The organism is Psychrobacter fozii, from assembly GCF_003217155.1.
Classification (GTDB): Bacteria; Pseudomonadota; Gammaproteobacteria; order Pseudomonadales; family Moraxellaceae; genus Psychrobacter; species Psychrobacter fozii.
Genome location: NZ_QJSU01000002.1, coordinates 115,344 through 173,014 on the forward strand (window position 1 = coordinate 115,344; position 57,671 = coordinate 173,014).

At 42.8% G+C, this 57,671-nt stretch carries 48 protein-coding genes and 3 tRNA genes (2 of these 51 cut by a window edge); 40 read left to right on the forward strand and 11 right to left on the reverse strand.

Annotated features, from left to right (window positions below; translation table 11 throughout):
- The 5 genes from hisS to DFP82_RS03315 all read left to right on the forward strand — a co-directional run.
- Positions 1–411 carry the 3' portion of a histidine--tRNA ligase gene (gene hisS / locus DFP82_RS03295; protein ID WP_110922321.1) on the forward strand. 879 nt of this gene lie to the left of the window's left edge, so the window shows 411 of its 1,290 coding nt (coding positions 880–1,290); its start codon lies beyond the left edge, outside the window; the stop codon is at positions 409–411.
- 63 nt (positions 412–474) lie between these two features.
- Entirely contained in the window at positions 475–1,272 is a 798-nt protein-coding gene (locus DFP82_RS03300; protein ID WP_110922322.1) for a YfgM family protein, read from the forward strand.
- A gap of 255 nt (positions 1,273–1,527) precedes the next feature.
- Entirely contained in the window at positions 1,528–2,736 is a 1,209-nt protein-coding gene (gene bamB / locus DFP82_RS03305) for an outer membrane protein assembly factor BamB (protein ID WP_110922323.1), read from the forward strand.
- A 481-nt stretch (positions 2,737–3,217) separates the two neighbouring features.
- Complete coding sequence (der, locus tag DFP82_RS03310; protein ID WP_110922324.1) at positions 3,218–4,642, forward strand: ribosome biogenesis GTPase Der; 1,425 nt, start codon at positions 3,218–3,220, stop codon at positions 4,640–4,642.
- Positions 4,643–4,826: 184 nt separating this feature from the next.
- A complete protein-coding gene (locus DFP82_RS03315) occupies positions 4,827–6,764 on the forward strand; it encodes a sensor histidine kinase (protein ID WP_110922325.1) in 1,938 nt (645 codons plus the stop codon).
- A gap of 136 nt (positions 6,765–6,900) precedes the next feature.
- On the opposite strand, the gene DFP82_RS03320 is transcribed toward DFP82_RS03315, so the two are convergent.
- Positions 6,901–8,067, reverse strand: coding sequence for a D-alanyl-D-alanine carboxypeptidase family protein (locus tag DFP82_RS03320; RefSeq protein WP_110922326.1), 1,167 nt, complete (start codon positions 8,065–8,067; stop codon positions 6,901–6,903).
- A 469-nt stretch (positions 8,068–8,536) separates the two neighbouring features.
- Positions 8,537–8,971 carry an MCR_0457 family protein gene (locus DFP82_RS03325; protein WP_110922327.1) on the reverse strand — a complete coding sequence of 145 codons (435 nt, stop codon included), beginning with the start codon at positions 8,969–8,971 and terminating at the stop codon, positions 8,537–8,539.
- Between the two features lie 485 nt (positions 8,972–9,456).
- Here DFP82_RS03325 and surE point away from each other — a divergent pair, with 485 nt between their 5' ends.
- From surE to modB, 12 genes are all read left to right on the forward strand, one after another.
- Positions 9,457–10,269 (forward strand): 5'/3'-nucleotidase SurE, encoded by an 813-nt coding sequence (surE, locus tag DFP82_RS03330; protein ID WP_110922328.1) that lies wholly within the window; start codon positions 9,457–9,459, stop codon positions 10,267–10,269.
- Positions 10,270–10,446: 177 nt separating this feature from the next.
- Positions 10,447–11,238: a LysM peptidoglycan-binding domain-containing M23 family metallopeptidase gene (locus DFP82_RS03335; RefSeq protein ID WP_110922329.1), complete on the forward strand. Its 792-nt coding sequence runs from the start codon at positions 10,447–10,449 to the stop codon at positions 11,236–11,238.
- A 124-nt stretch (positions 11,239–11,362) separates the two neighbouring features.
- Entirely contained in the window at positions 11,363–12,667 is a 1,305-nt protein-coding gene (locus tag DFP82_RS03340) for a lytic murein transglycosylase (protein WP_110922330.1), read from the forward strand.
- Between the two features lie 534 nt (positions 12,668–13,201).
- Positions 13,202–14,497, forward strand: coding sequence for a molybdopterin molybdotransferase MoeA (locus tag DFP82_RS03345; RefSeq protein ID WP_110922331.1), 1,296 nt, complete (start codon positions 13,202–13,204; stop codon positions 14,495–14,497).
- Between the two features lie 127 nt (positions 14,498–14,624).
- Positions 14,625–15,659 (forward strand): GTP 3',8-cyclase MoaA, encoded by a 1,035-nt coding sequence (moaA, locus tag DFP82_RS03350; RefSeq protein ID WP_110922332.1) that lies wholly within the window; start codon positions 14,625–14,627, stop codon positions 15,657–15,659.
- Between the two features lie 98 nt (positions 15,660–15,757).
- A complete protein-coding gene (moaB, locus tag DFP82_RS03355) occupies positions 15,758–16,288 on the forward strand; it encodes a molybdenum cofactor biosynthesis protein B (RefSeq protein WP_110922333.1) in 531 nt (176 codons plus the stop codon).
- 11 nt (positions 16,289–16,299) lie between these two features.
- Complete coding sequence (gene mobA, locus DFP82_RS03360) at positions 16,300–17,019, forward strand: molybdenum cofactor guanylyltransferase (RefSeq protein ID WP_110922334.1); 720 nt, start codon at positions 16,300–16,302, stop codon at positions 17,017–17,019.
- Positions 17,020–17,044: 25 nt separating this feature from the next.
- A complete protein-coding gene (moaC, locus tag DFP82_RS03365) occupies positions 17,045–17,551 on the forward strand; it encodes a cyclic pyranopterin monophosphate synthase MoaC (RefSeq protein ID WP_110922335.1) in 507 nt (168 codons plus the stop codon).
- Between the two features lie 77 nt (positions 17,552–17,628).
- The gene (locus DFP82_RS03370; protein WP_245905628.1) at positions 17,629–17,928 is read left to right on the forward strand and encodes a MoaD/ThiS family protein; all 300 of its coding nucleotides are present in this window, start codon (positions 17,629–17,631) and stop codon (positions 17,926–17,928) included.
- Between the two features lie 74 nt (positions 17,929–18,002).
- On the forward strand, positions 18,003–18,494 hold the full coding sequence (locus DFP82_RS03375; RefSeq protein WP_110922336.1) for a molybdenum cofactor biosynthesis protein MoaE: 492 nt from the start codon (positions 18,003–18,005) through the stop codon (positions 18,492–18,494).
- Positions 18,487–19,320, forward strand: coding sequence for a molybdate ABC transporter substrate-binding protein (modA, locus tag DFP82_RS03380; protein ID WP_110922337.1), 834 nt, complete (start codon positions 18,487–18,489; stop codon positions 19,318–19,320). The genes DFP82_RS03375 and modA overlap by 8 nt, the downstream gene beginning before the upstream one ends.
- A 54-nt stretch (positions 19,321–19,374) precedes the next feature.
- Positions 19,375–20,076, forward strand: coding sequence for a molybdate ABC transporter permease subunit (gene modB, locus DFP82_RS03385; protein ID WP_110922338.1), 702 nt, complete (start codon positions 19,375–19,377; stop codon positions 20,074–20,076).
- Positions 20,077–20,463: 387 nt separating this feature from the next.
- On the opposite strand, the gene DFP82_RS03390 is transcribed toward modB, so the two are convergent.
- The 3 genes from DFP82_RS03390 to DFP82_RS03400 form a co-directional block, all read right to left on the reverse strand.
- Positions 20,464–21,267 carry a DUF5020 family protein gene (locus tag DFP82_RS03390; protein ID WP_245905629.1) on the reverse strand — a complete coding sequence of 268 codons (804 nt, stop codon included), beginning with the start codon at positions 21,265–21,267 and terminating at the stop codon, positions 20,464–20,466.
- A gap of 682 nt (positions 21,268–21,949) precedes the next feature.
- Positions 21,950–22,026: transfer RNA gene (locus tag DFP82_RS03395), tRNA-Asp, on the reverse strand.
- A gap of 53 nt (positions 22,027–22,079) precedes the next feature.
- Positions 22,080–22,155: transfer RNA gene (locus tag DFP82_RS03400), tRNA-Val, on the reverse strand.
- 294 nt (positions 22,156–22,449) lie between these two features.
- Between DFP82_RS03400 and DFP82_RS03405 the strand changes: the two genes are divergently transcribed.
- From DFP82_RS03405 to DFP82_RS03435, 7 genes are all read left to right on the forward strand, one after another.
- Positions 22,450–24,087: a cardiolipin synthase gene (locus DFP82_RS03405; RefSeq protein ID WP_281269533.1), complete on the forward strand. Its 1,638-nt coding sequence runs from the start codon at positions 22,450–22,452 to the stop codon at positions 24,085–24,087.
- A gap of 104 nt (positions 24,088–24,191) precedes the next feature.
- Positions 24,192–25,739, forward strand: a complete 1,548-nt coding sequence (locus DFP82_RS03410; RefSeq protein ID WP_110922339.1) for a tetratricopeptide repeat protein — start codon at positions 24,192–24,194, stop codon at positions 25,737–25,739.
- A gap of 143 nt (positions 25,740–25,882) precedes the next feature.
- Positions 25,883–27,475 (forward strand): 3-deoxy-D-manno-octulosonic acid transferase, encoded by a 1,593-nt coding sequence (locus tag DFP82_RS03415; RefSeq protein WP_110922340.1) that lies wholly within the window; start codon positions 25,883–25,885, stop codon positions 27,473–27,475.
- The gene (locus DFP82_RS03420; RefSeq protein ID WP_110922341.1) at positions 27,472–28,203 is read left to right on the forward strand and encodes a 16S rRNA (uracil(1498)-N(3))-methyltransferase; all 732 of its coding nucleotides are present in this window, start codon (positions 27,472–27,474) and stop codon (positions 28,201–28,203) included. The genes DFP82_RS03415 and DFP82_RS03420 overlap by 4 nt, the downstream gene beginning before the upstream one ends.
- Positions 28,204–28,609: 406 nt before the next feature.
- Entirely contained in the window at positions 28,610–29,719 is a 1,110-nt protein-coding gene (locus tag DFP82_RS03425; protein ID WP_110922342.1) for an extracellular solute-binding protein, read from the forward strand.
- Positions 29,720–29,842: 123 nt separating this feature from the next.
- Positions 29,843–31,537 (forward strand): ABC transporter permease, encoded by a 1,695-nt coding sequence (locus DFP82_RS03430; RefSeq protein ID WP_110922343.1) that lies wholly within the window; start codon positions 29,843–29,845, stop codon positions 31,535–31,537.
- 110 nt (positions 31,538–31,647) lie between these two features.
- Positions 31,648–32,856: an ABC transporter ATP-binding protein gene (locus DFP82_RS03435; RefSeq protein ID WP_413786952.1), complete on the forward strand. Its 1,209-nt coding sequence runs from the start codon at positions 31,648–31,650 to the stop codon at positions 32,854–32,856.
- Positions 32,857–32,871: 15 nt separating this feature from the next.
- Here DFP82_RS03435 and DFP82_RS03440 read toward each other — a convergent pair whose 3' ends face one another.
- Positions 32,872–33,765, reverse strand: coding sequence for a methyltransferase (locus DFP82_RS03440; RefSeq protein WP_110922344.1), 894 nt, complete (start codon positions 33,763–33,765; stop codon positions 32,872–32,874).
- A 162-nt stretch (positions 33,766–33,927) separates the two neighbouring features.
- The gene (locus DFP82_RS03445) at positions 33,928–34,209 is read right to left on the reverse strand and encodes a hypothetical protein (RefSeq protein ID WP_110922345.1); all 282 of its coding nucleotides are present in this window, start codon (positions 34,207–34,209) and stop codon (positions 33,928–33,930) included.
- A gap of 440 nt (positions 34,210–34,649) precedes the next feature.
- On the opposite strand from DFP82_RS03445, the gene gyrA reads away from it, so the two are divergent.
- The 6 genes from gyrA to DFP82_RS03475 all read left to right on the forward strand — a co-directional run bounded on the left by gyrA (position 34,650) and on the right by DFP82_RS03475 (position 42,413).
- Positions 34,650–37,451, forward strand: coding sequence for a DNA gyrase subunit A (gene gyrA / locus DFP82_RS03450; RefSeq protein ID WP_110922346.1), 2,802 nt, complete (start codon positions 34,650–34,652; stop codon positions 37,449–37,451).
- 200 nt (positions 37,452–37,651) lie between these two features.
- Positions 37,652–38,722: an EamA family transporter RarD gene (rarD, locus tag DFP82_RS03455; protein WP_110922347.1), complete on the forward strand. Its 1,071-nt coding sequence runs from the start codon at positions 37,652–37,654 to the stop codon at positions 38,720–38,722.
- 240 nt (positions 38,723–38,962) lie between these two features.
- Positions 38,963–40,030, forward strand: coding sequence for an EamA family transporter RarD (gene rarD, locus DFP82_RS03460; protein WP_110922348.1), 1,068 nt, complete (start codon positions 38,963–38,965; stop codon positions 40,028–40,030).
- 188 nt (positions 40,031–40,218) lie between these two features.
- A complete protein-coding gene (locus DFP82_RS03465) occupies positions 40,219–40,887 on the forward strand; it encodes a glutathione S-transferase (RefSeq protein WP_110922349.1) in 669 nt (222 codons plus the stop codon).
- Positions 40,888–40,980: 93 nt separating this feature from the next.
- On the forward strand, positions 40,981–41,238 hold the full coding sequence (locus tag DFP82_RS03470; protein ID WP_110922350.1) for a hypothetical protein: 258 nt from the start codon (positions 40,981–40,983) through the stop codon (positions 41,236–41,238).
- 32 nt (positions 41,239–41,270) lie between these two features.
- A complete protein-coding gene (locus DFP82_RS03475; RefSeq protein ID WP_110922351.1) occupies positions 41,271–42,413 on the forward strand; it encodes a ribonuclease Z in 1,143 nt (380 codons plus the stop codon).
- Between the two features lie 40 nt (positions 42,414–42,453).
- Here the strand turns inward: DFP82_RS03475 and DFP82_RS03480 are convergent, their stop codons facing one another.
- Positions 42,454–43,425, reverse strand: a complete 972-nt coding sequence (locus tag DFP82_RS03480) for an ATP-binding protein (protein WP_110922553.1) — start codon at positions 43,423–43,425, stop codon at positions 42,454–42,456.
- A gap of 349 nt (positions 43,426–43,774) precedes the next feature.
- On the opposite strand from DFP82_RS03480, the gene DFP82_RS03485 reads away from it, so the two are divergent.
- The 4 genes from DFP82_RS03485 to DFP82_RS03500 all read left to right on the forward strand — a co-directional run bounded on the left by DFP82_RS03485 (position 43,775) and on the right by DFP82_RS03500 (position 47,689).
- Positions 43,775–44,830 (forward strand): serine/threonine protein kinase, encoded by a 1,056-nt coding sequence (locus DFP82_RS03485; protein ID WP_110922352.1) that lies wholly within the window; start codon positions 43,775–43,777, stop codon positions 44,828–44,830.
- Between the two features lie 168 nt (positions 44,831–44,998).
- A complete protein-coding gene (locus DFP82_RS03490) occupies positions 44,999–45,559 on the forward strand; it encodes a DJ-1/PfpI family protein (protein ID WP_281269538.1) in 561 nt (186 codons plus the stop codon).
- Positions 45,560–45,625: 66 nt separating this feature from the next.
- A complete protein-coding gene (locus tag DFP82_RS03495) occupies positions 45,626–46,024 on the forward strand; it encodes a ribbon-helix-helix domain-containing protein (protein ID WP_110922354.1) in 399 nt (132 codons plus the stop codon).
- Positions 46,025–46,624: 600 nt separating this feature from the next.
- A complete protein-coding gene (locus tag DFP82_RS03500) occupies positions 46,625–47,689 on the forward strand; it encodes a 2,3-butanediol dehydrogenase (protein ID WP_110922355.1) in 1,065 nt (354 codons plus the stop codon).
- 144 nt (positions 47,690–47,833) lie between these two features.
- Here DFP82_RS03500 and DFP82_RS03505 read toward each other — a convergent pair.
- The 3 genes from DFP82_RS03505 to DFP82_RS03515 all read right to left on the reverse strand — a co-directional run bounded on the left by DFP82_RS03505 (position 47,834) and on the right by DFP82_RS03515 (position 51,369).
- Positions 47,834–47,918, reverse strand: a tRNA-Leu gene (locus DFP82_RS03505).
- A gap of 215 nt (positions 47,919–48,133) precedes the next feature.
- Positions 48,134–49,936, reverse strand: coding sequence for a sigma 54-interacting transcriptional regulator (locus DFP82_RS03510; RefSeq protein WP_110922356.1), 1,803 nt, complete (start codon positions 49,934–49,936; stop codon positions 48,134–48,136).
- A gap of 101 nt (positions 49,937–50,037) precedes the next feature.
- Positions 50,038–51,369 (reverse strand): two-component system sensor histidine kinase NtrB, encoded by a 1,332-nt coding sequence (locus DFP82_RS03515; RefSeq protein WP_110922357.1) that lies wholly within the window; start codon positions 51,367–51,369, stop codon positions 50,038–50,040.
- 133 nt (positions 51,370–51,502) lie between these two features.
- Between DFP82_RS03515 and rimO the strand changes: the two genes are divergently transcribed.
- The 6 genes from rimO to ispC all read left to right on the forward strand — a co-directional run.
- Positions 51,503–53,095, forward strand: a complete 1,593-nt coding sequence (rimO, locus tag DFP82_RS03520) for a 30S ribosomal protein S12 methylthiotransferase RimO (RefSeq protein WP_110922358.1) — start codon at positions 51,503–51,505, stop codon at positions 53,093–53,095.
- A gap of 183 nt (positions 53,096–53,278) precedes the next feature.
- Positions 53,279–54,004, forward strand: a complete 726-nt coding sequence (pyrH, locus tag DFP82_RS03525) for a UMP kinase (protein ID WP_110922359.1) — start codon at positions 53,279–53,281, stop codon at positions 54,002–54,004.
- Between the two features lie 146 nt (positions 54,005–54,150).
- Positions 54,151–54,705: a ribosome recycling factor gene (gene frr / locus DFP82_RS03530; protein ID WP_110922360.1), complete on the forward strand. Its 555-nt coding sequence runs from the start codon at positions 54,151–54,153 to the stop codon at positions 54,703–54,705.
- A gap of 217 nt (positions 54,706–54,922) precedes the next feature.
- Positions 54,923–55,681, forward strand: a complete 759-nt coding sequence (gene uppS / locus DFP82_RS03535) for a polyprenyl diphosphate synthase (protein ID WP_110922361.1) — start codon at positions 54,923–54,925, stop codon at positions 55,679–55,681.
- A gap of 191 nt (positions 55,682–55,872) precedes the next feature.
- Complete coding sequence (locus tag DFP82_RS03540) at positions 55,873–56,682, forward strand: phosphatidate cytidylyltransferase (RefSeq protein WP_110922362.1); 810 nt, start codon at positions 55,873–55,875, stop codon at positions 56,680–56,682.
- 91 nt (positions 56,683–56,773) lie between these two features.
- A protein-coding gene (ispC, locus tag DFP82_RS03545) for a 1-deoxy-D-xylulose-5-phosphate reductoisomerase (protein ID WP_110922363.1) crosses the window boundary here: on the forward strand, positions 56,774–57,671 show its 5' portion. It continues 308 nt past the right edge of the window; the window shows 898 of its 1,206 coding nt (coding positions 1–898); the start codon lies at positions 56,774–56,776; its stop codon lies off the right edge, out of view.

Sequence of the window (57,671 nt, forward strand, 5' to 3'; positions counted from 1 at the left end):
CTGAAGTCAATCGGTACCGATGCCAATAAGCCAGTAAAATCTGAGCCTGGTGTAGGCTTTGCGATGGGGCTTGAGCGTCTATTATTATTGATGGAAGCGGTCGCACCGATTGCTGATATACCTGCTTGTGATGTATTCGTAGTTGCTCATCCAGAGGTCTATAGTGCTGGTATTGGCTATGCACAAAACTTGCGTTACAGTCGTCCAGATGTACGGGTCAAAATGGCAAGTGCAACCAGTCTAAAAGCGCAAATGAAAAAAGCGGATAAGTCAGGTGCTGCATTGACGGTTATTATTGCTCAGCAAGAATTGGACGATGATACCATTAGTGTGAAAGATATGCAGACGGGTGAACAACAGACGGTTGCGACAGATTGGTTGTCGAATAAAGACAATTTTTCTCGTAACTGATCGGTTTCGGTTTCCTTAGTTTTAGCATCAGCAATTTAATATAAATTTATCAGGTAAATAGATATGGCTCTGACACCCAATTCGCCGAATGCAGACAACTCAATGCAAGCGTTAAAGCAATATGGCAGCTACATTGTCACTGCGATTTTATTGGCATTGGCAGCCTATTTTGGTTGGACGTACTGGCAGGATAATCATGCACGGGTAGATACTGTAGCTGCTGATAGTTATGCCGATATTCAGCGGTTGAATGAAGAAGTCAGTCTGTCCTCACAAAACCCTGATTTAGAAGCAGAGGCACAAGCAGCGCTCGAACAGAGCCGTACGCAATTGAGCAGCGATATTGATACGTTGGTAAGTACACATGGTGAGTCAGTCTATGCATGGCAAGCATTGATGATTAAAGCTCGTCATGAAGTTGATAACGACGATTTCGCGGCTGCTACAGAGACTTTTAAAAAAGCACTGGCAATCGACTTGGGTGATGCAGGCTTAGAGGCTATTACTCGTTTGCGTTATGCGAAGACGTTGTTAGCGACAGGTGATACAGATGCTGCATTGGCAGAAGCTAAAAATGACATGCCAAGCTCTTTTGAAGCCAGTCAGCAAGAACTACTAGGTGATATCTACTTAGCACAAGACAATAAAGAATCAGCAGTTAAATCGTACAACAATGCTTGGGAGCTGTTACGTAGTCGTCAAGAAACGCGTGCAGTATTGGCGTTAAAGATGGAAAGTTTGGGTACGGTACCTGAGCCTATCGAAGACCAAGCCAGTCTTATTCAAGAGTCAAATGCTGCTGTTCAATTACCAGTGGCGGCTGACTCTGCAGAAGCTCCTGCTGCTGAGGTTACGCAATAGTCGTATCGTCGTAAATATTATTGACTAATAATGGCACTTGTATTCTACTTAGCACTTGATAATAGCTAACTGACAGTCAGTACCTAACATTGTTCCATATACCAGTTCCATATACTAAATGGCGCAGTAAATCAGCAGCACATTAAGACACAGGGCGCTGATTTGACGTGCTTTGCTAATACTATTCGTTGACTAGTTATTTATCGATAGCTAATTTGCTTATTAATAATAATTTATTTGTAGTGAGAACTTATAATGACTCAATCTATTCGCTCTAGCAAAACCTCAAAAGCTAAAACCATCAAAACGACGGTTATGCATGTGGCCGTACTGGCAGTAATGAGCACTGCGGTGATTGGGTGTAATCGCGGTATCAAGCCCGTTGTCAATGATCCGGTAAAGCTAGTACAGATTGCTCAGCCTATTAGTGTACTACAACCTGTTTTTAGTACGGATGTCGGTAATAAAAAAGCCAGTAAAAAAGATCCACTAGATTTGCAGGTTGGTTATACCAATGAACAAATCGTTACTGCATCACGCGGTGGTGAATTGACTGGTTTTAATAATACTGGTGAGCGTCTATGGTCAGTGAATGTTGACGAACAAATCACCGGTGGTGTCGCTTTAGATGCATTGAGCCAAACCGCGATTATTAGCACGCGCAGTGGTAAAATAATGGCGTTTGATAGTGCCACTGGTGAAAAACGCTGGCAGCAACAGCTATCAGGGTCAGTTTTGACACCAGCGCTCATTACCAATAATCGTGTCGTTTTATCAGCAAACAACGGCTTTTTACATGGCTTATCACTACAAACTGGACAGTCTGTATGGCAGTTTGCCACACAAGTACCCGCTATCAGTGTGCGTGGCAGTGCTTCACCAACGTTATTAGATAGCAAGACGGCATTATTGGCCACGGCCGATGGACGTTTGCATGCAGTGACAGCGGATAATGGCTTGCCACAGTGGTCAAGACGCGTTGGCGTTGGTGCTGGCAGCAGTGAAGTTGAGCGCATGAGTGATGTTGATGGCGCGCCTATCGTTGATAAAAATCAGATGTTCGCCATTAGTTATAGTGGTCAATTATTAGGTATTGATTTGGCATCGCGCCAAGTGATGTTCGTCAATGAACAAGCCAGCTTAAAAGCGCTTGCTGTCAACACTCAGCAAGTCATTGCGACTGGTTTAGATGGTAAGGTTGTGGCTTACGATCGCAATACTGGTGCAGTATTGTGGGAAAGTGAAGAGTTGGCTTATCGTCATTTGACCAATCCTGTGATGATTGGCAACTATATTGCAGTTGGTGACTTAGACGGTGTGGTGCATTTATTTGACCCTGCTAGTGGTAAAATCGTCAGCCGCGTAGAAACCAAAGGTGCGTTAAACAGCTTGCAGGTACAAGGCAGTCGTTTGATGACTCAAAGTACCTCAGGACAAGTCGAAATCTGGCAGTTGGCACGCTAAGATATTGATTGATAAGCATTAAATTAAATAATATGTTTTAATATAGTTGATTCAGTTTAAAAGAGAGATAAGGCAACCGAGTGCAGATGTATATCTGATACTTCAAGCGAGGTTAACGCTATCACTCTTTTATAGAGGATTGACTATAGTGCTATTATGCAATTTGATTGACCATGATATTATAAAATACAAACGCTGCTTAGTCAGCGTTTAGTGCCTTGTGTAAATGACTTGTTTAAACACAGGCTTTCGCGTACTCTATGCGACCGATACGCCATAGGCGTTATCTATATATATTGTTTATACAACATGTAGTCCCCCTTATATAGCATGCATTAATTGCAAAATAGTTAATTCTTGTTTTTGCTATCGTTTTATTATTTATTTTAATTTACGGTCAAGTGCGGTAAGTTCGCTGTTATGTTTTGGTTATCAGAATAACTGTACTGTCCGTCATTTTGCCTTTCACTGAGAGTAATCCATGAGTATCAAGCCTGTGGTCGCCTTAATTGGTCGTCCAAACGTCGGTAAATCCACCTTATTTAATCAGTTCACAAAAAGTCGGCAGGCATTGGTTGCTGATTTATCAGGACTGACTCGTGACCGTCAATACGGTGATGCTACTTATGAAGACAAGTCTTTCATTGTTGTAGACACTGGTGGTATCGGTGAGGCGGATGATGGTAGCGGTAACATTGATGATTATATGTCTGAACAGTCGCATACTGCAATTCACGAAGCCGATATCATTGTATTCGTCGTTGATGCTCGTGCTGGTATGATTGGTGCCGACGCTGAGATTGGTAAGTTTTTGCACACACTTGGCAAGCCAGTATATGTTGTCGCCAACAAAGTCGATGGCGTCCATGATGCTGCGCCTGCAGAATTCTATGCATTAGGATTGGGCGAGCCGTACCCAATGGCTGCCAGTCATGGTCGCGGTGTTGGTAATTTGCTTGAAGTATTGACAGCGGATATGCCTGAGCAAGATAACATTGTAGAGCCAAGAGGTTTGAAGCTTGCTATTATTGGTCGTCCAAATGTTGGTAAATCAACGCTAGTGAACCGTCTATTAGGTGAAGATCGAGTGGTGGTTTTCGATATGCCTGGTACTACACGCGACAGTATTTACATTCCTTATAAGCGTGAAGGTAAAGACTACGTATTGATTGATACCGCTGGTGTACGCCGCCGCGGTAAAATCGATGAAAAAGTAGAGAAATTCTCTGTCATCAAAACCTTGCAAGCAATCGAAGATTCTAACGTCACCGTCATTGTAATTGATGCCCACGAAGGTATCGTCGATCAAGATTTGCATATGATTGGTTATGCACTGGATGCGGGTCGTGCATTGGTAGTGGCGATTAATAAATGGGATGGTCTGACTCAAGATCAAAGAGACTATATTAAAATTGAGATGGATCGTCGTTTCAACTTTATCCCTTATGTGAAAATTCATTTGATATCGGCGCTGCATGGTACTGGTGTGGGTAATTTATATCCGTCTATCTTACGCGCTTATAAATCATCTATGTTTGAAGTATCAACCAACCGTTTGACTCAGATTTTGCAGGATGCCGTAACTGCAAACCCACCACCAACCGTGTCTGGTCGTCGCATTAAATTACGCTATGCACATATTGGTGGTCACAACCCACCAGTGATTGTTATTCATGGTAACCAGACCAGCTCATTACCTAAGAGCTATCAGCGCTATCTTGAAAACCAGTTCCGTCAGGTATTCAAGCTCGAAGGTACGCCGCTTAATGTCATTCTTAAACAAAATGACAATCCATATGCGAACAAGAGTGATACTCCTACCAAAGCGAAAGAACAGCAGTTGCGTCAACGTGAACGCAACCGAGCACAAAAATTTACCACCAAAGATAAAAAACCTCGTAAATAGATAAGACAGTTGACTCATTCACTACTACTTTATCGTGCCATAGAGCACGATAAAGTAAGCTGTACGCTACTGTATCTGTGGTTGCTTTAGCTGTCATGAAGAGTGAGTATCTATCAGTTTCACCTATCACACCTTCCTAGTAGCTGTAGTATAAATCAATGTTATCTTAACTTAGTTGAGTGATATGAACAGCCGTTCACCGCAAACCATCTCTGTGCTAATCCGGCGTTCTGTCGCACAGGCCCTCATACTAGCTGTGTTAGTAGGCTTTTTATTGTCTTTTATTTATGGTTTAGTTTATCACTACACAGAAAAATATAGGCATGTGCAACAGCTAGCCACTTTACTAACGACCAGTGCATCGACGGCTGATAGCGCTGATGTTGTTTCTGAGCAAGTGAGGTTTTTATTAGAGAATGAACCAAGTATCAAAAGTATCTTGTTTTATTCAACACCTCAGCCTGTTGATGATGTCAGCCAATCAAAGGATGATTGGAGAACGGCATTATTTGCAGATACCGTCAGCTTTAACTATCCGGTAACCAGCAACTATATTAATATCGATAGTGACGTTAATGCATTAAAACCTAAACAGCAATCGGCTACCACTTTATTAGGCAATAAAAATGAGCCGTCAGCAGCTGATAAAGTCGATAAAGACAGTGCACTAGTTGGCTATATTAATATCACTTTAGATGTGCAACAACTTCGGTCGCATTGGTATCGTAGCAACTTGCTGCTATGGCTCTTTACTACCATACTGGCAGTGCTTTGGGCTTTATATCTTTTACGTAAACTCAAATGGCCAGTCAGAGATATTGAATCTCTGACCGAAGCCTGTGACATCGTGTTAAAAAACACAGAGCTTGAGCAGTTACCAGTCATTCCGCAACATTTTAATTTTCAAGAGCTGATGCTAATCAAAGAGGCCTTTATAGCCTTGTTTAATCGTTTACAAAAAGTTAGCCTAGATTATGAATCGCTTGCGACTTTTGAAAAGCAGTTGCATAGCAAAGATTTGTCTCTCGATGTGCAGCTGCATAACTTTCAAAGTATGATAACCCATGAATTGAAAACCTCGCTAAATGCTATCGTGGGCGGTTTGCAGTTATTGGATCATGATTTACTCAATAGAGAGCAAAAAGATGCTATTGAAATCATTAGTAGTGGTAGTGATAAATTGGTATCGTCGCTTGACCATATTATCCAGTTGAATCAAATACAAAAAGGTCAGGTAACTATTAATTCTATCGAATTCAATCCATTACAATTGATTGCAGATCTTTTGGCAGAGTTTGAACCAGCTGCTCAGAAAAAAGGCTTAGTATTAACCAGCCGTATTCATCATATCGACTATAGTCTTACAGGCGATGCTGAAAAAATACAACAAATTCTATCGATGTTACTCAGTAATGCAATCAAGTTTACGCCTGCTGGACAAGTGATTATTACGTCGCAATTGACCCATTTTGATAAAAGTAATCGTTGGCAAATCAGTGTGAAAGATACTGGTATTGGTATCGATCGCAATCATATAGAGGATATCTTTAATCCATTTTTTCAGGTAGATTCATCACAAACTCGGCAGTATGAAGGCTCAGGTGTTGGGTTGCCTGTCGTTAAGCAAATAGCGCAGCTTATGGGTGCTACTATCGAAGTGGATAGTACGCTAGGACTAGGTACAGAGTTTACGCTGACGGTCATAATGCCTAACCAGCATCAGTCTCAGCAGCAACAGCTATTGGCTGGGTTGACGATCATTTATTATTACTACCATGAAGTAGGTTTTTTAGGGAATGAGTTGGAGCGTTTGGGCGCGACAGTCATCTACCATCAGCATGAACAGCTGGTTATGGATGAGATGAGCGTCAAAAAAATAAATATGGTCATGTTTGCAGAGGATATCGTGGTAAATAAAGCCGAATCCTTAGCCGATCACATCCGTCGATCTGAAAGCGAGCACCGTGCATTATTAGTGTATTGGTACTCACCGCATCGAGCCCAGTACTTAGACAGTTTTGAGCATGGTTTGAAGGTTGCAGGTATCGATTACTGTCGTAGTGCTACTTATAAAGGTAAGGCTTTGAGTGATCTGCTGCAACGTTGGTTGATATGGAAATAAGCTAAGCTGTCCCTTATCTCTTATCTCTTATCCTTTATCCCTTATCACAATCAATAAAAAAGACGCCCTATATCAGGGCGTCTTTTTTATTGGACAACATGCTTATCAGGCACGTTGCTCATATCTAATATTATGCTTAAAAGAGGTTCTGTACCCAACGTGCGAGACGTTGCCAAGTACGGCTCATAAAGCCTGACTCTTCAATATCGCTAGTCGCAATGATAGGCACTGAGGCTACGGCTTTACCATCAATAACAGCCATCATTTTACCAATTTCTTGACCTTTTTTGATAGGTGCTTCTATGCTTTCAGGGATATCAACCACAGTGGTAATTTTATTCTTTTGCGTTTTGCTGGTTAGAATTTGTAAGTTGTCAGCAGTCGCTAACTCAACCTCATCCGCTTCACCAAACCAGACAGGGACTTTGCTGACGAATTGTCCAGCAGGCGCTTTGGTAACAGTAGTGAAGTGGCCAAAGCCCCAGTTCAACAATTCACGTGATTGATCAGCACGGGCTTGTTGGCTCTTGGTACCCATGATGACAGAAATCAGACGCATACCATCGCGATTACTTGAAGCAACCAAGCAATAGCCCGCAGCATCAGTGTGGCCAGTTTTTAGGCCGTCAACGGTTGGGTCAGTAATGAGCAAAGCATTACGGTTACCTTGAGTAATGCCGTTATAGGTAAACTCTTTTTCTGAATAAATACCGTAGTAATCGCCGCTGTTTTTAATGATAGCACGTGCAAGTTTAGACAAATCTAAAGCAGATGCTAAGTGGCCTTCATAAGGCATACCAGTCGCATTGACAAAATTAGAGTTCTCCATGCCAATTTTTTCTGCTTGCTCATTCATCAAGATAGCAAATGATGCTTCGCTACCGGCAATGTGCTCAGCCATTGCTTTTGACGCATCGTTACCTGATTGAATGATAATACCGCGTAGCATGTCGATCACGCTGGCTGTCTTATTCACTGGCACATACATACAAGATTGGCTGCTACTGCCACGGCACCAAGCGTTTGGGCTCATCAACACTTGATCATCTTCTTTGAGGTCACCCGATGCTAAGCGCTGCTCAATGATATAGCTGGTCATCATTTTTGTCAGAGATGCTGGTGGTAATGACTCATTGGCATTTTTTTGAGCCAAGATTTCACCAGTATTGTAATCCATTAATACATAGGCGGTATTGTCCATCTCAGGCGGCTGTATGGCAGCACTGGCCATCACTGCACTCATTGAGATACTTACACCAACTACCAGCTGTACAAGCTGATTTTTTACACGCTTTACTGTCATATATCGTTACACCGCATCATGGAACCAAATGTATCTATTGCTTGTATCCTGTACTAATTTTCATACATTATTTTAAGCAGCATGTCTTAAATGCAGTGTTTAAAATAATGTATCGACGAAAATATGAATGACTGCGCAATAGACATAAAATTAACGCCTTATCTTAGCAAAATGACAACCGATGGGGAATCGATAAATACAAAAAATAAGGCGCGACTAAAAACAAAGAAGAATATTTAGGGAAGGTTTGGTTATAGCCACAAAAAAGCCTGCTACACCGTCTATTATTTTGAGCGGGGCTACAGCAAGCTTTTTATTTTACAAAGTAAATCACACAGTTTTTAAGTCTATCTCTATATAGAGATGACATAATCTATTCTATATAGTTGATACCGCTGTTTTATTATCGTTAATGGTAGCGGGGTTTATCAAGCGACTATTTAGTAAGCCAGTTGTTAATGTCTAGCGACTAATATTCAGCATTCGCTAAATCTTCACATAATGCTTTATTTTCTTGCTTTGAGAAGCCCATTGTCCAACTACGAATACCTTGTAGGATTTGACGGTAGTCTTGTTGAGTTGATAGATATTGAATAGCCGCTTTTGGATCTTCTAGAGATGGCATCAGTTCGTGCAGCTGCACACCATAGGATTTATAAAAACGCTGTTTTTGGTTGCCATTTAGCATCGGTGGACATATCTCTGACAACACTTGCATTACCGCAATTTCATGCTTGGTTATGTTTACGCCAGCCATATCTAAAGGTATGGTTGTATCAGGGTTATTCGCCGCAAAAGATGCTTGAGATAGCATAGCAGCAGACGTGATTAGTCCTGCAAGACCAAATTTTGGTGCAGTTTTCGCTATGACAGAAGCTATAGATAATATCGATTGATTTTTCATTTAGCATTACACTCGCTTATCTTTATTTGATGGTCATATGTTAATGGCTAAAAAAACAAAAGTCACATAAAATATTGACTTATGTGTAGATGTCTTGTGAGCCAAAGGCATTTCTTAGCAACATATCAGCAGCATATACTTGTAAGTTACGTCAGCATAAAAATATAAGTTTATATTGTTGTCCGTTGTTGCCTATTGTAACGTGGAAAGCAATGTTTTTGCCTCTGCCGATTCAGCGACTATACGGATAAAGTCGTTAGTAAAATAACAAATCAGCTAGATTCTAAGCAAAGACAGGGTTCGTGTCAGGATACTATGTAGGGTATAATCTTTCATCATTATGATTGCACCATAGCCTTGATATACTGAACTAATATCGTGAATTTTTTTCATGGCTGTGATGTTTTCGGTTCTAATTATAGCAATTTTATGCCGATAAAGTTCATAAGTGGACAGGCGGTCATTTATAAATATATTGAGTAGCAATGAAATTTTTGATTAGTAATGATGATGGGGTTTATGCGCCAGGGTTGTTGGCACTGTATCAGGCATTGTCTACCATTGGTGACGTGGTGGTGGTTGCGCCAAATAGTGAGCAGAGTGGTTACGCGAGTGCATTGAGTGTGACCACGCCATTACATACTCATGAACTGCCATCTGGTTTTATCGCTGTAAATGGCTCGCCTGCGGACTGTATTTATTTAGCATTACATGAGTTGTATCGTCATACGCGCTTTGATTATGTGATTACAGGTATTAACTCAGGTGCTAATTTGGGGCAAGATGTTATGTTTTCTGGCACCTTCGGGGCAGCATTAACCGCGCAGCTTTTTGGTGTGCCAGCCATCGCAACCTCTTTAGTAGGCGGCGGTGCCAAAAGGGGTGGGCAAGAGCAAGTCAGTGATTATCAGCTGGCGGCAAATGAGATAGTTAAGCTATTAGCTGAAACGTCACTATTAGATGCCTGCAAAAATTTGCCCTATCACGTATTAAACGTTAATATTCCGGATGTTAATCATGCCGATGAGATCAAAGGTCGTAAGATAACCTCGTTGGGGCATCGTCAGGTTGCCCGTCCTGTGCACCATGTAATTGATCCACGCGGGCGAGATGCCTATTGGCTGTCGCTACGCAAATGTAAACATGAGTTGCCAGAAAAAACGGAAGATATGCCGTCATCTGCCATACAATTAACAGATGACCAAGCAGTGGCAGCGGGTTATATTAGCCTATCACCAGTGCGACTCCATCATACACCAGCAGCCGCGCTAGACAGTTTATCTGCGTTAGCCTTATAAATGCGCTGTATAAAACGATGAATGGCGCTAGGTAAGTGGTGAAAGGCAAAAGAGTGCGTTGATTATCAAATGATGGATAATGGTCATTATCAAATATTTAAGTAGTATAAAAGTTAGCAACATGCTTGTGAGTCACACAAGACGTTTGTGAATAACGTAAAAAATAGGAAACCTTGTATGAAGAAGCTTATTGCTGGATCACGCTTTACAACAGCGGCATTGATTGGCACTCTAACAGTCGCAACCTTAACGATAGTCGGTTGTGCCACCAAACCTACTTACCAATCAGCTAATCAAGCTGGTCCTACAATTGTCACCAATGCACAAGGCATTCCTAACTATCATCGCGTGCAACGCGGTGATACGGTCAGCCAAATCGCCGAGCGCTATCGTGTCAGTTACCGTCAAATCGGCGCACTTAATAACTTAGACAGCAAGTATACGATTTATAGTGGTCAGTGGCTCAAGCTATGGCAAGGCAGCCAAGAGACGACAGCGAATAACACGTATACACAGCCTAAGCAAACCTATACACCTCCTGTAACCAGTGCGCCTCAGAATAACTCACAAAACCCTGTCTATGCAGTAACTGCAAACGCAACGTCAGGTTATGAATATCCAAGTCGCAATCAAGTCACTCGTAACTTCGATGTGTCAGCTGGCACGATGGGTATGTGGTTTGCTGGTAATGTTGGTGATCCAGTGCTTGCCAGCCAAGCAGGAACAGTGCTCTACTCAGGTAATGGTCTGACAGAATATGGCAACCTTATTATGATTCGTCATAGTGATAACTACATCACTGCCTATGCACACAATAGTGAGCTACTTGTCAAAGAAGGCGATACGGTACAGCTGGGTCAACGTATTGCAAATATGGGCAACAGTGGTACAACCAACCAAGTGGGATTGGAGTTCCAAGTACGTTTAAATGGTAATCCTATCGACCCACGTGCGGTATTGGGACGTTAAGTTTGACACCGTGCTTTTAATTGCTTGGCGAATTTAGTGGCGTTACTGACATTGCTTTATGAACGCGATTTGCATAAAGTTGTGTTGTTTGAGTCACTTTACTTATTCATACCTGAGAATTTTTATGATGTTAAAAAAACAGTACATTGCTTTTTTCCCAGCTCTAGTCATGGTTGGGTGTACGAGCCAACAGGCCATGCAAGAGTCTAACAAGCCCGTGCGTCAAGGCAATGTTGAGATTACCCAGACTCAAACAATACAAGTGAAACCAACACCAAAGCCAGTAGTCACGCCGCCACCAGTGGCAAAGCCAAGCTATAACAGCTTTTATGACTGGAAGTCGGATTTTTCTATGCGTGCGATTGCATCAGGTAATGATGCGGCAACCGTTCGTCGTCTACTTGACTCAGCTTACTTAAATCAACAAGTGATTTCATTAGACTCAGGACAGCCAGAGTTCTCAAAGATGCCTTGGGAATATGTAGACTCTGCTGTATCCGATGGGCGCGTAAGTACTGGTAAGCGTAAGTTTTCTGAGCAACGTGCATATCTGTCGCAGTTAGAATCACAGTATGGTGTGAGTGCAGAAATTGTCGCTGCTATCTGGGGTATGGAGTCTTCATATGGTGTTGTGACTGGTAATAGTAGTTTGCCAAGCTCATTGGGTAGTTTGGCTTATGACGGTCGCCGCCAAGAGTTTGCAGAAACTCAATTACTGTCATTAGCGACGCTATTACAGCGTGGTGATGTGTCATGGTCACAGCTCGAAGGCTCTTGGGCTGGTGGTATGGGTCAAACTCAATTCATCCCTGCTACGTGGCTTAAGCATGGCGTCGATGGTGATGGTGATGGTCATCGCAATCCATGGGCGACTGGCGATGCTTTGGCTTCTACGGCTAATTACCTAAGCAACTCAGGTTGGGTTCGTGGGTTGGCGCCGTTTTATGAAGCAACGGTTCCTACCTCGTTCGATTATTCAACCGTTGGTAGTAAGCAGTCTGCGGCTAGATGGGCTGCAATGGGCGTTGATACAATAGCGGATGTGTCGTTAGATGCTAATACAGAAATGGAGCTATGGCTGCCAGCTGGCAAGGATGGCCCAGTACTATTGTTAAGCCCAAACTTTGATGTAATCAAAGTCTATAACAACTCATCAAGCTATGCACTAGGGGTGAGCTTACTGGGTAAAGCAATTACGGGTCAAGGAGGCTTGCAAAAGTCATGGCCGCGCTATGAGCGTCCGTTATCGACTACTCAGGTACGCAATTTACAACAGCGTTTGACCAGTGCAGGTTACGACACAAAAGGCGCAGATGGCATCGTTGGTACTAATACTCGTATGGCATTCCAACGCTGGCAGGGAGATAATGGTCAGACTCCAGATGGCTTTATTACCCAGCGTAGCGCGTCTTCATTGGCATCATGGTGAGAGAAGCTATTGCTGTTGATACGTGATATAAGTGCCACTATTTTTGACCGCTAATGTTTCAATGATTACGTTACTTTGTTCTACAAAAAGCACCTTGCCAAGGTGCTTTTTTTGCCTCAGTCTATGGGTGATTTTGCTGGTAGCTATCGAGACAATAAGTATGGAGTACTCAAGCTGAATCTACTGCGCTTTTGTCAAAACTTATCAGGACAAGGTTAATACAAGAAAATTACGATTGTGAGTGCTAGACTCTAGGGCGTGTCCTCAATTCAATCGATAGTTATCTAAATGGGTTAAAAATGGCTAAATCTTGCCAAACGGCGTCAAATAGCTGACTAATATCTCGATATTATCTGCGCTATTTTCCTTGTTTGACTGCAATTTATCTTATTTTTATCACCATTTTTAAAATGAGGACGCGCTCTAGAAAATGGATTTTTTAAACCACGTTTTTAGTAGCAGTTTTCAAAGGATAATTTTTAAATAACAGTTTTCAAATAATAAATAAATAGAACGACCCAAAGAGTGTGCAATATGATTACCATGGAAGAACTACAAGCGGCGATAAAGCAGCGTATAAATAACTACAACGATACCGACTTTCCACTACAAAATAGAGAGCTGCAGACGTGTGACTTATTAGACAGTCGCAACCATATCTTGGCGCAAGACATCACCTCGACATTTGATGTGCCCAGACAGAATCTATCTGCGATGGATGGCTATGCGATTGCTCAAGGTAGCGAGCTAGCAATGGACAGCACTATCGACATTATCGGAGAGTCTCAGGCTGGCTGTGCTTATGTAGGTGAGTTGATAGCAGGGCAAGGTGTCCGTATCTTTACGGGTGCAGTAGTGCCAGACAGCTGTGATACGGTCATTATGCAAGAGAACACCAATTTTGCAGATATCAAGGCTACTGTAGACAAGTCTCGGCCTTATCCCATAACGCTATCACAAGCAGCTCAGGTTGATAGCAATATCCGCTCGCAAGGCGAAGAGATTGAATCTGGTGAAGTTGTTCTCAAGATAGGCAAGCGTATTAACCCTGCCGATATCAGCTTACTGGCAAATTTAGGTATCAGCCAAGTCCGTATATTTGAGCCGCTGACGGTAGGTGTTTTAGCCACTGGCGATGAGCTTGTGGCGATTGGTGATGAGCTGACCAGCCTAGCACAAATATATAACTCCAATACCCCAACGCTTAAAAGCCTCCTATCAGATTTACCTATTACCATTCGTGACTACGGCATTGTTCCTGATAACTTAGAGCAGACGACCGCTGCTGTTCATGATGCTATGCAAGACTGTGATGTCATTATCTCGACCGCGGGCGTATCTGTTGGTGATTATGACTTTTTGACCACTGTGATTGAGCAGTTAGGTCACATCAATCACTATAAAGTGGCGATGAAGCCAGGCAAGCCTTTCGTGTTTGGTGAATTAAACAAAGACATTGATAAGCCAGTGCTGTACTTTGGTCTACCGGGTAATCCATTATCCACAGTCGTTGGCGCGCTACAGTTTGTGATACCAGCGCTGTGGCAGATGTCAGGCGCGGACGTGTTAGAGCAGCCTATGCAGCTGAGTATTCAAGCCACACTCACCAATGACATCAGAAAGTCAGTAGGTCGTAAAGACTTTCAGCGCGGTGTGCTGTCACAGAATGCAGTAGGCAGTTATGAAGTCGAGAGCTTCACCAGTCAGCAATCTCACAGAATAAAGCAGCTTAGCCGTGCCAATTGTTTTATTGTATTGGACAAAGACAGCGGCAATGTCTCTACAAATAGTACGGTCACGGTACAACCTTTTCCTTGGTTATATAATTAATTCTCCATGTGTTAACTTACTATAAAGTGAGTATCAAACAACCGATAATGACTTCTACAATGGTATGCTAAACGCAAACAATAAAGTAATGCTTATAGATAGTAAGCAATACTGACGGTAGTAAAATATGAGTGATAATTACGGTAACATAGGTAGTGCTCAACAGTACTCACCACTGGAAAACTATGAACCTCTGACGGATGGGTTTTCACGTCGTCTGACTTATCTGCGTCTATCTATCACTGATTTTTGTAATTTTAGCTGTGAATACTGTTTACCAAATGGCTATCAAGGCAAGCGCCCTGATGACGAATTGAGTGTGCCTGAGATTGCCACCTTAATACATGGCTTTGCCCAAGTAGGGACTAAAAAAGTCAGAATTACTGGTGGTGAGCCTTCTATTCGCCGCGATGTTGTTGAGATTATAAAAACGATTAAGCAAACTGATGGCATCGAGACAGTGGCGATGACCAGTAATGGTTATAAGCTCGGCAAGCATTTAGCCAGTTGGCAAGCTGCAGGACTGGATCAGCTTAATATCAGTATGGATAGCTTTGATGCCGTGACCTTTCATAAGATGACCGGCTTTAATAGTTTGCCGCAGCTGCTCACTGATATGGATATTCTATTAGAAACAACCGATATCAAGCTCAAAATAAATGGTGTTTTGATGGCAGAGACGGCCTTTGAAAACCTCATGGACGCCATCGACTATGTAAAAGACAGAAAAGTCACCTATCGTTTTATCGAGTTTATGCAAACCAGTGACAATAGCGACTTGTTTTTTGCCCAGCATGCGCAGTCTGATATCATCACTGACTATCTATTGGAGCACGGTTGGCAACCACATGAGCGTGGGAGTAGCGATGGCCCAGCGGTAGAGTACAGTCATCCTGACTATGTAGGCCGTATCGGTATGATCGCGCCTTATGCCGCGCATTTTTGTGATACTTGTAACCGTCTGCGAGTCAGCAGTCAGGGTAAAGTGCATTTATGTTTGTTCGATGAAGGCAATTATGATATTCGTCCGCATCTGCAGCAAAACAATGTGCAAGGACTGGTAAATACATTACATGAGTTTATGCCGATCAAGCCTGAGCACCATCATCTGCACGACTCTAACAGTGGCATCATGCACAATCTATCAATCATTGGTGGTTAAGGTGTACAACCACTAAGCATGACAGACGACATTGAATAGCTAGAGTGCCAACGACATTTTTGAACATACTATAAAATCATATGTATAAAGGAATTTTTATGAGCAAGCCTGCTGCGGAATTTATCCCACTTAACATTGCTATCTTGACCGTATCGGACAGTCGTACGCTAGCACAAGACACATCAGGGCAGTATTTAGCCGATAGTATAGAAGAAGCAGGCCACCATCTGGCAGACCGTCAACTTATCACTGACGATATCTATAAGATTAGAGCTGTGATTAGTGGTTGGATTGCGGATCCGAAAGTCCATGCAGTGGTCACGACTGGCGGCACAGGTTTTTTCATTAGAGACAGTATGCCAGAAGCCGTCAAAGTCTTGTTTGATAAGTCTATCGATGGCTTTGGTGAAATGTTCCGTCTCATCTCAAAAGATGAGATTGGTATGTCAACGGTACAGTCACGGGCAGTGGCTGGCATGGCAAATGGTACAGGTATATTTTGCTTACCTGGCTCATCAGGTGCGTGCCGTACTGGTTGGGAAAATATCTTGAAGGATCAGTTTGATAGTCGTACTCGTCCGTGTAACTTTGTGCCACACTTCTTGGCACAAAATCCAAGTCACGACTGATATTATCAACGATGAATAATTCAAATCATGTAGCTAGCTTGGCAGGCATTGTTATTTTGGCTGGTGGCGCCTCTAAACGCATGGGTACGCCCAAAGCGGCGCTTACTTTGCCGACAGGGGAACGCTTGCTCGACTATCATGTCCGTCACGCGCTTGAGCTAAATGTGGCTGATACCCATCTGCCTATTATGATTGCAGACAATGGGCGTGGCTTTGATATTGATGCAGATTTAGTGCGAAGCCGACCGTGCTCAGCAGTTTCTCATATCTCTGATTATACTGCTAATGGGAGTGATGAGCAGATTGATACGGCTGGTGCATTGGCCGCTATTGAATCTGCCATGCAAACATTGACGAATGTAAATGGTTCAGCGGCTGGTTCAGCGACCATAGATAAGAAAAAGCTATCATGGCTAATGGTCATTAGTTGCGATAGTTTGATACCGGCGACTGATTTGTGGCACGAATTGCAACGGGCAAGTGCTCAAGCCGCTGATAAAAAAGTCATTTGCTTAACAGATGACAGTCACTTATACCCACTATTAGGACTTTATCAGTTGAGTATTGAGCCTGACTTAAAAGCCTATATTGATAGTGGTCAGCGCCGAGTAATGCCATTTATCAAGCCTATTGTGCAATCTGTACCCTTTGCAAAGAGCTGGCAACACTTGACCAATTTTAATACGCCTGAAGATTTTGCACAGGCATGTACGGCTTTAAATAATTTATAAAAAAGTCTATCGAGAGAAATCATAAATGAATATCAGTAGCCAGGAAAACAACCAGTCGACCTTGTCTCATTTAGACAGTGACGGTGATATCACTATGGTTGATGTCAGTGGTAAGACCGCCACGACACGTGAGGCTCACGCTGTTGGGCAAGTGCGTTTCCCAAGCGAGATTTATACCCAAATTAAAGCAGCTGATGGCATGACTAAAAAGGGTAGTATCACCCAGACGGCTCATATCGCAGGTATCATGGCGGCCAAGCGTACGCATGACCTCATTCCATTGTGTCATCCATTACCGTTAGATAAAATCGGCTTGAGCTTTGAGTATGACGATGCCAGCCACAGTATTAGTGTGAGCGCGACTGTCAAAGTTACCCACAAAACAGGGGTTGAGATGGAAGCGCTAACCGCAGTCAGTGTGGCTTGTTTGACCATTTATGACATGACCAAAGCACTGTCACATGATATTGTTATTGATGGTGTTCGTCTGATTAAGAAAACAGGTGGTAAATCCGATTATCAGCATAAATAGCATCATCAGATTTTGTTTGAACACTTAGCCACATAATAAATATGAAGCTCGACAGCTTGCAATAAATGGAAGGTTTTATGAGTACTACTGATGTTATGGATAATGTTGACGTAGAAAAAAACACTGAATCCTTGATGACTATTAACATTCTGTACTTCGCCAGTCTAGCTGATGAAGCGGGCTGTCATGAGGAAAAAGTGAGCATTGACTCATCAATGTCGCTTATTGATTTATATACACAGTTGAGTCAAACACATCGCTTCAGTCGTCCACAATCAGAGCTGCGAGTGGCAGTGAACGATTATTTCGCTAAGTGGACAGACCCCATTTATGATGGCGATAGTGTGGTATTTATCACGCCAGTCGCTGGTGGCTAAATAAATAAATGGATAGATAGGTGTATAGACGTTCATAACTATTCAACAGACTGTAGAATAAACAGAGAAAATACATGACAGATAATGTTCATAGCCACTCGATGACGATCAAGCGTAGTGTGGATGAAGTATATGCAATCGCTGAACGTGATGGTTTTGCTTTATTAGATGTAGCGATCGATGAGGACAGACTCAAAAAAACGCTCAATGATGATAGCTGCGGCGCGTTTGTATGCTTCGAAGGAAGAGTACGCAATCATAATAATGCCACTAGCGTTGATCGTTTGACCTATTATGGCTATGAGGATTTGGCGATTAATCAAGGCCGTGCCATTATAGAAGAAGCCAAAAAACGTTTTGAGATTACACATGCTATTGCGATACATCGTATTGGCGCGCTAGAAGTGGGTGATGTGGCCATATGGGTAGGCGTCGTGTCTGCCCATCGTTACCCCGCTTTTGATGCATGCCGCTGGATACTAGACACGGTAAAGGCAGATATTCCTGTGTGGAAACAAGAGTATTACGAGGATGACTCATCTAAGTGGCTGAGCAATAATGGGTAGGTTAATACTGGCCGCATCTACTGGTCTGCTAGTACTATTAAGCGCCTGTGCGCAAGAGAAAAGTGTTGATATAGCATCTGCTATCAACTCATCTGAGTCTACCCAGACGCTACGTATCGCTGCGGCTGCTAATTTGTCTGATGTACTACCGAGTATTATTGATGCGTATCGAGCAGATAATAATTTAACTGAATCTAATATTGACGTTACTTATAGCTCATCAGGTAAGCTCTACGCCCAAATAATTGCTGGAGCGCCTTATGATATATTTTTATCAGCCAATCAAGAATTTCCTGCTAAGCTTGCGAAAGAGAAAGAGGGTAGTCATTCAAACGAGATAACACACCCTCCGTTTACTTATGCACAAGGTCAATTGGCGCTATATAGCGTGACCAAATCATTGAATGAACTCAATATAGACTCACTGGCTGATGTCTTTATGAATGATGCAACCGCTAAAATAACCATCGCCAATCCTGAGCTTGCCCCTTATGGCGCGTCAGCTAAAGCGTTCTTAGAATCACAAAATCTCTATGAGTCTTTAAGTAAGCAAAAACGAATCATACAGGCAGAAAACATCAGCCAAGCATTTCAGTATGCGCATACTGCTAGTGTCGATTATGGCTTTGTTGCGCATTCACAGCTTATCGCGATTAAAGCCAAGCCTGAGCAGTTTATTACCTTGCCACCAGAGTCTTATCCAGCTATCTTACAAGATGGTATCGTTTTGAATGATAACTCCTCAGCGCTATCTTTTACTGACTATCTACGCTCAACAGCAGGGCAACAGCATTTCTTACAAGCAGGCTATCTGTCCGTGCAGTAATCGAATACAACACCAATTTTATCTTCATGACCAGTAGGGACGAGCAGTGACATTATGATAGATCAGTCGCTTATGTCAGATATGCTAAGTCCATTGTGGGTGAGTATTAAGCTTGCTGGTGTCACTACCTTATGCTTATTATTATTTGCTACGCCTGTAGCCTATTGGCTTGCAAAGCCTAGCAATAATAAATATATAGCACGATTTAAAGTCTTGCTTATAGGCATTATCGCTATGCCACTCGTTTTACCGCCTACTGTTATAGGGTTTTACCTTTTATTATTGTTTAGTCCTAGTATGAGTATTGGGCGGTGGCTTAGTGAGCATAATATCAGCCCATTGATATTTACCTTCGAAGGCTTGGTGATTGGTTCTATTATTTACTCATTACCTTTTTATATCCAACCTGTTTATGCACAGTTTTTACGTATTCCGAAAAGCGTAACGGAAGTCGCAAGCTTATTAGAGCCGAGCCGTCTCAGGCGTTTTATAACCATTGCGTTACCACAAGCGCGCATTGGTATCGTGCTAGGTAGCTTGATCAGCTTTGCCCATACGATTGGTGAGTTTGGTGTCGTGCTGATGATAGGAGGCAGTATCTCTGGTGAGACTAAGGTGATATCAATTGCGATATATGAGCAAGTCGAAGCCCTTAATTATGAGGCAGCACACATGATGTCAGGCTTGCTTATTGTTATGGGTGTATTCATGGTGGTCTTGATCGCTAGTCTGAGCCGAATAAGCCAGCGTTCATAAAACGTAAAGGAACTAGCGCGCCCTCATTTTAATCGATAGTCATCTAAATGGATTGAAAATGGCTAAATCTTGCTAAACGGCGTCAAATAGCTGACTAATATCTCGATATTATCTGCGCTATTTTCCTTGTTTGACTGCAATTTATCTCATTTTTATCACCATTTTTAAAATGAGGACACGCCCTAATTTCCATGCTGTCAGTCGTAATATTTGTGTTAGTGGACACTTCTTAAAGTAGGAGTGTGAATAACTTTGATGTAATTAGAATTTATGTTAAAGATTCAATGATAGGTTCATAAGCAGATCTATATGAATTTGACTATCTAAACTAAAAATCCCCATGCAACATTTAACGTTAGCATGAGGATTTTTTAGATATACAGTTGTTTAAAAGTGCAGTTTAACCAATGCGCTAGGTGCATTTTGGGTCTTATCACTACCATATTTGTTTTTCCAATAGCTGTACTCCATACCCACTTCTAAGCGATTATCAATGCCTAGTACATCCTGTAAGTTATATTTTATTTGCGGATTGATATGTAATTGGTCTTTTAGATCATCGTTATTAAAGGAGTAATCGACATATCCATCTACAACGATGTTATTTTTTTCCCAGCCATACGTCAATGTGATTTGCTGGTCGTCATCTGTATTATCATTAAAGGCGTGATACAAAGACGCTGAGGCATATTTCATACCTGGAATAGGCACATTTAAATCTGCACCAATACCAACTAGATAGTTGTCTTGGCTAAAGCCTGTACTGTTTGAGCCAAACTCATACTGACCTGCTAGGTTCACTTGCTTAATAAGACTGTCATCAAAGGTTTGCAGCTTAAATTTAGGCGCGAACTCACCATAAGTTTCTTTATATTTGTTATTTTCACTATCGCTAGCCCCTTGATGTCGATCGACAAAGAAAAACACGCCGCCCCAAGTGTGGGTAGAAGCATGCTCCAGTGTGATGGTGGTTAATTCACCATCTTCTACCAACTCATAGTCGTCACCATAGAGTACAGAAAGACTGGTATCGGTAAAGAGCATCTCTGCATGGCTGTTGCTCATCGCACCCAAAGCGACAATAGTTACTAAAGCGGTGGCCAGTGGTTTAATAGAGAATAGATTTTTCTCAAAGTTACGTTTAGATGTTTGAAGCGTCAGGGGTAGGTTTGCAGATAACTTATGATGCACAGTAATAATACTCCTTTATATACAATCGTTGGTTTTAGCAGGCTAGATATCATGGTAGGAAATAGCTTTGATTTTCTATCAACAGGTATCCGCATTGCTAAGGAGAAAACTCAGTCAACTTTTAGTAGAAATGAACCATAACGAAGATGAATACGCCAAATATAAGCGTCCTTCATGTTGCAAAAATCCCTCTAATTACTGTGATTTTATTGCAACATCTTTTAACACTCTGAAACAGTTAAGCATTTTTTATAAGCACTGACAATACAAAATCCTTTGAGGATTAGGCATAACAGGGCATTCTAAGTTTTTGATATTAGCTAAGTTTTTGATTTAATTAACATAACTGACCAAATGGTCAAGAAAATTAATTTTGTAAGGAAAAATGAGTATATAAATAGCTGTGCTGTCTGATAAATAGCGAAAGACGGTGTCGTCTGAGACAAGATTAAACGTGATTTATAGGAAGGATAGTGATAAATAGAGGTGGGAAAGAGAATAGAAGGCTAAGTTTAAAGGGCTTAGTAGATGATATCTAATACATAGACTTATGTGGAAGGTAATAGATTCTGATTTTTAAATTAATAGTAGCTCAGAATTTTTAGACACAAAAAAACCTCAAACAATCTAATGTTTGAGGCGAAACTTGCTTAAACTCGAAAGTCTAAATTCGTTTTAAATATGGCGCAGCGGACGGGACTCGAACCCGCGACCCCCGGCGTGACAGGCCGGTATTCTAACCAACTGAACTACCGCTGCTTAGGTCTCTTTAGCATTTTACCTTTATGAAGAGGTCCACTTCGCTAAAGTAGTGGTGGGTGATGACGGATTCGAACCGCCGACATTCTGCGTGTAAGGCAGACGCTCTACCAACTGAGCTAATCACCCGCGAACAATTGCTATGCAATTTATTCAACATCAACTGAGCTCTTAAGTTTGTCACTAAGCTCTGCTGCTGTGGATGTGTATTATATAGATTTATAGTTGCCTGTCAAACAGTTTTTTAAAATTTCCGTAAATAATTTAAAATAATTTCTGTATAGCGTTATCGATAGGCGCGCAAGCCACGTGTTTACTGAGGTGGCCATAAAAGCACTTATTATGGCTAGCTATTGTTTGATGGCTAAAAACTACTATACTATTGATAATATTTTACGACTCATGCTTTATTTATTTTAATCGTTGGAGGCTGGCATAGATAATTCCATTGTTGAACAAACTGCTACTACCTGGTCTTGGGGTGATTTTGCAGGGTTAGGGTTGGTATTGCACATTGTTCTCATGATAGTCATGACGCTACGTGTTGTGTCAGTGCAGCGAAATATCGGTGTGTCGATTGCTTGGGTCGCTGTGCTTTATACAGTGCCTGTTTTTGGATTTATCGCTTATATACTGCTAGGTGAGCCAATGATTGGGCGGCGCTATCGCGAGCGGTTAGACCAAGCGGGCGTATTGATGAATGATATGGCACAGCGTGAGCATTTGGTTTTTGATCAGGGAAAAGACTTATTGCCAACCAACTATCGCGGTGTCAGTCAAATAGGCACGCGCTGGACAGGGCTTGGGGTATTTCCTAATCATAAAATGCAGTTATTGACGGATCCCAATACTATTTTTCAAAGTCTAATCGAAGATATCAATGCTGCACAGAGCATTATCCTGATGGAGTTTTACATTGTTTATCCTAAGGGTCAGGTGATAGAGGTAATAGAAGCGTTGTCAGCAGCAGCGCAGCGCGGGGTAGAGTGTCATATATTGGCGGATAGCGTGGGCAGTTTTAGCTTCTTTAATAGTGATGCACACCAGACATTAGAAAAAGCGGGCGTTTTTGTCCATCAGTCACTGCCAGTGGGTCTGTTTAAGACATTGTTTAAGCGTTCTGACTTGCGCAATCATCGTAAGCTCGTTGCTATTGATGAATATATTGGCTATATCGGTAGCTTTAACTTGGTCGATCCGAGGTTTTTTAAACAAAATAAAAATGTTGGCCAGTGGATTGATGTGGCAATACGCACGACCAGTCAACACTCTATTAGTATTACGACAGCCATGGCAATCGTGGTGGCCACGGATATCGGTGCCGAAAATAATGACAATCTACACGCACTTAATAAGCGAGTAAATGGCTATACACGTAAGCTATATGTGATGAACCCAACTATCAATGATCTAAACAGTCGGGTAAAAGTGCTAGGAAATAGTATCGACTATCATAAACAGCCAGATATTGGCTCGACATCCATTGTGATACCGAAGATGCCTATCGTAGAGGATGTGATTGCTCAGCTAATACCTTCAGCACCGCAAGTGACGGAACATGTGATTTATAACACCTTGGTCACGGTGATTCATCGCGCCAATAAACGCATTCGTATTACTACTCCGTACTTTGTACCTGATGAAGCCCTGTCGGGTGCATTGACGACCGCCGCTAAGCGTGGGGTGGATGTCACGCTGATTGTGCCTGAAAAAGTTGACTCATTTCTTGTGCAGCACGCATCTCAAGCCTATTATCAAGAGTTGCTGGAAGCAGGTGTGACCATTGCTTTGTTTAAAGGCGGGTTATTGCATACCAAAACAGTGGTGATCGATGATGATTACTGTCTGTTTGGCACTGTGAATATCGATATGCGCAGCTTTTACTTAAATATGGAAGTCAGCTTGGCTATTTATACGCCAGAGATGGTTGCCCAAGTGGCCGATTGCCAAGCGGCTTACTTAGAAAGCTGCCGGTTTTTGAGTTTAGAAGATTGGCAGCAGCGTCGCGGATCAGAGCGGTTGTTTGACAACGTCGTCCGTTTATTTAGTCCTTTATTGTAGCGTTTTCAATTTTAGGGTAAGGTAAACCGCTGATCTGGTTTTGGTGCCATGATGGTTTTATGTTTTCTATTATTAATTTATCCATATAAAGGACGCGCTTGTCTATGTATGCATCGTCTGCATCACCCCTAACGCCTTTTGACTATATCGCAGCAGGTTATTGGCAAGATTTCTTAGCCGGACGAGCCATCGCTGGTGGCATTGCTTACGAAACGGAGCTTCGTGATTGCGTGCTAGATGAGTCGCTGGCAAGCTTACAGCGCATAGATACGCTATTATCGCAGATACGCCGTGAAATGATTAAAGTCGGTCAATGGAATGAAGAATCATTATTGGTCGATGAGCGCTATCGTAATTTCATGATGTTTTTGGCATTTTATGCTGGGCGAGTCTTGGCACAGCAATGGCAAAGCACATCGCATTGGTACGGACAATTTGAGCTACATAAACGTTATCCAGAATTGTCACTTATAACAGATGATTTTTATCAGCATATGGCGGTCATTTATCGTGATGACGTTGGTATTAGTGCCGATGCGTCATTGTTTTTTGCACTAGAGCCGATTGGCTTGCGTTTATTTGGTCATATTGACAGGCAGTTTGAGGCGGTACAAGGCTGTCAAGTCGCTAGTGGCCTATATCAAGCAATTAATGCAAGACTGCCAAAGCTAAATGATAGCCAAGTGCTTAAGTCAGGCACACCGGCACCAGTTACTCAAATTACTGAAAGCAACTCAAAGCATGCAGATATAGATACAGATATAAATGAAGGCTCTGACATAGAGAACGTCAAAGCAGTTGATATGCATACGGCATTAGAAAAACAATGGGTAAATGATACGCCAGCTGCTATACCAGAATCTAAAGTACTCGCTCAGCCAGACAGTCAAAGTCAGCTTGCCTTAGCCAAAGAAGAGCCGCTAATAGAACAGGTTAAACCAGTAGAAGGTGCTGATTCAGAACACACTATTCCAAGCAAATTGTCAAAACAGCTATCAAATCAGCCACTGACATCTTCAGCATCACCAGTGCCTTCTTCAAAAGAATTGCCGATGCCAGAAATGTTTATGCAACTGCGCATAGAGTTAGAGACTATTGAGGTGGGTCAGACATCTGGTCAGACTGAATATCAGCAAGCCAGTAATGTATTGGAGCAGTTTGAGCAACACATTGCTAAGCAAAACAAACCGCGAGCGCAGATTGTATTTTCAGAGAATCATTTGGCTGCCAAAAAACAAGCGTTGTCAAAGTTACAAGAAGTGGCAAGAGCCGGAAATACCGCCGCCATGTTACGATTAGCGATGTATGAGTTGCTCGATGAAGGTATAGCGGCTGATAAAAGTACTGCTACAGAATCGGGTACCGCTTGGGTCAAGCAAGCAGCTAGCAAAAATGACAGTCGTGCTCAGCGCCTATTAAGTAAGATGTTTTATCAAGGGCTAGGTGTGGCGCAAGATATTGATAATGGCAAATATTGGCTAGAGCAAGCAGCAGAGAATGGCCATTTGGAAGCCGCAAAAATCGTGGAGCAATGGCAGCAAGCACAAACACTGATAACGACACAGAAGCAAGAGCAGCATAGTATCAAGCGTTATCAGTTATTATTTGCAGCCGTTATAGTGGTCGCGTTACTGATATTGATTATTGTTTAAAGGCTTTTTACTAAGTTAGGCATTTAATTCCTGACTTATGTATGCGATAAAAGTTTATTGTTACGCGCCAAATTCAGGTAGAATTGGCGCAATTTTTACCGCTACCTTCTACTATTCGATCCATTACTAATCTGGGCTACTTCATGCCATCGTCTCATACCTCATCCGATTGTCCTTCATCCGCGATTGATTCTGAATCGTTGACTAGCCAAACTGTCTATCAGCCGCCATCTTATTACCAGTTTGCCATCAGCTTACTTAAGCCCGCGTATCGACTGCAAGTATGGCGACGATCACATAAGCGTGACAACTATCGGCAAGAAGTTGAGCAGCGTTTTGGTAAAAACTATCCATCAGTTCCAGTAGGAAATGCAGAGGATGCTAGCTTCGCACCAGTAGATATGCCTAGCACTGATAAAGGTATCATTTGGTGCCATGCGGTCTCCTTGGGTGAGACCAATACGGTCGCACCGTTGCTCGATATGTTATTGGCTAGTGGGTATCAGATATGGTTAACCAACACTACTCAAACTGGTTTTGCTCGTGGTGCGAGTCGTTTCGCCGATGAGATTGCTCAAGGTCGAATGAGCCACAGTTACGTACCTGTCGATAGCCCTGCCGTGATCGAACGATTTTTAGCTCATGTAAAGCCTGATATCGCATTGTTTGTAGAAACAGAGCTGTGGGCAAATATCTTAACCAAGCTGTCCGAACATCGTATTCCTAGCATCTTGGTAAATGGTCGGCTATCCGCGTCATCTTTTATACGTTATCAAAAGATAGGTTCTGTCAGCCGTAGCATGATGAAAAACCTTGCGTTAATTATTGCGCAAGACAATGAATCAGCCAAACGCTTTCGACAATTGGGTGCTGATAGTGCGAAAATTCGTGTGGCAGGGTCGTTGAAGTGGGTGATTAATACGCCAAAAAACAATACTGCTCATAGCACCGCTCACAGCAATACGGCTGTTACTGATGCGAAGACAGTCGATGTAGAAGACGAATATCAGCATATACAACACCAAAAAATTGAGCTGGCAACAGAGTTTGGTGTCGTAGGTCGACCGATTTGGGTGGCGGCAAGCACGCATGGTGGCGAAGAAAAAATCGCATTATCACTGCACAAACAGCTACTGTCCAATCCTGCACTTGCTGATGCACTACTCATTATAGTACCTAGACATCCTAAGCGTTTTGATGAAGTCGCAGCACTCATTCAAAGTACAGAATTAACAATGGCACGGCGTAGTGCAGAGGAATCTATTAGCGCAGATACGCATGTTTATCTAGCTGATAGTATGGGTGAGCTAATGACGTGGTATCAGTTGGCAGATGTGGCATTAGTTGGTGGTTCTTTGGTTGATGTAGGCGGGCATAACCCCGTTGAGCCAACCAGTATCGCAACGCCTGTACTGATGGGAGGCTATACTCAGTCTTGCCAAACGGTGGTTGATAGATTGTCAGAGGTTGGTGCGTTATATCAACCAAATAATACGTTTTATCATCCTGTTGCTTTAGATGCAGCGAGTACAACCACTTTACCTAAGGCAGGTAAAAATGACGATGTGGCGCTTATTTATCAGCAATTATTATCTTGGTTGAGTCATCTAGATGTTGCAAAGCAGGCAGGACAAGCAGGCGCGCAATTGACTGTGCAGAAACAAGCCGTATTGGTGCGTCAATTCACCATGATTGAAGACGTGATTGAGCAATACTCAAATCAAGAGCTGCTATGAACTGTATATTATTGCCCGCTACGAATTTCTCCAATGACTCAGCAGTAATCAATGAGCTATCGCAAATCAGCCATGTCAATAAAGTACTGGGTGCAACAGTCGGCGACACGCTCAAAATAGGCCAGTTAGAGGGTCATTTAGGCACTGCCGTCATAAAGAGTATCAGTGCTGATAGTATCCAATTGTGCGATATTCAACTTACTATGGCTCCGCCAGCCAAGTTAGATCTTACGGTCGTATTAGCGCTCCCACGTCCTAAAGTACTGCGACGCTTGATAATGGACATGACCGCATTGGGTGTACGCGATATTATTCTGATTAATAGCTATCGGACGCAAAAAAGCTATTGGCAAAGTCCAATGCTTGAGCGGCTCGATGAGTTTGTATTAGAAGGACTGCAACAAGGTGTTGATACGATCGCACCTCGTATCAGGTTAGAAAAGCGCTTTAAGCCGTTTGTTGAGGATGAGCTGGCAAGTCTAATAACCAATCGTGCTATCGTCGCGCATCCGTATAGTGATCTGTCGTTTGCACAGTACTTACTACAACAAACACCACAGCAATCACTAAGGCTTCCAAGTTTGGTTTGTATCGGTGCTGAAGGTGGCTGGATAGATTACGAGATAGAGCTACTTGCCGCACAAGATTGCACAGCCGTAAATATAGGCCCACGCATCTTACGTACCGAAGCCGCCGTGAATGCTATCTTAGGACAGTGGCTGCTATAGTATGGTCAGAGAGTTGCTAATAGTTAGAAAACGACTAAACGGCTATGACGTTACCTTACTTAGATATACAAGTTACCTTGTTTAGATGTACCGCTTGTACAATCTTCAGTCGGCGGCCTTGTACCTATCTTAGACCTCTTTAGCTATATCAAAAATACCTGAAAATACGCAAAAGCTCTGTGAGTCATTTGGCCGTCAAAGTTGATAAACAGGTATCTCAATAATAATTGCTGATTCATAAAGTTAGCATGATTCTGAATCAAACAAATGGATTGATAATTACTCTCATTTCGATTAGTATATCGTGTTCATCTGTCGCAGTATTGCCCCTTTTGATAGTCAGGGTTTTATTGCCATTCTGTACCATTGCTGTCTTATCTTTTTTAGCATTATTATGGGGAAAACCATGTCATTAAGTGCCATTAGCGCTAACCTAACTTCTACCAAGCTTATCTTGCCTGTTGCCGTATTTGGCATGATGTTGGGATTAGCAGGCTGTAGTAATTCATCTACGACAGAAGAAACTGGAGAAGCGGGTACTGAAGAACAAGCTGCTAACGATGGTGCTACCGGTACAGATGAGCAAACGATTACTATTTATTCTTCACGTAATGAGCAGTTAATTAAGCCATTGCTAGATCGTTATACCGAACAAACAGGTGTGAAGGTTGAGTTGGTGACGGACAGTACAGGCCCGCTGATGGCACGTTTAAAAGCGGAAGGTCAGAACACGCCAGCCGATATGCTGTTGACAGTGGATGCTGGTAACTTATGGCAAGCGGCAGAGCAAGGCCTGTTACAGCCAGTATCGTCTACTGTATTAGAAGCCAACGTTCCTGCAAAATATCGCGATCCAAAAGGTCAGTGGACGGGTCTGTCACTACGCGCCCGTACTATCTTTTATGACCCAAGCAAAGTCAGTGCCGACCAGTTATCTACTTATGCAGATTTAGCCGATCCAAAATGGAAAGGTAAATTATGCCTACGTACATCTAAGAAAGTATACAACCAATCGCTTGTGGCCAGTATGATGGAACATTTGGGCGAAGAAAAAACAGAAGAAATCGTTCGTGGTTGGGTTGATAACTTAGCCACTGACGTATTCAGTGATGACGTTGCTATGCTAGAAGCCATCGCCGCTGGTCAGTGTGAAGTGGGTGTTGCCAATAGTTACTATTACGGTCGTCTGCTAGATGAAAAACCAGATTTCCCAGTAAGTATATTTTGGGCAAACCAAGACACGACTGGTACGCATGTGAACATCTCAGGTGCTGGTGTGGTAGCTGGATCTGATAATCCAGACGGTACGCTTAAACTCATAGAGTGGTTGTCATCTGATGAGGCGCAAGGCCTGTATGCCAGCTCAGATAAAGAGTTCCCAGTCAAAGAAGGGATTGATGAGTCAGACCTACTTAGATCATGGGGCCCATTCAACAAAGATGACATCAACGTGCAGAAGTTTGGAGAATTGCAAACTCAAGCCATTCAGTTGATGGACAAAGCAGGTTATAAATAGGCGTCACTACCAATAATACCAATCTTAAAAACGACAGTAAGCTAGCTAAGTTTGATGCGGCTCATAGTGTTTTTAGGGTTGGTATGATGTAAGGTCTTTATGCGTATGACACGGTAATAATTTATGAGCACAATGCCAGACGCGTCTGTACGTCAGAATGATACAGTCAATGACACGGTAATTGATAATACTATTATTGATAAGCATCAGATTGTCAGCCAAGACCATACTCTCCGTAAACGTATTATCTCAAAATCAGTCTTAGGACTGATTTCGTTGTTTATGCTGGTGCCAATTGTAATCGTACTGCTATCGTGGACACAGCCAGTCGCTGATATCTGGGGTCACATGGCAGAGTATGTACTGCCGCAGGTTCTAAAAAACACCGCGATTTTGTTGTTAATGGTAGTGGTGATTTCTGGAACGGTTGGCACCGCGCTTGCTTGGGTGACCAGCATGTACCGCTTCCCTGGGCAGCGGTTTTTTTCGTGGGCATTGATGTTGCCGCTCGCGATACCTGCCTATGTTTTAGCATTTGTTACTCTCGGTATTGTAGATTTCAGTGGACCATTGCAGACAGGTCTACGTGATATGGGTATCAGCACTGCAATCCCTTCGGTACGAAATGTCTGGGGTGCAGGTTTGGTATTATCCCTAGCATTTTACCCCTACGTTTATCTATTGGCACGCCAAGCGTTTTTATCGCAGGGCAGGCGGGCGATAGAGGCAGGGCAGATGCTAGGCTTAAGCCGTGGCCGCGTGTTCTTTCGTTTGGCATTACCGCAAGCACTTCCGTGGATTATTGGTGGTCTGTTATTGGCCAGCATGGAAACGCTTGCAGACTTTGGTGCAGTGTCTGTCTTCAATGTCGATACGTTTACGACGGCTATTTACAAAGCATGGTTTGGCTTCTTCAGCCTAACGACTGCGGCACAACTGGCAGCGTTATTAATCGGCATGATATTTATCGTTGTATTGTTTGAGCAGTATTGGCAGGCAAAGCGCGGTCAGTCTATCACTCAAGGCAGTAGCCAGCGTTTTGAAGTTAGTAAATCAGCTAAATGGGCCATGACATTACTGTGTACGTTAGTGTTTTCAGTGGCTTTTTTCATACCGTTTCTCCAGCTTATCTATTGGACTGCATTAAACTTCAGGCAAGATTTCGATGCGCGTTATATTGGTTTTGTGACCAATAGCCTTATGATTGCGAGTATGACCACGATTTTCATTGGCTTTTTGGCCATTATTATTGCGTGGATAAAACGTCAATATCCTGATAAGTCAACCAAACTAATGACCACTTTGGCCAATTTGGGTTATGTGGTACCAGGTACAGTATTGGCTGTCGGAATCTTCATTCCAATCGCATGGTTAGACAATCAAATGATTGCCTTTGGCATTACGTCACAGCAAGTGCTCTCAGGCAGTGTTATTGTTATGCTATTGGCATTATCAACGCGCTTTATGACGGTGAGTTTCCAACCCGTCGACCGTCAATTGCAACGGCTGACTGTCAATCAAGAGGCGGCTGCTAAATTACTGAGTGATAGCGCTTATCAACGATGGCGACATGTGATGTTACCAGTGCTCAGTCCTGGTGTACTGACCGCGTTATTGATGGGCTTTGTCGAAGTGATGAAAGAGATGCCGATTACGCTAATGACCAGACGTCAAGGCTGGGATACATTGGCAGTACGGGTGTTTGAGATGACCAGTGAAGGCATGTGGGGACGCGCCGCGTTGCCAAGCTTATTGATTGTGCTGGTTGGTCTGTTGCCTGTTTGGATACTATTGCGTCAAAGCGACAAGCAAAGCTAAACGTGGTGTCAACATTCACCTCAAATATTATAGTCTTTCGTCGTAATTTTTCTATCGTTCTACTGCTTTATCTACAGGTTTTATTTACTAATCGCTAACTGGTACCGTCTATGCACACTGATTCAATCAAATGCTCATCAGGCTCTCAATCAATGGATACTGAAGCAGATACTAGTATCAACCCTTATTTTAGTGTGCAAGATTTAATAGTGGGTTATGACGATACGATCATCGTTAATGGACTGTCGCTAGTGCTACAGCAAGGCGAGATTGGCTGCTTTTTGGGTTACAGCGGTTGCGGGAAAACCACCGCATTACGCGCTATTGCAGGGCTAGAGCAAAGTCGTGGCGGTAATATTCATCTGAGTAATCAATGTTTAACAGATATCACCGATCGCAAGTCATATGCAGTAGCGCCTGCCAAGCGTGGTATGGGTATGGTGTTTCAGGACTATGCATTATTTGGTCATCTCAGCGTGGCAAAGAACATCGCTTTTGGTCTCAATAAATGGTCTGCCGCTGATAAAAAAGCACGTGTCGCTGAAATGTTAAGCCTTGTTGAATTGACCGAGCACGCGGACAAACGTCCAAATGAGCTTTCAGGTGGGCAGCAGCAGCGAGTAGCCTTAGCTCGTGCATTAGCGCCGAAGCCTAAACTATTGCTACTTGATGAACCGTTTTCGAATTTGGATGTGGTGCTACGAGAATCATTGGCAATGAATGTCCGTGATATCTTAAAACGCACCAATACCACGGCTATTTTGGTAACCCATGATCAAAACGAAGCCTTTGCATTAGCGGATAAAGTTGGGGTAATGCAAGCAGGTAAGTTGGTGCAATGGGCGACGCCGAGCGAACTTTATCATGAGCCAATCAGTCCTTTTGTTGCTGAGTTCGTCGGCGAGGGTGCGATGATAGATGGCATCATCAAAGAAGGTCATGTTGAGACAGCACTGGGTAATATTTATCGCCGTACGGAAGTCTATGATGAGTCTGGTCAACCGCAGTACTGTGAATATGATTATCCAAACGGTACATTGATTAAAGTATTGGTGCGCCCTGATGATATCATTCACGACGACGATAGTAAGCAGACGGCATTGGTTATCGGGCGTGTGTTTCGCGGTGCGAACTACTTGTACCGCTTACAACTAGACGATGGGCAGACAGTACTGTCGCTAGTTGCCAGTCATCACAATCATGGCATAGGAACACGCATCGGTATTTTGCCCATGCTTGAGCATGTAGTCGTGTTTGATGAAAAGAATATCAATGCGACCACATGGTCAGAGTATGATAGATCAGAAGAGGCACAGTAGTAGTTGCGTATCAATTTAACGAGTGGCCAGTATGTGCAAATAGCGTCCCAGCCACTTGTAGGGTTCTAGTTGTGAGTAGCGCAGTTCCATCCGAATGACTGCTTCTGGGTCATTATGTCCGCCACGTTTGAGCGGTGCATAGTCATGAAATACACGCAGACCACTGGTGCGCACCGTTTTATAATGATGCGTTGCCAGCCAAGACTCTACTTCTTCTTTAGCGACAGGGTAATTGGGCGTTAGGCTTTTTTTGTTGTCAGCTTTGTATTCGGGATTATCAAGTAAATTAAAATTCCCCATGATCAGGTTGCGATAATCGAAGCTGGCTGGGTTATAAAAGCACAATGACAGCGCACCATTATCTGTTAGATGCTGATCAAAAAAGCTCATGACTGCAGCGGGCTCTGCCAACCATTCAAGTACGGCATGACAGAGTATCAAATCAAATTTATCTTTCTTATCACCGTTTACCTTATCTGTTAGCTTTCCTGCAAGATCTTGATACGGGCAAACATGCCATGTGATATCTAACACTTGATCACTCTTTTCCGCACTTGCTTTTGCTTTTTCTAGCATATTCTCAGAGATATCATTGATCATCAGTGTGTGACCTTGAGCAGCAAGTTCAATCGAAATCTGAGCCAATCCTGCACCCACATCTAAGATACGTAGCGGTCGATTCAGATCTTTGCTCATTTGCGTACAATATTCAAAGATGTCACGACGCAGTACTGCCAGTCGGATGTCACCTTTCAGACCGCCGTAGACCTTCTTTTCAAAATGATCAGCAATGGCATCAAAGCTACGATCTGCTCGATCGACTTCTGCTTGTTCAACTTCTGCTCGATCGACCTCTATTGATATGGAACGGTTTGATTCAGGTTGGCTGTCTTGAGGTTTAGTTGGCATAAGTCATTCAGATCAGTAAGTAAGAGGTTTAGAGTATAGTCAGCGAACTACTAAACCGCTATGGTGTTACCCTCCCTAGAGGTACTATATGTACAATCTGTGGTCGGCTGCCTTGTAGCTGTTTTAGGTCTCTTTGACTATAAGAAAAGTATTTAATTCAATCTAGCGTTTCAAACGTCTATTAATGACCCATTTGAAGATGATTTTCGATAAAATAATAATGACAAATACGACGATAACAAACACCCACATACCATTGCCTTGTAGGTTTTCTTGATAAGCTTTTGCCAAGTATGCTGATAAAGCCATTGCGACTAAAAGTGCGCCCCAACGGACATAAGGTACAGCACGATTGTTATGGTTAGGAAATTTAGAAACATAATCGCTCGAAAAGCTATATAGCACCATTGCTAAAATCCAAACAATCGCAAGAATGATATCCATAATAAGAGTAGCCTGTTAAATCGTTATTTAAGTGTTGTAAAAGATAAGTTAGTGTAGCGTTTAATTTTTTTTTGTCTAGGGCATGTTTTCAATTTACTGGATAGTCATTTACATGGGTTAGAAATGGCAAAATCAGCCAATCAAAACGTGCCTGTTAGTAATATATTTTCAGAGGGTGTTGATTGCTTCAAATATTGCAGTTAATAGGCTGTTTTGCTTGATTTTAATAGTACTCGGAACCCCCTAAATCGGCAAATTTGTGCTAAAATAGCTTCTTTATTTTACTATCAAAAATATCATCATTTTCCCAGTATTTTTCACGCTTTATAGTGTTGCTGTGCCCGTTGTATTTATTGGTTTTTATCAATATTGATGGGCGCTAATAATCTATCTATAAAGCCTGCAAAATTAATAGCGTGGATATGAGTGAAGGAGTGTATATGAGCGAGTCGGTCAGTCCTATTGGCATCGTAGATGAACTGAAGCAGTCCTATCTGGATTATGCGATGAGCGTGATTGTCTCGCGTGCGCTACCTGATGTACGTGATGGGTTCAAACCTGTCCATCGCCGCGTGATGTATGCCATGCATGTGCTATCTAATGACTACAATAAGCCATACAAGAAGTCAGCACGTGTGGTCGGTGATGTCATCGGTAAATATCATCCGCATGGTGATAGCGCTGTATATGATGCGATTGTCCGTATGGCGCAGGACTTTAGCTTGCGTTATCCGATGGTTGATGGTCAAGGTAACTTTGGCTCGATCGATGATGATCCTCCGGCAGCCATGCGTTATACCGAAGTACGTATGACCAAACTGACTCATCAGATGCTTGCTGATTTGGACAAAGACACGGTCGATTGGGAAGACAACTATGATGGCTCTGAGCGTATGCCAAGCGTCATGCCTGCGCGTATTCCTAACCTATTGGTCAATGGTGCAACCGGTATTGCTGTCGGTATGGCGACCAACATGGCGCCACATAACTTGACCGAAGTGATTAATGCGTGTTTGGCGTATGCCGAAAACCCACAAGTTTCAGCTGAAGAGTTGATGTCACATATCTCAGGTCCTGACTTTCCTACAGGCGGTATCATCTATGGCCGTGCCGGTATATTAGATGCTTATCGCACTGGTAAAGGCCGTTTGCACATCCGTGGTCGTTACCATATCGAGCCGATGAGCAATGCTGGCGTCAACCGTGATCGCGAGCGCATTGTATTTACAGAAGTGCCTTATCAAGCCAATAAAGCCAAATTGATTGAGCGTATCGCAGAACTCGTACGTGATAAAAAAATCGAAGGCATTAGCGAAATTCGTGATGAGTCTGATAAAGACGGTATGCGTATCGCCATTGACTTGCGCCGTGGTGAAACTGCTGAAGTTATCGTCAATAACTTGTTCTTACAAACGCCGCTAGAGTCTAGCTTTAGCATCAATATGGTCGCGCTTGATAATGGTCAGCCAAAGATATTGACCTTGCGTCAGCTCATTGCTGCTTTTGTCCGTCATCGTCAAGAAGTAGTGACACGTCGTACGATTTATGAATTGAACAAAGCGCGCGTTCGTGGTCATTTGCTTGAAGGCCTAACGGTCGCACTAGCAAATATCGACGAAATTATTGCGACAATTAAAGCCTCTGCAAACCGCGGCTTAGCACGTGAAAGCTTGTTGAATAATACGTGGGGCTCAGGCAGCGTCGTTGCGATGCTAACGGCTGCTGGTAGCCAATCTGTCCGTCCTGACTTTATCGAAGGCGAAGATCCTAAAGCACCGTTTGGTCTGATCGAAGGCGAAGAGCGCTATCGCTTGTCACTTGAGCAGGTTAATGCGATTTTAGACATGCAATTGCATCGCTTGACGGGTCTTGAACAAGACAAATTAACCGAAGAATACCAAGACTTATTGCGTGAAATTGCACATTTAGAGTCTATCTTAGGTGATTTCGATAAGTTAATGGCCATTATCTCGAATGAGATGATTGAGATTCGTGATAACTTTGGTGACGAGCGCCGTACGGACATTATTGACTCACGTACTGACTTTAGCCGTGAAGACCTTATTCCAGAGCAAACCGTTGTGATGACAGTGTCGCGTACGGGCTATGCTAAGACTCAGCCAATTGATGATTATGTCGCGCAAAAACGTGGCGGTAAAGGTAAGTCTGCCACGGCGATGAAAGAAGATGATGTCATTGATCATTTAGTCGTGACTTCAACTCACTCTACCGTATTGTGCTTCACGGATAGTGGGCGTGTCTTTAGCTTACGTGGTTTTGAAGTGCCAATTGCTAGCCGCGGTGCACGTGGTCGTCCGTTGGTCAATCTAATCGGCTTAAATGGTGATGAAACCGTTACGACGATATTACCGATTCCAAAAATCGTAGAGGACACATCGGTCACAGGTGAGATATCAGACGCAGATATCTTAATAGATAGTGATGATGACTCATTAGAGGGCAGCAACCAAGCAGAGGCGCCTTTTGTCTTCTTTGCAACGGCTAATGGTACCGTGAAACGCGTAGAGCTCAAGCAGTTTGCAAATATTCGCTCGAACGGTCTCATTGCAGTTGGTCTAGAAGACGGCGATAAACTGGTCAGCGCTCGTATCACTGATGGTAGCCAAGAAGTCATGTTGTTTGCCTCAAGCGGTAAAGCCATTCGTTTCGATGAAAATGATGCGCGTGCGATGGGCCGTACTGCAAAAGGCGTCCGTGGTATGCGTCTGGCTACTGACGAATTTATCAAATCATTGGTCGTTATCGAAGACGATGTACGTGAAATTCTGATTGCTTGTGAAAATGGCTTTGGTAAACGTACATTCATTGATGAGTTCAATACGCAAAATCGTGGTGGTGGCGGTGTGATCGCGATCAAGACCAGTGAGCGTAATGGTGCGCTGGTTCGTGCCACTAAGGTTGATCCTGAAGATGACATCATCTTAATCTCTGACAAAGGCACGTTAGTTCGTACGCCAGTTGAGCATGTGGCCAGTTCTGGTCGTAATACTCAAGGTGTCACTCTGATTCGTCTGTCAAAAGATGAAAAGCTGGTCGCTATGGCACGTGTTGAGCACCAAGAAGGCGATGATGAGCTTGTCGATGCCATGAAAGAAGATGGTACATTCGATGTAGAAGGTCAAGAGCAGATAGATATTGATGCGGCGACTGGTGATGCAGTGTCAACCGACGTCAGTGATGTTATTGATATTGCAGATAATGATGAATTAGACGGCGAGTAAGTGCCTCAGTAGTTAGCTTTTTGATCTAGTCTTATATGATTGTTCTAGAAAAGCCTCTGACATTATCGTCGGAGGCTTTTTTGTTTTTCTGAGGATTATTAATTTTGAGGTCAGCTGTTAGCTCTTAAGTTATATAAACCTCAGCTTCTATAATTTTTTATAAATTACGCCCATAAAGTTATATTTTTAAGGCTGTTGTTATGTTTACGACCAATCAAACCTTTCAAGGTACCCTTGCATCGATATCATCGAGCTTTTTATTCGCGATGATGTTTTTGTTCGGGCTTTTTATGCTGCCTCTAACTGGCACACAAGTAGCGTCATGGCGTGTGTTGATGATGCTGTTGAGTCTGATGTTACTAGTCAGTTTTACCAAGCAGTGGCAGCATGTTTTTGACTATATAAAGACGCTCAAGACGATTAAAGAATGGTTAATATTTATATTACCCGCACCAATTTTGGGTGGACAGATTTGGTTGTTTATGTGGGCACCGGTGAACGGCTTTGGTTTGGATGTCACTTTGGGCTACTTTCTATTGCCGCTAGTGATGATAGTACTGGGTCGGTTTTTTTACCATGAGTATATGAGCGTATTACAGTGGGCGGCAGCGCTATTTGCAGCGATGGGTATTGGCTATGATATATTCCAATATGGGTCGATATCTTGGGTGACGCTGTTTGTATGCTTGGGTTATCCGCCGTACTATCTGCTGCGGCGTACGCTGTCTGTGCCACCAGTGACGGGTCTGCTGTTTGATTTGACACTGCTGACGCCAGTGGTACTCACCATGCTATATTTTAGTGGTGGCTTTAGTGTGGCAACACAAGACATGAAATTTTGGTATCTATTGCCATTGCTTGGTGCTTTTAGTGCGCTTGCGATGTCGTTGACAATGATTGCGAGTAGTAAGCTGCCCGTGTCATTATTTGGGGCATTAAGCTATGTAGAGCCTATGCTGCTATTTGTGTTATCTATTACCGTTCTCAGTCAGAGTCTTGAGGAGGGCGGTTCTCTCTTTATGTACGGCATGATTACGCTTGCGCTACTGGTTATGATGGCGGATAGTGCGACAGGCTATATGGTTCGTCGCCGTGATGATCATTTGCATGGTTATAGAGAACCGCAGATAGGGGGCTTTCCTCCACGGCGTCATTTTATCAATCAGCGTATCGATGGCGTGCTAACAGCCCATCGTTTTCGTAAGAAACGCCGCTATCAAAAAAAGATGAATAAGATACAGCAAAAAATAGAGAAACTTGATTTAAACTAATCAGTTAGGTGCATTTAATTTACTCAATGAAGAAGTTGAGTCAATAGGTGAACACTGGCATTGCTTATCTGTTTTGACTTTGACATAATGCCCGCCATGATGTAAGCACGATACATTCAAAGCGTTTATCTTAGATTGCGCGACGACCTTATTTGCAAAAGCCTCAGACGTTCTCGTCTGAGGCTTTTGTTTTTTTTAAAAATTGCCAAGGATGTGCACCAATCGTTAAAGGCCGCTGCCATGATGACTACTAACCAAACCTCGCAGGGTACAATCACTGCCGTGGCTGCAAATTTTTTGTATTCACTGCTGTTCTTATTTGGCTTACTACTGCAACCATTATCAGGTACACAGGTTGCGTCGTGGCGCGTGCTAACGATGTTTTTTAGCTTGGTGTTGCTAGTCACTTTGCTAAAGCAGTGGCAGCATATTTTTGATTATCTAAAAACACTAAAAAACGCGAAAGAGTGGTTTTTATTTATACTACCCACACCGATTTTAGGTGCGCAAATTTGGATATTCATGTGGGCACCCGTCAATGGCTTGGGGCTGGAAGTAACGTTAGGCTACTTCTTATATCCGATGATTATGATTGTGGTTGGTCGCTTCTTCTATAATGAAGACATGAGCCTACTCCAGTGGGTTGCCATCGGATGCGCAGGCTTTGGTATTGCTTATGATATCTTTCAATATGGTGCTATTTCTTGGGCAACGTTGTTTGTCTGCTTGGGTTACCCGCCTTATTATTTATTGCGTCGTTATTTGGCAGTGCCGCCCATCACTGGTCTTATATCGGATCTTGTATTGTTGTTACCAGTCGTATTGGTTGCGCTGTATATGAATGGTGGCTTTGAAGTAGCGATAACCAACCATAAACTGTGGTATCTGTTGCCTTTACTTGGCATTATTAGTACCGCTGCGATGTCGTTGACGATGATAGCGAGTCGGAAATTGCCAGTCTCACTGTTTGGTACTTTATGCTACCTTGAGCCGATATTCTTGTTTATATTTTCCATTGCTATTTTGGATCATAATGTCGAAGAAGGCTCGATGCTGATGTACAGCATGATTTTTATCGCATTGCTTATCATGATTGCGGACAGTGCACTTGGTTATATGGCACGCAAACGTGACGACCGACTACATGGCTACAATGAGCCACAAGTGGGTAGTTTTCCACCGCGCCGTCGTCTCAAAAATCGCCGTATTAAAGGCGTATTAGCCGCGCATCGGTTTCGTAAAATTAAAAAGTATCAGCAAAAAATAGATAAGATGACACGCAAAATCGAAGCATTGCATTTAAAGTAAACATTGCTAGTGGGCGTAGGTTGAGTCTGACTTGGCGGGCTATATCTTTTGGCATAACGCGATACAGTTTCTGTGTCAAAGATGAGGTAATTACGCTATTATCAAGAGCAGTGCTGCCAGACTTAGAGAAATGCAGCACACCCTATATAAAATATTATTGCTCATTCACACTATAACTAGGATGGTTTATGTTGCATCTTCATCATTTAGCAAACTCACGCTCGTTCCGTATTTTATGGCTGTTAGAAGAGTTAAACATCGATTATAACTTGACGAGCTACGAGCGCACTAAAGCATATCGCGCGCCAGAAAGCCTAAAAAAGGTGCACCCACTTGGCAATGTACCCATACTAGAAGTGAATGATCGCGCGCTGATTGAGTCAGGATTTATCATTGAGTATCTACTCAAACATTATGATAAAGAGCAGCAGTTTAAACCTACTGATGACAATGAAGCAGCATGGGAAGCTTATACTTTTTGGTTACACTTTGCTGAATCATCGCTGATGCCACTGCTAGTCATGCGTTTGGTATTCACCAAAGTGGTTCAACAGTCCCCAATGCTGATCAGGCCCATTAGTAAAAAAATTCAGGGTCAAGTCGAAAAAAATATGATCAGCAGTGGTCTAGAAAAAATGCTGTATATGATTGAGCAGCGCTTGCAAGACAATCATTGGTTTGCAGGCAGTGAGTTCAGTGCTGCTGATATTCAGATGCACCTTGCGATTGCTGGAGCCAATGCAGGTGAAGGTTTAGATAGTCGCAAATATGCCAATATTTTGAATTGGCTAAAACGTTGTGAAGAGCGTGATGCCTTTAAACGTGCAGAAGCCAAAGGCGGTCGTTTGCAGTTTTAGACGAGCTATATTTAACCAATGATAAATAACTAATTTGATAGTAAAATGAAAGGTTTTGTTTATTTATAGACAAAACCTTTTTTAGGATTACAAATGACAGATTCGAATAAATTAAACACCAAAAAAATTGATACAGACAATACTGCTGACTCTCAAATTGATAGAGCCGCTGTGAATAGCCAGCAAGTCTCTATCAAATCTTGGTCACAAAAATTGCTCGTGGTTATACTATGTGTGGCCAGTTTTTATGGTGGTTGGAAGTCTTATGAATCCAACATGGTCAATGAATGTACGGCCAATGGTGGGCAGATGGTTGAAGCACAAAAAACCATGATGTGCCAATTATCATAGTGAATAAGTATTATATGTAAGAGAGGTAATCTATGTTGAGGCTGACTTTTTTGGGTACCTCTGCTGGTGTGCCGACCAAACAGCGTAATGTGACAGCACTAGCGATTGAATGTCTGAATACGCATGGTGCTCAGCCAAATAATCAATCACGAGCTGCCAATCACAATAATCAGAACAAAAAATCACGTCCATGGGTGTTGATAGATTGCGGTGAAGGGACGCAGCAGCAACTGTTACATACCAAGCTCTCTTTGCATCAACTAGCCGCCATCTGTATCACTCATGTGCATGGTGATCATTGCTATGGCCTGCCAGGTCTATTAGCGAGTGCAGCCATGTCAGGACGCCGCGAGCCGCTGACACTCATTGCCCCAAAAGCCATCGCGACATTGCTCGAAGCCATTACCTTAACCACGGAATTGTATTTACCCTTTGCTCTCAATTTTGTAGCAATTGAAGAAGTGTTATCTGAGCAAGGTAACACCAATAAGGTTAATATTCGCTTGAGCGACCAGCATCAGCTTGATATTGATATCACGCTGCTATCACATCGGGTTGCTTCTCATGCATTTGGTATCACGCAGACTATCCATCATCGTACGCTTGATACGGATAAACTGCTAGCGCAAGGTATACCTGCAAGCGCACTGTGGGGTAAATTGCAACAAGGTGAAGACGTTATCACTGAAGAGGGTCAGCAGTTATGTGTAGATGATTATGTTAATGATGATCTATCACGAACGCGAGTAGTGGTGGCTGGTGATAACGATACGCCAGCGTGTCTCACCGCGGCGTTGGTCGACACGGATTTGTTGGTGCATGAAGCAACATATACACATGAGGTACTGACTAAGATTCAAGCAAAAAATCCAGAGTTTGATCCGATGCATAGTAGTGCGCAATTGGTGGCGGATTTTGTGGAAAAAAGTGGCGTAAATAATTTAATTTTGACGCACTTTAGCGCCCGTTATCAGGGTTTTGATAATCCTAATAGCAAGACGCCAAATATGGCATACATTCGTTTAGATGCTAAGAGCGTTTACAGAGGCAATCTGTGGCTGGCGGCAGATTTTGACCAATATATGGTCGATGGTGCCGTTGACGTGGCAAGCAATCAAAAGAACAGTCAAGAGAAGAACCGCGTGCAGTATATAGGCTCTGCACGCAGTGATTAGACATGGCTAAGCTTAGATATGGTTTAGCGTTAAATATGACCTAGTACTTACTGTCTGCAATTTCCAATTGCGTTATACCGCTCCAGTATCGACTGAACTGGTAAGCAACTCGTCCTGAGCGACCACCACGTTCAGAGGCCCAACGTAGCGCATCCTTTTTGATCTTGTCAGGCATGGTCTGACTTTCCAAAGCATTCTTAGCATCACTATCCATATCAGCTGAGATTTTTTGCTGTTCTAAATTCAGATAATGCTGAACGATATGCAGATAAGTCTGCTGATCCATAGGATGGAAAGTGAGTGATAAACCGAATCTATCTGACAATGACACGGTTTCATCAATGGCTTCATAAGGATTGACTTCATCCGTCTGACCATTGTAGATATTAATATTGTCTTTCATCATTTGCGGTAGCAGGCGACGGCGATTACTGGTGGCATAGACCAGTAGCTTGTCTTGCTCAGAGTCTAGCGAGCCATCAAGCACGCTCTTTAGCGTACGATAGCTTTCATCTTGACCGTCAAATGCAAGATCATCACAGTATACGATGTAGCGGCAATTAGAATCTGCTGGTAGGGCATTAATGGCAGCGCGAATCTTATCTAATATTTGCAGATCATCGCGAGCAACTTCAATAATACGCAAGCCTTCACTATGATGGGCTTGAAGCAAGGCGCGAATCAATGATGATTTACCGGCACCGCGTGTCCCCGACATTAATACGTGATTGGCAGGATAACCCTTAATAAACTGACGGGTGTTTTGTACCAGTTTAGACTTTTGCTTATCGATACCATGCAAGTCATCTAAGCTCAAAAACAAGTTGACCGACAAAGGCTCTAAATTACCAGTGCGTCCACCAACCCAGCGATAAGCAAGTTGGTTCGGATCGATTTCAATCGTCGGTGTAACCTGCTCTTTTAAGTACTGACTGAGTAAGTCTAATAACGGTTGAGGTAGGGCATAAGTAGGCTGATTAGAGGGCGAGGTTGGGATTATTGGTTGTGACATAGTGGCTCTAGTAATTAAGGTTGTCTTTAATACCATACCCAAAAATATCATTAACGTGGCTAAACTTTTGGCGCCTACTGAGCGTAGTATTAGGGTGTGTCATAAATTAGCATATTAATACATTTAGTGGCCTTAAAATGGCTAAATTTTGCTAAACATTGTCAGAAATTCTGTCAATATGTTCATATTAACGGCAATTTCTTCCTTGTTTATCTACAATTTTTCTCATTTTAAGTCTCACAATCTAATTGATAACACGCCCTAGTCAAAATTATTCGCGCTATTATTATTTTTGGAAATGATACGAACGGGAATGCATTAATCTCACTCTATTATGAGAAAAAATACCATGAAAAATAGTGCCAGTAATCTGTCTATTAAGCAAGCGTTGCAGGTGCAAGCTCAGCAGATATTGCCCATTATTACGCAAGAACTAGTTGCACAGCATTTTAGCGAGATAGTACATCAGCGTATTGCTCAGCAAAGCACAGAACAAACGCAAGATGAGCATACGCAGGTTGTCAAAACACAAAGTATCAAAACGCAAAATATCGAAAATACTTCTTATCAAGGCTTAACGTGCGCCCAACATCTACAGTTTGGTCATGTCGTGATTAAATGGCAGTTGAGTGCCGATGCTTATCCTATATCTTCCGATTTAACTCACGAAGCAGAGGTTTTAGCTGCTGTAAAGGCCTTATCAAGAATCAAAGATAATACTATCGCACCGCCACTATTGGCGCATCATTGCGTAAACGTTCAGATACCAGAACAGCCTTGCAAGCTGGTAATATTAGTCATGCCTTATTACCCTAATGGTAGCTTGGTGAGTCAGCTGACCGCTTCAAAACATCCGTCATTGACAGCGTCACAAAAACATCATTTCATCATGCAGTCTGCCTGTTTAATAGCCAATTTGCATCACGCTGGCTGGCTACATAATGATATTAAACCTAGCAATATTTTGCTAGATTCTTCTTTCAATGATGCCTTGCTAAATAATGCAGGTGCCAGCAGCTTAATACCTAATCTATTATTGACTGATTTTGCCTTGGTAGAGAGGTTTAACGAACTAAAAGAGGGAAGCCCTGCTGGTACACCTGCATATCTTGCACCTGAGCGCTGGCAAGGACAGGGTGCAACGGTGCAAAGTGACATCTATGCGTTTGGCATTATGATGGTTGAGATATTAACAGGCAAGCGACCGTTTCAGGTAAGTAGCAATAGCAATGATAAATTAAAAGCGTGGGCGATTCAGCATTGCCAACAGCCTATTCCAAAGCTGTCATCAGAATATAGTCGTTATCAATGTATGGTTGATAAGGCATTGGCGAAGCGGGTAGAGAGACGGTATCGGAGTATGGAAGAGGTACTGATAGATTTAACGTCATTAGACAGTCGTTAAGTTTATGATTTGATTTTCAAAAAGTGATAGTTTGTAGTATTCACATATTACCCAGTCGTTGTTTTTTATGTTTGAATGGATATTCAGGCTCATTTTAAGCTCAGTCGCTATAAGCTAATTTGGGTTCCCGTATTTCATTATAATATTTCATTAAAATACAGTGAGAATATCATGGCTAAAGTACTTATCATTACCGGTGATTTTGTTGAAGACTATGAAAACATGGTGCCGTTCCAAGCGCTTTTAGCGATGGGACATGAAGTTGACGCGGTCTGCCCAGATAAAGTGGCAGGTGATAGCATTGCTACCTCCATACACGACTTTGAAGGTGATCAAACTTATACCGAAAAACGCGGTCATAACTTTGTTCTTAATGCGTCTTTTGCTGATATTAATGTCGCAGATTACGATGCTCTGTATTTACCAGGTGGACGTGCGCCAGAATACTTGCGTTTGAATGCTAAGGTCATTGCAATGATTCAGCATTTCGCAAATACTGATAAACCGATTGCGTCGGTTTGCCATGGTCCACAAATGCTAACGGCTGCTGGCGTATTAAAGGGTAAAAAAGTATCTGCTTATCCTGCGTGTCAGCCAGAAATAGAAATGGCTGGCGCTGAGTATGTCAAGTTACCTATGGATGGCGCTATTACCGATGGCCAACTGGTAACGGCTCCTGCATGGCCTGCCCACCCAGCTATGCTGAAGCAGTTTGTTGCCTTGCTATAAGCTTTAATTAGGGTCTGTTGAACATTTGAATATCAAACAGACCTTAGTATCGAGAGAGGATATTATATGTGCCAACTTTTTATTAGTGCTGACGATAGCTTGTGGCGCTCTAAAACCAAATCGCTTCGAATTCAGGGGGTTGTCACCTCAATTCGTTTAGAAGTGTTCTTTTGGGATATATTAGAAGAGTTGTCATTTCGTGATCAAATGACAGTTAATCATCTGATCACTAAGCTATATCTTGAATCTCTCGATGCTGATCATGACATTGGTAATTTCACCTCTTTTTTAAGGGTTTGTTGTTCTCGCTATTTATCATTAATAGCCGATGGCGATCTTTCTCGCGAAACAGAATTACCTTTAGAAAAAGTCGATGCAAAAAATATCATTGAACGTGAAACCCTGCGTAAAAAACAACGTAGTGCCTTATTCAATGACAGTGAGAAAAATACTTCTGTCCATTAGGGTGAGGTATTTCCTCAATTCAAGCGATAGTCATCTAGCTGGGCTACATCTTGCTAAATAGCTGGCCAATATCTCGATATTATCAACACTGTTTTTCTCGTTTGACGACAATTCATCTTATTTCCATCTTCATTTCTGAAATGAGGACATACCCTAGTTATGCCTATAGCAAGTGCATAATCATATAGTCATTATCAATGTATTATTGATAGGGCATTGGTGAAGCGTGTAGAGAGGCAATGTCAGAGTATGATGGATGTTTTAACTGTCTCAAATATCATGCGCAGTAGTGTATTTTATATTTTAACAGTCTTTAACAATACTTAACAGTCTTGATGCTTTCAAGATTTTTAAGAGTTGGATAATGAAGTATAGATTCTTTATTAACACTCATTATTAGCCTATTTTTTAATTGTATAGTCAGTTCAATATAAAAAATAGTTAGCAAGACTGGAGTGATGTTTTTGTCACTTCTGTCTGCATAGGCACAGCCTGAAATAAAAACTTAACTCGGTCGTGTGTCATATACAATGCATCTATTTTATTTAGAATTGACTATACCAATCAAGAGTATGTTGATCATAAACAAAGGAGTTTTATATGAAAGCAGCACGTTTTTATGATAAAGGCGATATTCGTATTGAAGATATTCCAGAGCCTACAGTAGAACCAGGCACAGTTGGTATTGATGTGGCATGGTGTGGTATTTGTGGTACTGATTTGCATGAGTTTATGGAAGGTCCTATCTTTATTCCGCCGTGTGGTCATCCTCATCCTATTTCAGGCGAGTCGGCACCCATTACGATGGGGCATGAGTTCTCAGGGGTTGTGTATGCCGTTGGTGAGGGTATTAATGATATTGAAGTCGGTCAGCATGTAGTGGTCGAACCATATATCATCTCTGATGATGTACCAACAGGCCCTGGTGACGATTATCACTTATCGAAAGATATGAACTTTATTGGTTTGGGTGGCCGTGGTGGTGGTTTGTCTGAAAAAATTGCTGTGAAACGCCGCTGGGTACATCCTATTGCCAATAATATTCCATTAGATCAAGCTGCTTTGATTGAGCCGTTAGCTGTTGGCTATCACGCGTATATGCGTAGTGGTGCTAAAGCAGGTGATGTGGCATTGGTTGGTGGCGGTGGCCCTATTGGTCTATTATTATCTGCGGTGCTAAAAGCCAAAGGTATCACTGTAATTCTGACGGAGCTAAGTGCTAAGCGTAAAGAGAAAGCCAAAGAAAGCGGGGTTGCTGATTATATATTAGACCCTACAGAAATTGATTTAAAAAAAGAAGTCATGAGCATCACTGATAATCGTGGTGTGGATGTGGCCTTTGAATGTACTAGTGTGAATAAGGTGTTGGATTCGTTAGTTGAGCTTAGTAAACCGACAGGTGTGGTCGTGATTGTTTCTATTTGGAGCCATCCAGCTACTGTAAACGTACATAGTGTGGTGATGAAAGAGCTTGATGTACGTGGCACGATTGGCTACGTGAACAATCATAAAGATACGATCCAACTGGTTGAGGATGGCTTGGTTAATCTTGAGCCATTTATTACTCAGCGCATCGCTTTAGATGATCTGATATCCAAAGGCTTTGAGACACTGATCCATAACAATGAATCGGCGGTAAAAATCATCGTCAATCCAAATCTATAATCGTTGTATATCGCCAGTGAGCCAGTACTATATCTTTGATATGATCCCCGCTAATTAGCGGGGATTTTTTATACAAATTCCAGACGTAAAAAAACCTGCTAAAAGCAGGCTTTGATATTTGGTCTAAGATGTACTATCCGAAAATGGTGGGGCTGGAGAGACTCGAACTCTCACACCTTGCGGCGCCAGAACCTAAATCTGGTGCGTCTACCAATTCCGCCACAGCCCCATTTTCGTTACTCTATCATTATTAGCGTTTAAACTCAAACACAACGTAGATAGTTAACTGATTCGGTAGTGCGTCTCAGTGGTTGGCTATTATATAGAGTTTGAATAGTTTGGCAACCCCTATTTGCAATTATTTTTAATTATTTAACGATTTTATTGTCAATATTTCATAAATATTTGATATTAATAGGGTTTTTAATTGAGTTTTTTATGTCTTTAATCACTATTTCTTTGCACTTCTGATGCAGTGATATCTAATTGCTGCAATTTACGCGTCAAGGTATTGCGTCCCCAACCGAGTAAGTTGGCAGCAGCTATCTTTTTACCACCGCTATGGTTGAGTGCAGCTGTCAGTAGAACACGTTCGAACTCAGGTGTCGCTGTCTGCAAAATATCCGTTTCTCCGGTTTGCAGAGACTGGGTAGCCCAAACAGCCAGTGCTTGCTGCCAACTTGTAACATTAGAGACAAGCTGACTTTGTTGAATAGGGTTTTGGTTGTCTGTGCCAGCACTATATAAATCTTGTTCTAGATGGGGATCTAGATTAGAAGGGATATTTTCGAGCAGCTCTGGTGGTAAATCCTCAGCCATGACGGTGTCGCCAGTCGCCATCACGGTCAACCATAGGCAGACATTTTCAAGCTGACGGACGTTACCACGCCACTCAAAAGACTGCATAATCTGTACAGCCATCGGATGTAGCTGTTTCGGTGCAGTATCCATTTGATCGGCAGCGCGCTTCATAAAGTAGGTCGCTAGCGCAGGGATGTCTTCGCGTCGTGTCCGTAGTGGCGGGAGTGGTAAGCGAATCACGTTAAGGCGATAAAATAAATCCTCGCGGAATTTGCCTTGTTTGACCAGCTCTTCTAAATTCTGGTGAGTGGCAGCAATGATACGCACATTGACTTTGACGGGTTGCTGACCACCCACACGATAAAACTCGCCATTGGCAAGTACGCGTAGCAGTCGTGTTTGAGTGCTAAATGGCATGTCACCGATTTCGTCTAAGAATAAGGTTCCGCCATCAGCTTGTTCGAAACGCCCTGGTCGAGTCGTCGTCGCACCAGTAAACGCACCTTTTGCATGGCCAAACAGCTCAGATTCAATAAGGTCATGTGGAATGGCTGCCATATTGAGTGCAATAAAAGGCTGCTGGTGACGCGGTGAGTGCTGATGTAATGCACTGGCGACCAATTCTTTTCCTGTTCCTGATTCACCTGTGATTAAAACAGTAATAGGTGAGTGCGCTAACCTACCAATAGCACGAAACACGGTCTGCATGGCTTGTGACTGACCAATAATGCCGCTGGGGTTGTCATTTGCGCTAATGTTTACTTTGACAGCAGTTTTAGGTTTGGTAACTTTATTGACCTTGCTAACTTTACTGACCGTATTAGCCTGATTAATAGGCTTGGATTTGGTATCAGACTTTGTATTAATGTTCGTTGTGGGATCAGCCGTTACTTTCGTTTCAGAAGTATCAGATTTGGTTGCCTTACTCTCTATCACCAGATTGGGTTGATAGTTAATCGCTTTATAAATCGTGGCAACGGCATCATCTAGATCGAATGGTTTGGGTAGATATTCAAACGCCCCTGTTTGGTAACTATTGATAGCAGAGGTAAGGTCTGAATGTGCGGTCATGATGACAATAGGCAGCTTAGGGAAGTGCTGATGTACCCAATCGCTAAAGGACAACCCATCCATCATCGGCATACGAATATCAGTCAATATCACATCGGGTAACTGCGTGACCAACTCAGTTTCTTGCAAGATATCATTCAGGCGTCCCCATGCTGCTTGCGCTTGGGTAAAGCTAATAACTGTAAGCCCTGCATCCTCAAAAGTATCTGCTAACACCATTCTCAGTGCGGCATCATCGTCGATGAGCCATAAAGTCGCTGGGCTATCATCAGGGGCATTATTGACCGTCACTTTGATGGCTTGGTCCGTGGGGATTTGATCGTTTGCCGTTTGAGTATCGCTTTTAGGTTTATGCTTGTCGCTATATTCAGTCATGTATGAGGCCTAATGAGCAATGAGTTGGTTCAGGATGGTAATGTCGTATTTGCGATGTAACTGTTCGAAATAATATCCGTTTTTTGCACTGTGATTGTTGATCAATGAAACGGCAGATATAGTGTAAAGCGTGTCTGCTGCTGACCTTGTACTTGTGTGGAACTGACATCAATCATACCACGATGATGGCTGATGATATCTTGCACAATAGATAATCCTAAACCAGTCCCTGCAGCACGGCTAGTCACCATTGGGAAAAATATTTGTCCAATCAATTCTGGATCAATCCCTGAGCCGTTATCGGTAATGTTTACTTGCAAGACTTGCTTGTGTTGATGCCCAATAATGGTGTGTTGAAAGGCGACCCGCGTTTGGATATGTAGGGTTGGCTGGTAATCTATATGGCAGTCAATGTCAGTCTCTGAATCTATCGATTGCAATTTTTTGGCTTCCGATAGCTCTTGCTGTTGTAGCGTTTGTTCAAACTCAGTCATGGACTCACAGGCATTATTGATCAGGTTTAAAAACACTTGAATTAATTGGTCTTTATCAGCGCATAGTTCAGGCAACGATAAATCATAATCTCGCTGTAGCGTTAATTGAGGGTATTGGTTGATCACTAAAGACAAAACATGCTCTAGGGGTTCATGGATATTCAGTGTTTGCCAGTTTGGCAGCTGATTAGATCCGAGGAACTGTCCCACCAGATGGGTTAAGCGATCCGTCTCTGAGATAATGATATCGGTATAGCCACGTAGTTTTTCGGTGGTCTTCTGTAGGTCTTCATTATGATTCGAACCAGAGTTTTTGCTGCTCATAGCAGTCGAAGCATTGCCATTAAGATTGGCATCATCGCTGAATTTGATAAATTTTCGTTGTAATAGTTGTGCAGCACCGCGAATGCCAGCCAGCGGATTTTTTATCTCATGGGCGACTGACCGTAGCATATGACGGGCCACACCATATTGTTGCTGTTGACGTTGCTCTTCTGATATACGGCTTTGGCGATCTTTGCCCCACATCTCGATGATAAAGTACGTCTTCTGCTCGTAGATGAGCGGCGTCACGCTATAGTCGACGGAAAACGATAAATTGCCATTCAATTGCGTATTTATGATGTGATCATGATCAATGAATGGTTGCTGATACTGTTTCGCTAGCTCAAACCTTTCGGCTAAAGAGCAATTTTGCTCATAGATTTCGTCGTTATTGATGCTAGGGCTGTCTTTTGGTTTTAATTCTTCGGGTGAGAGTAATGCCAATATAGGTTGATTGAGCAGCCTTCCACTGCTGATAGCCAGTAGTTGTTCGGCTTGAGCATTTAGCCAAGTAATAGAGAGATCTTCATTGACCCACAAGATAGCTGTGAACAAATGCTGTGATATGAATGCCAAATCAGGTGTCGATTTTGCGGTTGTCAAATGGGTTGTCATGGGTCGGCGCCTACAAAAAAATACTCAATATAATATTTAACCATAAATCAACACTATAGAGCGGCAAAACTGGCGATTTTTGCAAAAAAAACGTACAATGCGCACAGCCACTTTATCTCTAGCAAGGTTAGCCATGCCCAAAACTTCTACCGAGTCGGTCAATCCGACTATTACTACCTCACCGTCAGCTTCTATCGCTCCAAAAGACACTGCCACTATTTTTAATCCTGCCAAGCCAAATATAGCGCAAGATAGTCAGGCAGATGTCAGTCAAACAGATTCTAAACAACCTTACCATCATAAAGCCAATCATAACCAAAACCGTAGTGTAGCCCAAAGCAGTGATGTAACGACTGCCAATGCGACTGCTACGATGCCAGTTAGTGCAGCACCAAAAATTGGTTTTGTATCGTTAGGTTGTCCAAAAGCCTTGGTAGATAGCGAACGTATCATCACCGAATTGAGCCGTGATGGTTATCAAGTAGCCAGCGACTATGAAGGTGCGGATTTGGTCGTGGTCAATACTTGCGGTTTTATTGAATCAGCGGTACAAGAGTCGCTTGATGCAATCGGTGAAGCTATTAGCAAAAACGGCAAGGTCATCGTGACAGGTTGTTTGGGTAAAGAAGCAGATAAAATCCGTGCAATGCACCCAGCTGTATTAGCAGTGACGGGCGCGCATGCCTATGACGAAGTCATTACGGCAGTTGCCCAGCATGTGCCCAAGCCAAATCGCAGTAAGGATGCAAACTACGATCCTAAAATAGATTTGATAAATGAGGCGGGTATCAAATTGACCCCAAGTCATTATGCTTATCTAAAAATATCTGAAGGCTGCAACCACCGTTGTACTTTCTGTATTATTCCAAGCTTACGTGGCGATTTGGACTCACGTCCGATTGATAACGTTATGAATGAAGCACTGGCGCTGAAAAATGCTGGCGTGAAAGAATTATTAATTATCTCGCAAGACACTTCTGCTTACGGGCTGGATCTTAAATATAAGACCAGTTTTTGGAATGGTATGCCGCTGAAGTCGAAGTTCTATGACTTATGCAAAGCGTTGAATGATCTAGGTATTTGGGTACGTCTACATTATGTCTATCCATACCCGCATGTAGATAAAGTCGTTGAATTGATGGGCGAAAAGAAACTTTTACCTTATTTAGACATTCCTTTTCAGCATGCCAGTCATCGCATCCTAAAAGCAATGAAACGTCCAGCGCATAGTGAAAACACCTTAGCACGTATCAAAGCATGGCGTGAAATTTGCCCTGATATCGTTATTCGCTCAACCTTCGTTGTTGGTTTCCCTGGTGAGACAGAAGAAGACTTTCAATGCTTGCTTGATTGGCTTGTTGAAGCTCGTCTTGATCGCGTTGGTGCCTTTACCTATTCAGAAGTTGAAGGTGCCGTGGCCAATGATTTGCCAGATCACGTACCTGAAGACGTTAAAAAATCTCGTTACGAGCGTTTAATGACGCTACAACAAGATATCTCAGCGCAAAAACTACAAGAAAAAATCGGCAAAACCTTGATGGTATTGGTCGATGAGATTGATAGTGAAGAAGGTATTGCGATTTGCCGTAGCTATGCAGATGCACCTGAAATTGATGGTCACGTCTATGTTGACGACATCACTGCACAAGTCAAAGTAGGGCAGTTCTTAACCGTCACTATTGACGACGCCAGTGAGTATGATTTGTTTGGCAGCTACAAAGGTTAAAAACCTAACACGATAGACAAGTGAAAATTGCCCCACAAAGGGCAGTTTTTGCTACAATTAGCGCAATTTAGCCTTTTGGCATGCTTATCATCAAGTATGTCGGTGTCGTCAAGACCAAAGGCAAACTCCATTTGTATTTTACCGATAACTTTAATTATAATTTAATGATAACAAGGTGATCTCATGTCTGACAAAAACCCGCGTTACTCTCGTATTTTGCTAAAACTCTCTGGCGAAGCTTTAGCTGGTGGCAAAGACATGGGTATTGATACCGAAGTGCTTGATAAAATGAGCTTATCTATTGCCCATTTGCGTGGACTTGGTGTCCAAGTTGGTATCGTGGTCGGTGGTGGTAACTTATATCGCGGTGCCCAATTACAAAAAGAAGGGTTGGTCGGCCGCGTTACAGGCGATCAAATGGGCATGCTAGCGACGGTTATGAATGGTTTGGCGATGCGTGATGCCCTTGAGCGCCGCAATATTAAAACGCGCTTGATGTCAGCACTTCCTATTGGTGAAGTGACCGAAAGCTATAGCAGCCGTAACGCCATTCGTTATCTGAAAAATGGTGATGTTTGTATTTTTGTGGCTGGTACAGGTAATCCATTCTTCACTACTGATACCGCTGCTTGCTTGCGCGGTATCGAAATCGAAGCGGGCTTGATTTTAAAAGCAACCAAAGTTGATGGTGTGTATGACAAAGACCCAAGCTTACATGCTGATGCAGTCAAGTACGACGGTTTAACGTTTGACGAAGTGCTAGAGCAAAAGCTTGGCGTCATGGATTTAACCGCTATTGCCTTGTGCCGTGAGCACAACGTACCGCTACAAGTTTTCGATATGACCAAGCCTAATGCATTGTTAAATGTCATTATGGGTGAAAATGAAGGCACACGTGTTTATCACTGATCTGCTTTGATATGCCCAGCACTAATATCACAACGTAAATAATTAAAGTTACGTCAGTCGCTGATAATCAATACTAATGATTAATAGTGACTGACATAACTTACAACAATGAATGATTTATCGATAGCGATAAATAAGGACACATAATGATTAAAGAGATTAAGCAAGACGGCGAAGCACGCATGCAAAAAACGTTGGAAGCGCTTCAGAGCACTTTTAGTAAAGTTCGCACAGGCCGTGCCCATCCAGGTATGTTGTCAGGTGTGATGGTCAGCTACTACGGTTCTGACACTGCCCTCAACCAAGTAGCAAGTGTTAACGTTGAAGACTCTCGTACACTGCTTGTTCAACCGTTTGATCGTACTATGGTACAAGCGATTGATAAAGCTATCCGTGAAGCAGATTTGGGTCTAAACCCAATGACGGCTGATGTGATTCGTGTACCGATGCCAGCATTGACAGAAGAAACACGCCGCGATATGCAAAAACTTGCGCGTGGAGAAGCTGAGAACAGCCGAGTTTCCATCCGTAATATTCGCCGTGATATGATGAATGATATTAAAGACTTAGCAAAAGAAAAAGAAATATCAGAAGATGACGAGCGCCGCGCCAGTGATGATATCCAAAAAATCACTGACAAATACATCGAAATCATCGATAAAAGTCTGACCAAAAAAGAAAGCGATTTGATGGACGTCTAAGAACTAATTTTATTGTTGTTTATGACAGTAGTTAGTTAAGTCATCGCTCTAATAATAAGCAGCCAATGTGCCAACGCTATTGGCTGCTTATTATTGCGTAAGTGCTAAGCGACTGATGACTGAATTATGATAAATTTATGAATTGTCTGTCTGACGCTTTTTAATCACCCTCGCACACGTTATTATTATCTTACCTCAACAATAAGCAAGTTCGCCTATGTCCACTTCAGCCGTTTTGGCTCCCACTATTCTTCCTCGTCATATCGCTATCATTATGGATGGCAACAATCGGTATGGCAAAGCCAATGATTTGGGAAAAGGCCAAGGGCATGTCGCTGGCAAAGACGCACTAGATCCTATCGTTGAGTATTGTGTGGATGCTGGTATCGAGGTGTTGACGGTATTTGCGTTTTCTAGTGAAAACTGGCAACGTCCAGCTAGTGAAGTGGCGCTGCTGATGCAACTGTTGGCCTCGACCATTCATGAGCAAATACCACGCATGTATGAGTACCGTATTCGCTTGCGTTTCATCGGCGATCGCAGTCAACTAAGTGCTGACTTACAAGCATTGATGGCAGATGCTGAAGCAAAAACGGCAGATTTTGACGCTATGACACTGGTTATCGCTATCAGTTATGGTGGACAATGGGATATTGCGAATGCTGCAAAACAGTTGGCGCAGCAAGTAGAGTCAGGACAGTTACGTGCTGATGATATCAATAAAGAAATGCTCGGTGAGTATGTTCAGTTAGCAGACGAACCAGCCGTAGACATGTTAGTACGTACGGGTGGTGAATACCGAATATCCAACTTCTTATTGTGGCAATCAGCCTACGCTGAGTTGTTCTTCACCCAAACGTTATGGCCGAATTTTGCAGCAGATGAGTTAGCGACGATGGTAACAGAGTTTGCTCAACGTCAACGCCGCTTTGGCAAAACCAGTGAGCAGATAGTGATAGAGCAAGATAAGCCTTAAAACCGTTGTCATTTTAATCATTGACTTAGCATTTTGCAAAGCCGTTATCGTATGAGTAGTTAATATTGATTGTTTATGAAATAATAAACCGCTTCAATGGGTGTTCATTGCTATTAGTGGGCTATTGTAGATTAGCTGCTATAATGCACTTTTTGACCATGCATTATTCATTATTATAAGGCTCAATAAGTATGTGGCAACGAATTAAGACGGCAATTGTTCTCGTTATTATCGTTGGTATTGCAATGTTTGCGAGCCAAACCCCTGTTTTATTTGCACCGCTTTTAGCCGTTGGCGTGATTATTGCGGCTCATGAATGGACGAAGCTGATGCCTAAGTGGCGTCAGCCTGCTGTATTTGTGTTGCTAGTCTTGGTGCTAACTTTAGTCTCTCTTATATTCAAAGTGACTTGGCTGTTTTGGTGGGTGGCGTCACTCGCTATATGGTTGATGGCGCTATCTTGGGTCAGGGTATTCCCAACGCATACCAATTGGTATGGAAAGAAACTGGCCTTGATGGGTGCTGTTATATTGACGGCATCGATTACAGCTATGTTTTATTTGTGGCAACTGTCGGCATGGTGGTTGCTCTATGTATTCTTATTGGTCTGGTGTGCAGACAGCGGCGCTTATTTTGTAGGTCGCAAGCTTGGTCGCCGCAAGATGGCACCGAATGTCTCACCCAACAAGAGCATGGAAGGACTGGCTGGCGGATTGGTCACAGGCTTGCTAGTCGTCATTGGGATTAGTGTCTTTAAACTACAATTGACTGGTGTGCCATTAATCGCATTTGTGGCATTATCAGCGATAACGATTTTAGCATCAGTACTTGGTGACCTATTTGAGTCGATGCTCAAACGCCGTGCTGATGTCAAAGACTCAGGAACGATTCTTCCAGGTCATGGCGGCATATTGGATCGTATCGATTCGCTATTGTCTGCCACACCGATATTTGCACTTGGTTTTTGGGCGATACAACAGTTTGGCTTGATCGTCGTATAAGGCATCAACGTCAGAGCGTTCAAAAATCAAAGTGCTTAAAAATCAGAGCGTTTATTTATTTTATTTCTCACAGTATCCTTCATAGGCATCAATGGTTATGACGCAACGCATCGCCGTACTAGGCGCAACAGGTTCGATTGGCGATAGTACGTTAGCAATCTTAGCAGCACAACCACAGTACACGGTCTATGCTTTGTCCGGCTATCACCGTTTAGACAAGTTATTCGCCCTCTGCAAACAGTTTTTACCGAAACGTGTCAGCGTACCGACAGCAGCCGTTGATGATTTTGCTCAGCGTCTCAGTGCGGCAGGTCTTGATATCGATGTCGTGGGTGGTGAACAGGGGCTGATAGACATCGCCGTTGACTCGCAAACTGATACCGTGGTCGCCGCGATTGTGGGTGCTGCGGGCTTGCCTTCTACTTTAGCTGCCGCTCGTGCAGGTAAGCGTATTTTACTTGCTAATAAAGAAGCGCTGGTGATGGCAGGGCAGGTAATGATTAATGCTGTCAAAATGCACAATGCCACTTTGCTACCGCTTGATTCAGAACACAATGCTATTTTTCAATGTTTACCACTCGCTATTCAGCAAGACAATATCCAAATCCACCAGTCAGAACACGGCGTACGTAAGTTATGGTTGACCGCTTCTGGTGGGCCATTTTTGCAGCAGTCATTTGAGCAGATGCAACAGGCAAGCGTCGCTCAGGCAGTCAAACATCCAAACTGGTCAATGGGTCAAAAAATATCCGTCGACTCTGCAACGATGATGAATAAAGGCTTAGAATTGATAGAAGCTTGTCATTTATTTGATTTGACTGAAGATAGGATAAATGTGGTCATTCATCCACAAAGTATCATTCACTCAATGGTAGAATATAGCGACGGTAGCTTCTTGGCACAGCTGGGCAGCCCAGATATGAAAACGCCTATTGCGCATGCACTCAGCTATCCCAATCGAATTGAGAGTGGCTCGCAGCCATTGGACT

Bases quoted from the DNA above. Each gene is read 5' to 3' on its own strand.
- DFP82_RS03430 (WP_110922343.1), top strand. From the start codon at position 29,843: ATGAGCACAATGCCAGACGCGTCTGTACGTCAGAATGATACAGTCAAT.
- rarD (WP_110922347.1), top strand. From the start codon at position 37,652: ATGTTTACGACCAATCAAACCTTTCAAGGTACCCTTGCATCGATATCA.
- modB (WP_110922338.1), top strand. From the start codon at position 19,375: ATGATAGATCAGTCGCTTATGTCAGATATGCTAAGTCCATTGTGGGTG.
- DFP82_RS03420 (WP_110922341.1), top strand. From the start codon at position 27,472: ATGAACTGTATATTATTGCCCGCTACGAATTTCTCCAATGACTCAGCA.
- DFP82_RS03470 (WP_110922350.1), top strand. From the start codon at position 40,981: ATGACAGATTCGAATAAATTAAACACCAAAAAAATTGATACAGACAAT.
- moaC (WP_110922335.1), top strand. From the start codon at position 17,045: ATGAATATCAGTAGCCAGGAAAACAACCAGTCGACCTTGTCTCATTTA.
- DFP82_RS03495 (WP_110922354.1), top strand. From the start codon at position 45,626: ATGTGCCAACTTTTTATTAGTGCTGACGATAGCTTGTGGCGCTCTAAA.
- bamB (WP_110922323.1), top strand. From the start codon at position 1,528: ATGACTCAATCTATTCGCTCTAGCAAAACCTCAAAAGCTAAAACCATC.
- modA (WP_110922337.1), top strand. From the start codon at position 18,487: ATGGGTAGGTTAATACTGGCCGCATCTACTGGTCTGCTAGTACTATTA.
- DFP82_RS03320 (WP_110922326.1), bottom strand. From the start codon at position 8,067: ATGACAGTAAAGCGTGTAAAAAATCAGCTTGTACAGCTGGTAGTTGGT.
- mobA (WP_110922334.1), top strand. From the start codon at position 16,300: ATGAATAATTCAAATCATGTAGCTAGCTTGGCAGGCATTGTTATTTTG.
- DFP82_RS03425 (WP_110922342.1), top strand. From the start codon at position 28,610: ATGTCATTAAGTGCCATTAGCGCTAACCTAACTTCTACCAAGCTTATC.
- frr (WP_110922360.1), top strand. From the start codon at position 54,151: ATGATTAAAGAGATTAAGCAAGACGGCGAAGCACGCATGCAAAAAACG.
- DFP82_RS03540 (WP_110922362.1), top strand. From the start codon at position 55,873: ATGTGGCAACGAATTAAGACGGCAATTGTTCTCGTTATTATCGTTGGT.
- DFP82_RS03300 (WP_110922322.1), top strand. From the start codon at position 475: ATGGCTCTGACACCCAATTCGCCGAATGCAGACAACTCAATGCAAGCG.
- DFP82_RS03480 (WP_110922553.1), bottom strand. From the start codon at position 43,425: ATGTCACAACCAATAATCCCAACCTCGCCCTCTAATCAGCCTACTTAT.
- DFP82_RS03465 (WP_110922349.1), top strand. From the start codon at position 40,219: ATGTTGCATCTTCATCATTTAGCAAACTCACGCTCGTTCCGTATTTTA.
- der (WP_110922324.1), top strand. From the start codon at position 3,218: ATGAGTATCAAGCCTGTGGTCGCCTTAATTGGTCGTCCAAACGTCGGT.
- pyrH (WP_110922359.1), top strand. From the start codon at position 53,279: ATGTCTGACAAAAACCCGCGTTACTCTCGTATTTTGCTAAAACTCTCT.
- moaB (WP_110922333.1), top strand. From the start codon at position 15,758: ATGAGCAAGCCTGCTGCGGAATTTATCCCACTTAACATTGCTATCTTG.
- DFP82_RS03515 (WP_110922357.1), bottom strand. From the start codon at position 51,369: ATGACAACCCATTTGACAACCGCAAAATCGACACCTGATTTGGCATTC.
- surE (WP_110922328.1), top strand. From the start codon at position 9,457: ATGAAATTTTTGATTAGTAATGATGATGGGGTTTATGCGCCAGGGTTG.
- gyrA (WP_110922346.1), top strand. From the start codon at position 34,650: ATGAGCGAGTCGGTCAGTCCTATTGGCATCGTAGATGAACTGAAGCAG.
- rimO (WP_110922358.1), top strand. From the start codon at position 51,503: ATGCCCAAAACTTCTACCGAGTCGGTCAATCCGACTATTACTACCTCA.
- DFP82_RS03345 (WP_110922331.1), top strand. From the start codon at position 13,202: ATGATTACCATGGAAGAACTACAAGCGGCGATAAAGCAGCGTATAAAT.
- DFP82_RS03510 (WP_110922356.1), bottom strand. From the start codon at position 49,936: ATGACTGAATATAGCGACAAGCATAAACCTAAAAGCGATACTCAAACG.
- DFP82_RS03435 (WP_413786952.1), top strand. From the start codon at position 31,648: ATGCACACTGATTCAATCAAATGCTCATCAGGCTCTCAATCAATGGAT.
- rarD (WP_110922348.1), top strand. From the start codon at position 38,963: ATGATGACTACTAACCAAACCTCGCAGGGTACAATCACTGCCGTGGCT.
- DFP82_RS03500 (WP_110922355.1), top strand. From the start codon at position 46,625: ATGAAAGCAGCACGTTTTTATGATAAAGGCGATATTCGTATTGAAGAT.
- DFP82_RS03370 (WP_245905628.1), top strand. From the start codon at position 17,629: ATGAGTACTACTGATGTTATGGATAATGTTGACGTAGAAAAAAACACT.
- DFP82_RS03335 (WP_110922329.1), top strand. From the start codon at position 10,447: ATGAAGAAGCTTATTGCTGGATCACGCTTTACAACAGCGGCATTGATT.
- DFP82_RS03410 (WP_110922339.1), top strand. From the start codon at position 24,192: ATGTATGCATCGTCTGCATCACCCCTAACGCCTTTTGACTATATCGCA.
- uppS (WP_110922361.1), top strand. From the start codon at position 54,923: ATGTCCACTTCAGCCGTTTTGGCTCCCACTATTCTTCCTCGTCATATC.
- DFP82_RS03325 (WP_110922327.1), bottom strand. From the start codon at position 8,971: ATGAAAAATCAATCGATATTATCTATAGCTTCTGTCATAGCGAAAACT.
- DFP82_RS03340 (WP_110922330.1), top strand. From the start codon at position 11,363: ATGATGTTAAAAAAACAGTACATTGCTTTTTTCCCAGCTCTAGTCATG.
- DFP82_RS03445 (WP_110922345.1), bottom strand. From the start codon at position 34,209: ATGGATATCATTCTTGCGATTGTTTGGATTTTAGCAATGGTGCTATAT.
- DFP82_RS03485 (WP_110922352.1), top strand. From the start codon at position 43,775: ATGAAAAATAGTGCCAGTAATCTGTCTATTAAGCAAGCGTTGCAGGTG.
- DFP82_RS03440 (WP_110922344.1), bottom strand. From the start codon at position 33,765: ATGCCAACTAAACCTCAAGACAGCCAACCTGAATCAAACCGTTCCATA.
- DFP82_RS03315 (WP_110922325.1), top strand. From the start codon at position 4,827: ATGAACAGCCGTTCACCGCAAACCATCTCTGTGCTAATCCGGCGTTCT.
- DFP82_RS03375 (WP_110922336.1), top strand. From the start codon at position 18,003: ATGACAGATAATGTTCATAGCCACTCGATGACGATCAAGCGTAGTGTG.
- DFP82_RS03415 (WP_110922340.1), top strand. From the start codon at position 25,883: ATGCCATCGTCTCATACCTCATCCGATTGTCCTTCATCCGCGATTGAT.
- moaA (WP_110922332.1), top strand. From the start codon at position 14,625: ATGAGTGATAATTACGGTAACATAGGTAGTGCTCAACAGTACTCACCA.
- DFP82_RS03475 (WP_110922351.1), top strand. From the start codon at position 41,271: ATGTTGAGGCTGACTTTTTTGGGTACCTCTGCTGGTGTGCCGACCAAA.